The 50,840-nt window shown below is 68.6% G+C and carries 41 protein-coding genes and 2 pseudogenes; 23 read left to right on the top strand and 20 right to left on the bottom strand.

Going from position 1 to position 50,840, the window contains the following annotated elements; genetic code table 11:
* The 4 genes and pseudogenes from A5711_RS14435 to A5711_RS14420 all read left to right on the top strand — a co-directional run.
* Nucleotides 1-1,580, top strand: a pseudogene (locus tag A5711_RS14435) (hypothetical protein); the annotation flags it as partial.
* 87 nt (nt 1,581-1,667) lie between these two features.
* A complete protein-coding gene (locus A5711_RS14430; protein ID WP_067947571.1) occupies nt 1,668-3,110 on the top strand; it encodes a lipase maturation factor family protein in 1,443 nt (480 codons plus the stop codon).
* A gap of 128 nt (nt 3,111-3,238) precedes the next feature.
* Entirely contained in the window at nt 3,239-3,667 is a 429-nt protein-coding gene (locus A5711_RS14425) for a hypothetical protein (protein ID WP_067947569.1), read from the top strand.
* A 51-nt stretch (nt 3,668-3,718) separates the two neighbouring features.
* On the top strand, nt 3,719-4,090 hold the full coding sequence (locus A5711_RS14420; protein ID WP_156673352.1) for a hypothetical protein: 372 nt from the start codon (nt 3,719-3,721) through the stop codon (nt 4,088-4,090).
* Between the two features lies 1 nt (nt 4,091).
* Here the strand turns inward: A5711_RS14420 and A5711_RS14415 are convergent, their stop codons facing one another.
* Complete coding sequence (locus A5711_RS14415; protein WP_067947566.1) at nt 4,092-5,738, bottom strand: acetolactate synthase large subunit; 1,647 nt, start codon at nt 5,736-5,738, stop codon at nt 4,092-4,094.
* A gap of 79 nt (nt 5,739-5,817) precedes the next feature.
* On the opposite strand from A5711_RS14415, the gene A5711_RS14410 reads away from it, so the two are divergent.
* Entirely contained in the window at nt 5,818-7,236 is a 1,419-nt protein-coding gene (locus A5711_RS14410; protein WP_067947564.1) for an NADP-dependent succinic semialdehyde dehydrogenase, read from the top strand.
* A gap of 5 nt (nt 7,237-7,241) precedes the next feature.
* Here A5711_RS14410 and A5711_RS14405 read toward each other — a convergent pair whose 3' ends face one another.
* The 3 genes from A5711_RS14405 to A5711_RS14395 form a co-directional block, all read right to left on the bottom strand.
* Nucleotides 7,242-8,183: a R2-like ligand-binding oxidase gene (locus A5711_RS14405; RefSeq protein ID WP_067947562.1), complete on the bottom strand. Its 942-nt coding sequence runs from the start codon at nt 8,181-8,183 to the stop codon at nt 7,242-7,244.
* Nucleotides 8,180-8,872 (bottom strand): TetR/AcrR family transcriptional regulator, encoded by a 693-nt coding sequence (locus A5711_RS14400; RefSeq protein WP_067947561.1) that lies wholly within the window; start codon nt 8,870-8,872, stop codon nt 8,180-8,182. The genes A5711_RS14405 and A5711_RS14400 overlap by 4 nt, the downstream gene beginning before the upstream one ends.
* A gap of 109 nt (nt 8,873-8,981) precedes the next feature.
* Nucleotides 8,982-10,688: an acyl-CoA dehydrogenase family protein gene (locus tag A5711_RS14395; RefSeq protein WP_067947560.1), complete on the bottom strand. Its 1,707-nt coding sequence runs from the start codon at nt 10,686-10,688 to the stop codon at nt 8,982-8,984.
* 125 nt (nt 10,689-10,813) lie between these two features.
* Between A5711_RS14395 and A5711_RS14390 the strand changes: the two genes are divergently transcribed.
* The 5 genes from A5711_RS14390 to A5711_RS14370 all read left to right on the top strand — a co-directional run bounded on the left by A5711_RS14390 (nt 10,814) and on the right by A5711_RS14370 (nt 16,168).
* Nucleotides 10,814-11,794, top strand: coding sequence for a phosphotriesterase (locus A5711_RS14390; protein ID WP_067947559.1), 981 nt, complete (start codon nt 10,814-10,816; stop codon nt 11,792-11,794).
* Nucleotides 11,787-13,268 carry an AMP-binding protein gene (locus A5711_RS14385; protein WP_067947558.1) on the top strand — a complete coding sequence of 494 codons (1,482 nt, stop codon included), beginning with the start codon at nt 11,787-11,789 and terminating at the stop codon, nt 13,266-13,268. The genes A5711_RS14390 and A5711_RS14385 overlap by 8 nt, the downstream gene beginning before the upstream one ends.
* Nucleotides 13,269-13,551: 283 nt before the next feature.
* Entirely contained in the window at nt 13,552-13,851 is a 300-nt protein-coding gene (locus A5711_RS26325; protein ID WP_231972102.1) for a hypothetical protein, read from the top strand.
* A gap of 1,183 nt (nt 13,852-15,034) precedes the next feature.
* On the top strand, nt 15,035-15,448 hold the full coding sequence (locus A5711_RS14375) for a hypothetical protein (RefSeq protein ID WP_067947554.1): 414 nt from the start codon (nt 15,035-15,037) through the stop codon (nt 15,446-15,448).
* 243 nt (nt 15,449-15,691) lie between these two features.
* Nucleotides 15,692-16,168: a YbjN domain-containing protein gene (locus A5711_RS14370; protein ID WP_067947552.1), complete on the top strand. Its 477-nt coding sequence runs from the start codon at nt 15,692-15,694 to the stop codon at nt 16,166-16,168.
* On the opposite strand, the pseudogene A5711_RS14365 reads toward A5711_RS14370, so the two are convergent.
* Nucleotides 16,165-17,404 (bottom strand): annotated as a pseudogene (locus tag A5711_RS14365) (acyltransferase family protein). The gene A5711_RS14370 and the pseudogene A5711_RS14365 sit on opposite strands and share 4 nt — an antisense overlap.
* A 120-nt stretch (nt 17,405-17,524) precedes the next feature.
* On the opposite strand from A5711_RS14365, the gene A5711_RS14360 reads away from it, so the two are divergent.
* Both A5711_RS14360 and A5711_RS14355 read left to right on the top strand, forming a co-directional pair.
* Nucleotides 17,525-18,802, top strand: a complete 1,278-nt coding sequence (locus tag A5711_RS14360) for a DUF3068 domain-containing protein (RefSeq protein ID WP_197520800.1) — start codon at nt 17,525-17,527, stop codon at nt 18,800-18,802.
* 8 nt (nt 18,803-18,810) lie between these two features.
* Nucleotides 18,811-20,511: a hypothetical protein gene (locus A5711_RS14355; protein WP_067947544.1), complete on the top strand. Its 1,701-nt coding sequence runs from the start codon at nt 18,811-18,813 to the stop codon at nt 20,509-20,511.
* On the opposite strand, the gene A5711_RS14350 is transcribed toward A5711_RS14355, so the two are convergent.
* Nucleotides 20,495-21,649: a glycosyltransferase family 4 protein gene (locus tag A5711_RS14350; protein ID WP_067947541.1), complete on the bottom strand. Its 1,155-nt coding sequence runs from the start codon at nt 21,647-21,649 to the stop codon at nt 20,495-20,497. The two genes, A5711_RS14355 and A5711_RS14350, sit on opposite strands and share 17 nt — an antisense overlap.
* Before the next feature lie 144 nt (nt 21,650-21,793).
* Between A5711_RS14350 and A5711_RS14345 the strand changes: the two genes are divergently transcribed.
* The 4 genes from A5711_RS14345 (at nt 21,794) to A5711_RS14335 (ending at nt 25,211) form a co-directional block, all read left to right on the top strand.
* Complete coding sequence (locus tag A5711_RS14345) at nt 21,794-22,561, top strand: class I SAM-dependent methyltransferase (RefSeq protein ID WP_067947534.1); 768 nt, start codon at nt 21,794-21,796, stop codon at nt 22,559-22,561.
* A gap of 95 nt (nt 22,562-22,656) precedes the next feature.
* Nucleotides 22,657-24,126, top strand: coding sequence for an aldehyde dehydrogenase (locus A5711_RS14340; RefSeq protein WP_067947532.1), 1,470 nt, complete (start codon nt 22,657-22,659; stop codon nt 24,124-24,126).
* Between the two features lie 297 nt (nt 24,127-24,423).
* Nucleotides 24,424-24,555 carry a hypothetical protein gene (locus tag A5711_RS27910; RefSeq protein WP_255360740.1) on the top strand — a complete coding sequence of 44 codons (132 nt, stop codon included), beginning with the start codon at nt 24,424-24,426 and terminating at the stop codon, nt 24,553-24,555.
* An 89-nt stretch (nt 24,556-24,644) separates the two neighbouring features.
* The gene (locus tag A5711_RS14335; RefSeq protein ID WP_067947586.1) at nt 24,645-25,211 is read left to right on the top strand and encodes a TetR/AcrR family transcriptional regulator; all 567 of its coding nucleotides are present in this window, start codon (nt 24,645-24,647) and stop codon (nt 25,209-25,211) included.
* A 4-nt stretch (nt 25,212-25,215) separates the two neighbouring features.
* On the opposite strand, the gene A5711_RS14330 is transcribed toward A5711_RS14335, so the two are convergent.
* The 6 genes from A5711_RS14330 to A5711_RS14305 form a co-directional block, all read right to left on the bottom strand.
* A complete protein-coding gene (locus A5711_RS14330; RefSeq protein WP_067947530.1) occupies nt 25,216-25,512 on the bottom strand; it encodes a hypothetical protein in 297 nt (98 codons plus the stop codon).
* Nucleotides 25,509-27,002: a class I adenylate-forming enzyme family protein gene (locus A5711_RS14325; protein ID WP_067947526.1), complete on the bottom strand. Its 1,494-nt coding sequence runs from the start codon at nt 27,000-27,002 to the stop codon at nt 25,509-25,511. Before A5711_RS14325 ends, A5711_RS14330 begins: the two co-directional genes overlap by 4 nt.
* Before the next feature lie 60 nt (nt 27,003-27,062).
* On the bottom strand, nt 27,063-27,839 hold the full coding sequence (locus A5711_RS14320) for a crotonase/enoyl-CoA hydratase family protein (RefSeq protein WP_369827369.1): 777 nt from the start codon (nt 27,837-27,839) through the stop codon (nt 27,063-27,065).
* Between the two features lie 118 nt (nt 27,840-27,957).
* Nucleotides 27,958-29,367, bottom strand: coding sequence for a wax ester/triacylglycerol synthase family O-acyltransferase (locus tag A5711_RS14315; RefSeq protein ID WP_067947524.1), 1,410 nt, complete (start codon nt 29,365-29,367; stop codon nt 27,958-27,960).
* Nucleotides 29,368-29,411: 44 nt separating this feature from the next.
* On the bottom strand, nt 29,412-30,593 hold the full coding sequence (locus A5711_RS14310) for an alpha/beta hydrolase (protein WP_067947523.1): 1,182 nt from the start codon (nt 30,591-30,593) through the stop codon (nt 29,412-29,414).
* Between the two features lie 189 nt (nt 30,594-30,782).
* Nucleotides 30,783-31,451, bottom strand: a complete 669-nt coding sequence (locus A5711_RS14305; RefSeq protein ID WP_067947522.1) for a methyltransferase domain-containing protein — start codon at nt 31,449-31,451, stop codon at nt 30,783-30,785.
* A 291-nt stretch (nt 31,452-31,742) separates the two neighbouring features.
* Here A5711_RS14305 and A5711_RS14300 point away from each other — a divergent pair, with 291 nt between their 5' ends.
* Nucleotides 31,743-32,642 (top strand): alpha/beta hydrolase, encoded by a 900-nt coding sequence (locus tag A5711_RS14300; RefSeq protein WP_067947521.1) that lies wholly within the window; start codon nt 31,743-31,745, stop codon nt 32,640-32,642.
* Between the two features lie 7 nt (nt 32,643-32,649).
* Here the strand turns inward: A5711_RS14300 and A5711_RS14295 are convergent, their stop codons facing one another.
* Genes A5711_RS14295 through A5711_RS14285 form a run of 3 tightly spaced genes read right to left on the bottom strand, consistent with a single transcriptional unit; the run spans nt 32,650 to nt 36,173 of the window.
* Nucleotides 32,650-33,954, bottom strand: coding sequence for an amidohydrolase family protein (locus A5711_RS14295; protein WP_067947519.1), 1,305 nt, complete (start codon nt 33,952-33,954; stop codon nt 32,650-32,652).
* Nucleotides 33,948-35,138 (bottom strand): CoA transferase, encoded by a 1,191-nt coding sequence (locus A5711_RS14290; RefSeq protein ID WP_067947517.1) that lies wholly within the window; start codon nt 35,136-35,138, stop codon nt 33,948-33,950. The genes A5711_RS14295 and A5711_RS14290 overlap by 7 nt, the downstream gene beginning before the upstream one ends.
* Before the next feature lie 18 nt (nt 35,139-35,156).
* Nucleotides 35,157-36,173 carry a MaoC family dehydratase gene (locus tag A5711_RS14285; RefSeq protein ID WP_067947515.1) on the bottom strand — a complete coding sequence of 339 codons (1,017 nt, stop codon included), beginning with the start codon at nt 36,171-36,173 and terminating at the stop codon, nt 35,157-35,159.
* 167 nt (nt 36,174-36,340) lie between these two features.
* Here A5711_RS14285 and A5711_RS14280 point away from each other — a divergent pair, with 167 nt between their 5' ends.
* The gene (locus A5711_RS14280; protein WP_067947513.1) at nt 36,341-37,501 is read left to right on the top strand and encodes an acyl-CoA dehydrogenase family protein; all 1,161 of its coding nucleotides are present in this window, start codon (nt 36,341-36,343) and stop codon (nt 37,499-37,501) included.
* A 112-nt stretch (nt 37,502-37,613) separates the two neighbouring features.
* Entirely contained in the window at nt 37,614-38,057 is a 444-nt protein-coding gene (locus A5711_RS14275) for a CD225/dispanin family protein (RefSeq protein WP_067947511.1), read from the top strand.
* 7 nt (nt 38,058-38,064) lie between these two features.
* Here the strand turns inward: A5711_RS14275 and A5711_RS14270 are convergent, their stop codons facing one another.
* Both A5711_RS14270 and fadD4 read right to left on the bottom strand, forming a co-directional pair.
* A complete protein-coding gene (locus tag A5711_RS14270) occupies nt 38,065-39,012 on the bottom strand; it encodes an enoyl-CoA hydratase/isomerase family protein (RefSeq protein WP_067947510.1) in 948 nt (315 codons plus the stop codon).
* Between the two features lie 3 nt (nt 39,013-39,015).
* Entirely contained in the window at nt 39,016-40,533 is a 1,518-nt protein-coding gene (gene fadD4 / locus A5711_RS14265) for a fatty-acid--CoA ligase FadD4 (RefSeq protein ID WP_067947509.1), read from the bottom strand.
* Between the two features lie 239 nt (nt 40,534-40,772).
* Here fadD4 and A5711_RS14260 point away from each other — a divergent pair, with 239 nt between their 5' ends.
* Nucleotides 40,773-41,804, top strand: coding sequence for a sensor domain-containing diguanylate cyclase (locus A5711_RS14260; RefSeq protein ID WP_231986998.1), 1,032 nt, complete (start codon nt 40,773-40,775; stop codon nt 41,802-41,804).
* Here the strand turns inward: A5711_RS14260 and A5711_RS14255 are convergent.
* The 3 genes from A5711_RS14255 to A5711_RS14245 all read right to left on the bottom strand — a co-directional run bounded on the left by A5711_RS14255 (nt 41,801) and on the right by A5711_RS14245 (nt 46,447).
* On the bottom strand, nt 41,801-43,630 hold the full coding sequence (locus A5711_RS14255; protein ID WP_067947508.1) for a phosphoenolpyruvate carboxykinase (GTP): 1,830 nt from the start codon (nt 43,628-43,630) through the stop codon (nt 41,801-41,803). The two genes, A5711_RS14260 and A5711_RS14255, sit on opposite strands and share 4 nt — an antisense overlap.
* Before the next feature lie 148 nt (nt 43,631-43,778).
* Nucleotides 43,779-45,356 carry a hypothetical protein gene (locus A5711_RS14250; RefSeq protein ID WP_067947581.1) on the bottom strand — a complete coding sequence of 526 codons (1,578 nt, stop codon included), beginning with the start codon at nt 45,354-45,356 and terminating at the stop codon, nt 43,779-43,781.
* Nucleotides 45,353-46,447, bottom strand: a complete 1,095-nt coding sequence (locus tag A5711_RS14245; protein ID WP_067947507.1) for a hypothetical protein — start codon at nt 46,445-46,447, stop codon at nt 45,353-45,355. The genes A5711_RS14250 and A5711_RS14245 overlap by 4 nt, the downstream gene beginning before the upstream one ends.
* 170 nt (nt 46,448-46,617) lie before the next feature.
* Between A5711_RS14245 and trmB the strand changes: the two genes are divergently transcribed.
* The 3 genes from trmB to A5711_RS14230 form a co-directional block, all read left to right on the top strand.
* On the top strand, nt 46,618-47,409 hold the full coding sequence (gene trmB / locus A5711_RS14240; protein ID WP_067947506.1) for a tRNA (guanosine(46)-N7)-methyltransferase TrmB: 792 nt from the start codon (nt 46,618-46,620) through the stop codon (nt 47,407-47,409).
* A gap of 9 nt (nt 47,410-47,418) precedes the next feature.
* Nucleotides 47,419-48,123 (top strand): NYN domain-containing protein, encoded by a 705-nt coding sequence (locus tag A5711_RS14235; RefSeq protein WP_067947573.1) that lies wholly within the window; start codon nt 47,419-47,421, stop codon nt 48,121-48,123.
* Nucleotides 48,124-48,184: 61 nt separating this feature from the next.
* Nucleotides 48,185-50,840: MMPL family transporter (locus tag A5711_RS14230; RefSeq protein ID WP_231987477.1), on the top strand; the 2,656-nt coding region annotated here is incomplete at its 3' end.

The following is a 50,840-nucleotide window of genomic DNA, read 5'->3' as shown; positions in this document are numbered from 1 at the left end:
GGGACCTGGGTTCCGAGCTGCTGGGCAGGCCGGGATGCGCGTCGACGCCGGAGGGCGTGCGCTGCGCGCCGTCCATGGCGCTGACACCCGAAGAGCCGGTCAATCTCAGCCGGACGCTGACCGTTCCGGCACCGATGTCGGTGACCCCGTTGGTGTGGGTGCGGCCGCGGCAGGGGCCCAAGCTGGCCGACCTGCTCGCCGAGCCGAACACCACCAGGGCACGGGGCGACTCCGACCTGGTGGACGTCCTCGGCTCGGCGTATGCGGCGACCGACGGCGACCCGGCGACGGCATGGACGGCACCGCAGCGGGTGGTGCAGCACAAGACCCCGCCCACCTTGACGCTCACCCTGCCGCGGCCCACCGAGGTCACCGCGCTCCGGCTGGCGCCGAGCCGGTCGGCGTTGCCCGCCCATCCGACGATGGTGGCGGTCAACCTGGGCGACGGCCCGCAGGTGCACGCGTTGAAGCCCGGTGAACCGCAGACACTCCCACTGCATCCCCGGGTGACCGACAGCGTCACCGTCAGCCTGTTGGACTGGGAAGACGTCATCGACCGCAACGCGCTGGGTTTCGACCAGCTCAAGCCGCCGGGGGTGGCCGAGCTGTCGGTGCTCGGTGCCGACGGCACCCCGATCGCGCCCGCCGACGCTGCCCGCGATCGCACGCGCGAGATCGCCGTCGACTGCGATCACGGCCCGGTCATCGCGGTCGCGGGACGGTTCGTGCACACGTCGATCAGCACCACCGTCGGCGCTCTGCTCGACGACGAGCCCGTTGCGGCCCGGGCGTGCGACCGCGACCCGATCGCGTTGCCGGCGGGGCAGCAGGAGTTGCTGATCAGCCCGGGCGCCCAGTTCGTCGTCGACGGCGTTGCGCTGTCCCCGCCGGCCGCGGCCGCCGCCGCGCCCGGCCCAGTCGGGGTTCCGGCGTGGCGGGTGTGGGGCCCGGACCGTCGCGAGGTGCAGGCTCCGCCGTCGGCCACGTCGCGGGTGCTGGTGGTCCCGGAAAGCATCAACCCCGGATGGGTGGCGCGCACCAGCGCCGGGGCGCGGCTGACCCCGGTCGCCGTCAACGGGTGGCAGCAGGGCTGGGTGGTGCCGCCGGGCGATCCCGGCACGATCACGCTGACCTTCCCGTCCAACGCGCCGTACCGGGTGGGGCTGGGGTTGGGGCTGGCCTTGCTGCCGCTACTGGCCATGCTCGCGCTGTGGCGCACCAGAGGCAGGCCGGCCGACGACGCGCCCGCCCAGCCGTGGCGGCCGGGGCCGTGGGCGGCGGTCGCGGTGCTGGCCTGCGGGGCGGTGATCGCCGGCGTGGTCGGGGTCGTGGTGGTCGGCGGCGCCCTGGGCCTGCGGTACGCGCTGCGCCGCCGGCGCGTGGACGGGGCCACGATGGTCCTGAGCGCGGGCGGGCTCATCCTGGCCGGCGCGATGTTGTCGCGGCATCCCTGGCGGTCGGTGGACGGCTACGCGGGCCATTCCGCGAATGTTCAGCTGCTGGCGCTGATTTCGCTCGCGGTGGTCGCCGTTTCCGCGGTGACGATGGGCGATGCGGCGGGCCGCGCCCGCGACGAATAGCGGTCGGGGGTATTGGCTGACGGTTTACCGGCTGCTTGACTGGATATGCGGGTATGTGTGACCGCCACCGTCCAAGGAGTTACGGCCATGGGCTGGTTTTCCGCTCCCGAATATTGGCTCGGCAGACTGGTGCTCGAGCGGGGCACCGCGGTCGTCTACCTGCTCGCGTTCGTCGCGGCCGCGGCGCAGTTCCGGGCGCTCATCGGGGAGCACGGCCTACAGCCGATTCCGCGGTTCTTGGCCGGGCAGTCGTTTTGGCGGGCGCCCAGCCTGTTTCATCTGCATTATTCCGATCGCCTGTTCTCGGCGGTTTCCTGGTTCGGCGCCGCGCTGTCAGCGGCGATCGTCGCCGGTGCGGCAGATGCGGTGCCCGTCTGGGCGGCCATGCTGATGTGGCTGGCGCTGTGGGTGCTCTACCTGTCGATCGTCAACGTCGGTCAGACCTGGTATGCGTTCGGGTGGGAATCGCTGTTGCTGGAGAGCGGTTTTCTGCTGATCTTCCTCGGCAACGACCAGGTGGCGCCGCCGGTGCTGACCTTATGGATGGCCCGGTTGCTGCTGTTCCGAGTGGAATTCGGCGCCGGGTTGATCAAGATGCGGGGCGATCCGTGCTGGCGCGACCTGACGTGTTTGTACTATCACCACGAAACGCAGCCGATGCCCGGGCCGTTGAGCTGGTTCTTCCACCATCTGCCCAGGCCGCTGCACCGAATCGAGGTGGCGGGCAACCATTTCTCGCAGCTGGTGGTGCCGTTCGGATTGTTCGCGCCACAACCGGTGGCCGGCATCGCCGCCGCGATCATCGTCGTCACCCAGCTGTGGCTGGTGGCGTCCGGTAACTTCGCCTGGCTCAATTGGGTGACGATCTTGTTGGCGTTCAGCGCGATCGACGACTCATGGGTCGGTTCGGTTGGTTTGCATGATCGTCCGGCGTTCCCGGCGACGCCGGTGTGGTTCGCCGCATTGGTGATCGCGTTCGCGGCGGCGGTGTTGTTCATGAGTTACTGGCCGGTGCGCAACATGCTGTCCTCGCGGCAGCGAATGAACATGTCGTTCAACTCTTTTCACCTCGTCAACACCTACGGCGCGTTCGGCAGCATCGGGCGCGTCCGCCGCGAGGTGGTGATCGAAGGCACCGAGGACACCCGCCTCAGCGACCAGACGGTGTGGAAAGAATACGAATTCAAGGGCAAGCCCGGCGGCGTGCGCCGGCTCCCGCGCCAGTGGGCGCCCTACCATCTGCGCCTGGACTGGCTGATGTGGTTCGCCGCCATCTCGCCCGGCTACGCGCAGCCATGGCTGACCCCGTTTCTGCAGCGGCTGCTGCGCAACGATCGGCCCACGCTGCGCCTGCTGCGGCACAATCCATTTCCGGATTCACCACCGCGCTATGTGCGTGCGCAGCTCTACGAGTATCGCTTCACCACCCCCGCCGAACTGCGCCGCGAGCGGGCCTGGTGGCATCGGACACTGATCGGTGGCTACGTCCGGCCGCTGGCGCTGAAGACGGCGACGTCACAGCACGGCTGACCGAGGCCGTGCCGCCATCGTGGGGCGAGGGTGCGAAAGTTTGCCAAATGCCCATCGAACTGAACGTCGACGGTGTATAGCGGTCACTGTGAGCTACGTAGGTATTAGCTCAGCAGGAGGATGAGACCATGGCCACCACACGGATGATCGCCGCAGCCGCCATGTTCGCCGGTTTGGCTGTCGGCACCGCGGGTGCCGCGTGGGCCGACACGACGATGAGCGGCCACTACACCTGGACCTCGACAACCCCTCGGGGCTCGGCGATGTCCGGCGACTACTACTTCACACCCTGCGGCGACGGATGCGCTTCGGTGGCAACCACACCCGGTGGACAGGCCGTTGCCCTGGCGCGGCTGATCAACGGGCAATGGACGATGGAAGGCACCTGGGCCATCCGGTGTGCCGACGGTAGCTCCGGTCCCAATGAGCCGTACCACGACACGTGGGATCCGAACACCCTGGAAGGCACCAGCACCCTGACGTATAACGTGCCGGCCTGCGGCCACCCACCGGGATATCAACAGACCAATCACCTTCAACTCAGGCAGGTGCCCTGACGCGAAATGTCCTTCTTGTAAAGGACTTACGCCACGGTAAAGGAGTCGAGCATGAGAACAGCCCTCGTAGGGTTGGCAACGGTGCTGGCCCTCTCCGGCTTCCTGTGGACCGCCGACCTGATGCTGGGCGCCGGCACCGCCCACGCCGTCTGCTCCACGAACAACGGCGGCAACCAGCCGCCGGAGTGCGCCCCGCCCGAGGGACCGCCGGGCTGCTACACCTCACACATCTGCAGCCAGATGTGGTGCCCGAACCTGGGCGAACTGCGGCGGATGCCGGACTGGGACAGAAACGTCTGCCACACCTATTACTTCGCGCCCGACTCGGGCCTGCCCGCCCTGATGGTCCAGGGACAGCCGCCGGGATTACGGCTGCCGCCCAACACCGGCGTCTGCCCGCCGCTCGCCTGGATGTGCCCGTGAATTACAGCGTCTCGTCCAGCTCGCCGAGCCGGTCGGTCAGCCGCAGGTTCTCCGAGTAGTCGACCGGGCAGGAGATCACCGACACCCCGTCGTCGTCGAGTGCGGCCCGCAGCGTCGGCAACAGTTCCTCCGCACTGTTGATCCGATACCCCTTGGCGCCAAAGCTTTCCGCGTAGGTCACCACATCGGGGTTGCCGAACTTCACGTAGTAGTGGGCGCCGAGCTCGAGATCCATTTTCCACTCGATCAGGCCGTAACCGCCGTCGTCCCAGATCAGCACGACCAGTGGTATACGCTCGCGGACGGCGGTCTCGATTTCCTGCGAGTTCATCAGGAACGCGCCGTCCCCGACGACCGCCAGCACCTTGGACTCGGGACGCGCCAACTTGACACCCAGCGCGCCGGGTAACGCAAACCCCATGGTGGACAACCCATTTGATACCAGGCAGGTGTTGCACTCATACGTCGGGTAGAGCCGCGCCATCCACATCTTGGTGGCGCCGGTGTCCACCAGGACGACGTCACTGCGGCCCAGCGCGGCGCGGGTATCGGCCACCACCCGCGCCGGAGCGAGCGGATAGCGCGAATCCTCTTGCCCCCGTGCGAATTCCTCGGCCAGCAGGCCGTGGCCGGGCACCTCGGGATCGGCCTCGTAGGCGTGGCCGTCGAGCCCGTCGGTCAATGCGTCCAACGAGGCGCTGATGTCGCCGATGATCCCGACGTCCACCGAATAGTGCGCGTCGACCTCGGCCGGGAACCGGTGGATGTGGATGATCTTCTTGTCCGCCTGCGGGTTGATCCGGACGGGGTCGAACTCCTGCAGCTCGTACCCGACCGCAATGACCACGTCGGCGTTGTCGAAGCCGAAGTTGACGTAGTCGTGCCGCATGAACCCCAGGGTCCCGATGCTGTTGGGATGGTCGTCGGGCATCACGCCCTTGCCGTGGAAGGTGTTGGCCACCGGGATACCGAATTGCTCGGAGAACCGGACCAGCGCCGCGGTCGCGTTGCCGCGGGCGGCGCCGTGCCCGGCCAGCACCACCGGCCGCTTCGCCTGGCGCAGGATGTCGACCGCACGCTCCACCTGACCGGGTGCGGGCGCATCGGGGCGGACGACGTTGCGCGGCAACGGCGTCAGGTCGTAGTCGGTCTCGTCGGCGTCGATGTGCTCGGGCACCGCGAGGTAGACCGCCGCCGGGCGTTCGGTCTCGGCGACCTTGAACGCCTTGCGGAACATCTCGGGGATGGCCCGCGCCGTGGGGACCCCGGCCGCCCACCGAGTGATGGGCGCGAACATCGACACCAGGTCGACGTACTGGTGCGACTCCTTGAACTCCCGGTCGTGGCCCACCTGCGCGGAGATCGCGACCAACGGGGTGCTGTTGGTGGTGGCGTCGGCCACGCCGAGTTGCATGTTGATCGCGCCCGGCCCCAGGGTGCTCGACACCACCGCGGCGCGGCCGGTCACCCGTCCGTACATCTCGGCCATGAAGGCCGCGCCCTGCTCGTGCCGGGTGAGCACGTAGCGGATGCTCGACGACGCCAGCGCCTGCACGAAGCGGATGTTCTCCTCCCCCGGCAGCCCGAAGACCACGGAAAGGCCCTCGTTTTCCAGGCACTTGACCATCAGCTCGGCGGCTTTACTCATCCGGCACCTCCCTCGAGGGAACGATAGTGGCAGGCTGGGTGTTGGAACTTTTATCAACCCCGAAGCGAAGGATGTCAGCGTGCCCATCGCCACCATCAACCCGGCTACCGGCGAGACAGTCAAAACCTTCACCCCGGCAACCGACGAAGAAGTCGACGCGGCCATCGCCGCCGCCTACGCCCGGTTCCAGGACTACCGCCATAACACCACCTTTGCCCAGCGCGCGGGGTGGGCAAACGCCACCGCCGATCTGCTGGAAAAAGAGGCCGACGACGTCGCCGCGATGATGACCCTGGAAATGGGCAAGACCTTGAAGTCGGCCAAGGCCGAAGTGCTCAAGTGCGCCAAGGGCTTTCGCTATTACGCGGAGAACGCCGAAAAGCTGCTGGCCGACGAGCCGGCCGACGCAAAAGCGGTCGGCGCCAAGCGGGCCTACACCCGCTACCAACCGCTCGGCGTGGTCCTGGCCGTGATGCCGTGGAACTTCCCGCTGTGGCAGGCGGTGCGGTTCGCCGCACCGGCGCTGATGGCCGGCAACGTCGGCATCCTCAAGCACGCCTCGAACGTCCCGCAGACCGCGCTCTACCTCGCCGACGTCATCGCCCGCGGCGGGTTCCCGGAGGGCTGCTTCCAGACACTGCTGGTCTCGTCCAGCGCCGTCGAGCGCATCCTGCGCGACCCGCGGGTCGCGGCCGCCACCCTGACGGGCAGCGAGCCGGCCGGGCAGTCGGTCGCCGCCATCGCCGGCGACGAGATCAAACCCACCGTGCTCGAGCTCGGCGGCAGCGACCCGTTCATCGTGATGCCGTCGGCGAACCTGGACGAGGCCGCCAAGACCGCGGTGACCGCGCGCGTCCAGAACAACGGCCAGTCCTGCATCGCCGCGAAGCGGTTCATCATTCACACCGACATCTACGACGCGTTCGTCGACAAGTTCACCGAGCGGATGCAGGCGCTCAAGGTCGGCGACCCGACCGACCCGGACACCGACGTCGGGCCCCTGGCCACCGAGTCCGGCCGCGACGACATCACCAAGCAGGTCGACGACGCGGCCGCGGAGGGCGCCACGATCCGGCTCGGCGGCAAGCCGCTCGACGGCCCGGGGTGGTTCTACCCGCCGACGGTGGTCACCGACATCACCAAGGACATGGCGCTTTACACCGAAGAGGTGTTCGGCCCGGTGGCGTCGATGTACCGGGCGAAGGACATCGATGAAGCGATCGAGATCGCCAACGCCACCACGTTCGGGCTGGGCTCCAACGCCTGGACCAACGACGAGGCCGAGCAGCAGCGCTTCATCGACGACATCGAAGCCGGCCAGGTCTTCATCAACGGCATGACGGTGTCCTACCCCGAGCTGGGGTTCGGCGGCGTCAAGCGGTCTGGTTACGGCCGCGAACTCGCCGGCCTCGGTATCCGCGCCTTCGTCAACGCCAAGACCGTGTGGGTCGGCGACGTCGACGCCGGGGACGCAGCCGGCGGCAGCAAGGTCGAGTAACCGCCTCAGGCGGACGCGGCCGCCAGGGCCTTCTCGTCCTCGTCGGCGAAGGTGTCCTCCAGGTGCAGCGGAGAGTAGTCGAGGTCGATCTCTTCGAGCGGCCGCCCCCGCGCGCTGGAGATGGTGCCGAAGCGCCGCATGCCCTTGTCGGACGCGTACTGCATGAACTCGTCCACCGAGAGGCCGAAGGGCATCGGGTCGTACAGGGAGAAGCCCTCTTCGATGAGGCGCAGCCCCAACGGCATGAGCTCGTTCATGCGTGTTTCGAACACGCCCCAGTTGGCATCGTCGGCGGCGACGTGGCGACGGCAGGTGAAGGTGCCCCACGCCATGTGGCGGCGCTCGTCGTCGCCGATGCGCCGGACCAACTCCTGCATGCCGGGCAGGATGCCGCGCTCCACGCAGATCTTGTGCCAACCGAAGTAGCCCGTGAGCGCCAGCATGCCTTCGACCATGTGGTTGTAGGTGACCGAGGCCCGCACTTGGGCGGCCGGTGACGGGTCGACCGACAAGGCGTTGAGGCAGTCGGGCAGCTCCTCGTAGAAGATGGTCCGGTAGGTGGGGATGTCGTCGAGGTACTGGTGCAGGTCGTCGGTGACGCCGACGGCGTCGAGCCACATGCGGAACACCTGAACGTGCTTGGCTTCCTCGAACGCGAACTGCGTCAGGTACATCTCGTCGCCCAGCCGGCCCTCGACCCGCATCGCGGACATGAACGGTTGAATGTCCTCGGTGACCGCTTCCTCGCCGGCGATGAATTCCGCGCACAGCCTGATGGCGTAGTGACGTTCGTCCTCCGAGAGCTGCTCCCAGTCGGCGCGGTCGCGGGAGAAGTCGATGTCGGCCGGGTCCCAGAACTTCGCGTTGCCGCCGGCGAACAACCGCAGCGGCAGGCTGTCCCAGTTGAGTCCCCCTCGAACCATCGAGTTCGTATGCGTGCGTGTCATGAGACCTCCTCGGATCGTTGTGGGGCTGACTGGACGGGCGGGCGCGCTGACGCCGCGAAGGCGGCGGCCAGCACACCGACGAGCCGGCGCACGGCCAGGGCCGGCTGCTCCGGGGTGGGTTCGTCGAGCCCGAGGATCGGGTCCAGGCCGCGCATGTAGGGCGCCAGCGCCAGGTGCGGAAAGATCAAGAGCAGCAACGACATCAGCGCGTCGGTATCCGAGTCGGCGCGCAGATCGCCGCGCGCCTTCGCGTCCCGAACGAGGGGCCGCATCACTTCCAGGTAGTGCCGGTGGATGACGTTCTGCACGCTGACGCGGGCTTCGGTGTCGACCTCGAGGGTCGCCGCGGCGTGCAGCGCGCGCTCGTGCGGGTGGTCGGCGAAGTAGGCCACCCACGCGTCGAGCCAGTCGGTGAGGAAGTCGAAGAACGGCCGGCTCGGGTCCAGCTCCTGGATGCGGTCCTCCATGTACGCGCGCACCCGCTGGCTGGCGATGTCGGCGATGAAGGCGTACAGGTCGCGCTTGTCCGCGAAGTACTGGAACAGGCTGCCTTTGGCGACACCGGCCCGCCGCGCGATGACGTTGAGGCTGCCGCGGGAGAACCCGTGCGCCCCGAACTCGTGTTCCGCGGCTTCGATGATCGCCGCCCGTCGGGCGGGGTCGACCCGCCCCCAAGTCACCGTTGGCAATGCGCCCCCTAACGTCGATGACCACTGGTCATATTACGGTGAGCTGCGTCACAGTCAAGGGTAGGCGCATCGCTTGCGGCCGAGCATCACGCCAGCGTGGCGTTCGCGTCTAAGGCCGCATCTGGTACGCGCCGTTGAGGGGAAGGATGTGCTCCTTCCAGATCTGCGCATAGCGGGAGGGGTCGTGCACCGGGCGGCGGATCATCCGCGTCGCGAATCGGGCTTGGTCGTCCGTCGTCGCGGGTTTGCCGCTCAGCTCCACGGCATAGCCGTTGAAGTCGCGGACCAGCACGGCGAAGATCTCGTCGATCAACGTCTCGTCGACGTCGGACAGCGCGGCCTCCTCGAGGATGAGCTGCGCGTAGGGCACCGTCGCGAACAACTGGCCCACGGCGAACGCGAAGTCGACGTCCCGCCGCTGCGCGGCATCGGGGGTCGCGCTGGCCAGCATGTCGGCGAGCACGTCGATCTGCTTGCGCAGCAATGCCACGTTGGGCAGGTGCCCGAAGCCGTCGAACGGCGCCCGCCAGTCGTGGAAGCGCACCTTGCCCAGACCCCCGGTCGGTCCTTGCGCGAACAGGAACGTGTCATCGGCCGCGTCGTCGCGCCGGCCGATGATCGGCAGGTCGGCGTTGGGGGCGAACAGGAAGTTGGGCATGAACTTGGCGAGCAGCCCGATGTTGATGTGCACCGTGCCCTCGAGCCTTGGCAGCAAACCGATCTCGCGGGTCACGGCCTCGAAGAAGGTGTCCTTCTCCACCCCTTTGGCGGCGATCACGTCCCACAGCGCGATGACGACCCGCTCCCCTTCGCTGGTGATCTTGGCCTTGGTGAGCGGGCTGTACAGCAGGTAGCGCCGGTCATTCGCCGAGGCGCCGCGCATGTAGTCGCAGGCTCGGGTGGCGACCAGCCTCATCGCGACCAGCCGCAGATAGGCGTCAGTGAGCAGCCGCCGCACATGGCTGAAGTCGGTGACGACGGTCCCGTACAGGACGCGGTTGGAGGCGTGGGTGACCGCCTCGTACATGGCGTGGGTGCACATGCCGACCGCGCCCCAGCCCAGGTTGTACTTGCAGACGTTGACGGTGTTGAGCGCGGCGTGAAAGGCCCCGGGACCGCGGTGCAGGATGTCGGCCTCGGTGACCGGGTAGTCGCGCAGCGCGTAGTTGGCGACGTAGTTCTGCGAGTTCACCACGTTCTTGATCAGGTCGTACCGGTCGTGCTGGGAGTCGGCGGCGAAGAACACATACTCGTCAGATCCGGCGATCTTGCCGAAGGTGGAGACCATCCGCGCCACGTTGGCGTTGCCGATGTAGTACTTCTCGCCATTAGCGACCCAGCCGTTCTCCGACGGCGTCAGGATCATGTCGGTCTGGTAGACGTCGGCGCCGTGGGTCTGCTCCGACAGGCCGAAGGCGAACACCTCGCCGGCCTCCAGCTGCGCGGCGGCCTTGCGCTTGGCGTCGGTGTTGTCGCTCATCCAGATCGGGCCCAAACCCAGCGCCGTGACCTGGAAGGGGTACCAGTAGCTCAGCCCGTAGAAGCCCACGATCTCGGCGAACTCGCTGATCCGGTAGGTGTCCCAGCGGCAGGCATCCGCTTCTGAGGCACCGTACTCGGACGGCGTCAGCAGCGAGGCGAAGATGCGCTCGCGCCCGATGTGGTCCAAAAAGTCTGAGTACCACACCCGTTCGTGATCATCGGACTTCAGCCGCGCCTTGCCCCGCGACTCGAAGAAGTCCACCGTCGCGGCCATGATCTCCCCCGAGCGACGGTCTGGATATTGACGTTGCAGATGGTTGGGATTGAGCAGCATGACGGGGCTCCCGCGGGGTTCCGGTTCGGACGAGGGTGACGGTACTGCACCGCCGGGGCCGTCGGGGCGGACCGGAATAAATCGGCACTGTTGTCCGACCACCGAGTCGACCTAGCATCAGTCCCGTGTCAGAACTCAATACCGCCCGCGGCGCCATCGATACCTCCGACCTCGGCGTGACGCTCATGCACGAGCACGTGTTCATCATGACCACGGAGATCGCCCTGAACTACCCCGAAGCCTGGGGCGACGAGGAACGCCGGGTGGCCGACGCCGTCGACCGGCTCAACGAGCTGAAGTCCCGCGGGGTGGACACCATCGTGGACCTCACCGTGATCGGGCTCGGCCGCTACATCCCGCGCATCGCGCGCGTCGCCGCGGCCACCGACCTGAATATCGTTGTCGCGACTGGGCTTTACACCTACAACGACGTGCCGTTCCGGTTCCACTACGAGGGCCCGGGCGGCATGTTGGACGGCCCGGAGATCATGACGGAGATGTTCGTCCGCGACATCGAGCAGGGCATCGCCGACACCGGCGTCAAGGCCGGGATCCTCAAGTGCGCCACCGACGAGCCGGGCCTCACCCCCGGCGTCGAGCGGGTGCTGCGGGCCGTCGCCCAGGCGCACAAGCGCACCGGGGTGCCGATCTCCACGCACACCCACGCCGGGCTGCGGCGCGGGCTCGAACAGCAGCGCATCTTCGAAGAGGAGGGCGTCGACCTGACCCGGGTGGTCATCGGCCATTCCGGTGACAGCACCGACATCGGGTACCTCGAGGAGCTCATCGCCGCGGGCTCGTATCTCGGGATGGACCGTTTCGGCCTCGACGTGATCTCGCCGTTCGAGGAGCGGGTGAAGATCGTGGCACAGATGTGCGAGCGCGGGCACGCCGACAAGATGGTGCTCTCGCACGACGCCAACTGCTATTTCGACGCGCTGCCCGAAGACCTGGTTCCCCAGATGGCGCCGAATTGGCATTACCTGCACATCCACAACGAAGTCATCCCCGCGCTCAAGGAGCGCGGCGTCACCGACGAGCAGCTGCACACCATGCTGGTCGACAACCCCCGCCGCATCTTCGAGCGCCAGGGCGCATATGAGTGAGCCGGTCGCGCCGATCGGCACCCAGATCGCCGCGCTGGCCCAACTCGCGCCCGACGAGCCCGCCGTCACCTGTGACGGGCTGACGCTCACCCGCACCGAACTCGACGCCTCCACGAACCGGTTGGCCCGCGCCTACGCCGACCGCGGCGTCGGCGTAGGCGACTACGTGACCATGGTGCTGCCCAACTCCGTGGAGTGGATCCAGGCCGCGGTGGCGTGCTGGAAGCTGGGCGCGGTGCCCCAGCCGCTGTCGGCGCGGCTGCCGGACGCGGAGCTGCAAGGGCTGCTGGAGCTGCGGCCGCCGGCCCTGCTGGTGGGCCGCGAGCATCCCCAAATTCCCAGCGTCCCAGCCGGTTTCACCCCCGGCCCGGAATGCTCCGACGCGCCGCTGCCGGAAGCGGTGTCGCCGGTGTGGAAGGCGATGGGGTCCGGCGGCAGCACCGGCCGGCCCAAGCTCATCGAATCCGGCGGTGACAGCCGGATACCGGCCGCCATCGGCTATCCCCTCGGCGCGCAAGAGGGCGACACCACCCTCGTCCCGATCCCGTTGTCCCACAACACCGGTTTCACCACCGCGACGCTTGCCCTGTTGATGCGCCATCACCTGGTGTTGATGAGCCGGTTCGACCCGGAGCGGTTCCTGCGGCTGATCACCGAACACCGCGTGACCTTCCTGACCACGGTGCCGACGATCATGCAGCGGGCGCTGCCCGTCTACCACGCCGATCCCGGGTCCTACGACCTCTCATCCATCCGGCGGTTCTGGCACATGGGGGCGCCGTGCCCGCCCGCCGTCAAGCAGGCGTGGATCGACCTGCTTGCGCCGGAGAAAGTCTGGGAACTCTACGGCGGCACGGAATTACAGGCGCTCACCTTCATCTCCGGCGACCAGTGGCTGACCCACCGCGGCTCGGTGGGCGTGGTGGTTGCCGGCGAGATGAAGGTGCTCGACGACGACGGCAACCCCTGCCCGCCCGGCGTGGTCGGCGAGATCTACATGCGTCCCGGCGCGGGCAGCGCGCCCACCTACCGCTACGTCGGCGCCACGGCGAAGAGCCGCGACGGCTGGGATTCCCTCGGCGATCTGGGCCATTTCGACGCCGACGGGTTCCTGTACCTTTCCGATCGTCGCGTCGACATGTTCACCGTCGGCGGCCGCAACGTGTACCCAGCCGAGATCGAAAATGCGTTGTCGGCACACCCGGACGTGTTGTCCTGCCTCGTGGTCGGCGTTCCCGACGTCGATCTGGGACAGGTGCCCTACGCGCTGGTGCACGCGGCAGACGGTTCCACGCTGGACGCCGCCGGGGTGCAGGAATTTCTGCGCGAGCACCTCGCGGCGTACAAGGTGCCGCCGACCCCCGACTTCGTCGAATTCGTCGACGCCCCGTTGCGTGACGACGCCGGCAAGGCCCGGCGGTCCGCGGTGCGCGCCGAGATCGTCGCCCGCCTGCAGGCGGCGGAAGCGAGCTGACGTCTGTAGTGCGCCCCACATCGGCCAGAGAATTGGGCTGTTTCGCGCTCGGTGTTTACGAGCTACGCGCTAGATGGTCACCAGTTTGCATATTCGGGGGTTCGGCGTCTCTCACCCTAGTGCGCCATGCCGAAACGGATACACGGCACAACCAGTCGCTCAGTAGCCAGCTTGGCGGATTAACGAGCTGAAAGGTCCCGCGCACGCTGCGAGATGAGGCGGCAATGCATGAGCGGTCACGGTGACTGGCCCACACCGACGTCGGTTGCCTAAACTTTCGCTCGTGCATGAGATATTACGGGTGCATACAGCGGGTTTGCAGGCGATGGCCACCCGCTGGGCCGCCTCTGCTGAGGCACTAAACGCGACGGCGTCGCCGGCCAATCTCGGCTTTTCGTGGCAGCCCAGCACGGCCGCAGTCAATGCCGCCCACGCCGAAGTCACTGTCTTCTCCATGGCATTGGCCACGCGGGTAAGTTCTTGCGCTGCGCACGTCGCTGAAGCAGACACGCGCTACCTTGCCAACGAGGCTCAAGCGGCTAATCGTCTGGCCTCTGTGATGCAACCGGTGACCAGCGTGTAGCGATGGCCGCGATCGCAGGGGTTCCTGGGCTGTCAGCGCTGTTAGCCTGGCCCACTGACCATCTCACGGATGCGGCCGTCCAATGGGAGACCGTTGCCGAGCGCAGCTATGCACTGTCCCACCAGGTCTGGCGGGAAGCCGTCTCGGTCGATTGGCGAGGTGAAGCCGCCGATGCGGTGCGCGTCACGACGCACGCCGACATGCGAACCACCAGCGCGGCAGCCGACCAGCTACAGGCGGCGGCCCGTGTCGCGCGCAACGCATCCTCGGATTTGCACGTGGCCCGCTCCCGCCTCCGCTATGCCGTACAAGTTGCCCAGAGTGCGGGATACGAGGTAGGCGAGGACCTTTCGGTTACCGATCGCCTGAGCGGCGGATCGACCGCACAGCGAGCAGTTCGCCAAGGCGAAGCGCAAACACTCGCCAGCGATATCCGTCAGCGCGCTGCCCAGCTCGTCGCACTGGACCAACAGGTCGCTGGCAAGATTTCCACCGCCCTAGCTGGCATCGGCGCCAGTTTCCCGCGACACCCAGCCCTTGGCAGTCCACCGAAAGACAGCCACGTTTACAGCGTTGACAACCACACCTTTAAAGATGACCCAGCCCGGCCGCCATGGGAGCCACCGCCACCGCCATACCCTCAAGGACCGCCTGCAGGCCCAGGATTGCCACCTGAAGGCCTTCGCCCACCTGTCGAAGGACCACTGACCACAGGACCAGCTAGTAAGCCGAGTGTCGCGTCGAAAGGTGGCCAGAGCTTGTGGGACAAGGACGGTGGCGAGTGGCGATACGACCCCGGCCAGGATTCACGTCACTACCCGCATTGGGATTACAACCCGCACGCACAGAAATTTGATCAGTGGAGAAACGTCGGAATCAACGACCTCCCAACCCATAAGGAAGGGGTAGCTCCGCCGCGCTCGGGCACGGTCGGCACCCCGCCCGCCGCCCCAGCCCCGCAACCCGCACCCCCTGCGCCTAAACCACCAGCGCCAAAGCTCGGTGAGGGGCCGATGATTGGCGGCGGACCCTCCTTCGGACCACAAGTAGTCCCGCCTCCCCACGCCCATCCGCACTGGCTTGGTGAAACCAACATCGAAGAATGGGAGGAAGGTCCGGCCGGCAGCCACTAACACAATCTGGCCATTACGATCTTGTTTAACGGTGAGAAAGCACGGTGCTTATGAGCCTGATCTATGCCGAACTGGCCGAGAAGTTGCACTTCGGCGATGACGCGGTGTTGTTGGCCATGGACGACGCCGGGGTAAGTGAAGTGCGGGCCGCGGTGACCCAAGCGGCGCAGCATGGTTCGGCTCAACTGGACCATGGTGCGACGATTCACCAGTTTTTCATCGAACCCGGCGCAGCTGAGGTTGAGTTCCATGAAGGTCTCGTGGTTTGGCGGCTCGATGCCGCCAAGGCGGAGGAAATCACGGTATTGCTGGACTCAATGGTCGACTCTGGAATCCCCGAAGGCCACCACTATGTGGATATCTCCAAGCCTGCAGACATGCTCGTCCTCTCGCGAAACGAGTACCCCCTGAACCTTCTACCTCCCGAAGCCGTATACCCCCCGCCCGCCCATTCTGCTTTTTGAGGACCGTCGGGTCGGCAGCTACTACGTCTGCCTCGCCGAGATCGCGAACACGCTGGGGCACACGGCCGACGTCTCGGTCCTGGATTCGGTTGGCGTGCAGGCGTTCTGCATGACCCGGGGCGGACCACAAGGTGCCCTATAACGTCGAGTTCGTCCAGCAGACCTGCGGTCGCAACAAGCCGACTCGCAAGCGGCCTGACACGCGCCAAGAATTCTCCAAGCCTGCGGGCTCATCATCTGGCAATGCAGATCGAACCGCTGAGCACCGAGCTGATCGAACGCTATCTGCGATCGCGTGAGTTGCGCTTCTTCCGCAGCGATGACGGCGAGGAGTTCATGATGCTGCCCAGCTACGAGCGTGGCAAGCTGCACGTGAACCTGCGTATCAACGGTTTGCGGCGCGATGTCTTCGAGATCTCGATCAGCCCCGCCGGGCACTACCCCGCCACCGAGCGGGCACGCCTGATGGAGTTGGTCAACGACTGGAATCGCGAAACCCATTGGCCCAAGGCGTTTGTGCGCGAGACCGCCCGGCCGAGCCATGTCAGCGTGGTCGGTGAGAACGCTTACCTGCTGAGCGACGGCATCCACGTCGAGGGGCTGGGTAACCTGGTCCGATCCACCGTCGAGTACGGTGCCGATCTGTTCCAGAAGATCGAGCGCGCAGTCTGCCTGCCGTCCGCCGACACTCTGGAAGAGTGGATGGACCGTACCGGCTAGGGCGCGATCGCGTCCGCCTCGGCGTCCACGGTGTCTGCGGTTTCGGCTGGCCTTTCGCGTTTCTCCCAGTGCCGCAACGCTTCCCGGCAGGGCGACTCCACCAGCCCGTAGCTGACGGCGGCGATCGCCCAGCCGAAGACCAGCGTCAGCGCCAACACCGCGGGCATGCGGCCGGTGAACGCGAACGTCCCGAGCACCGGGAACACCATGGCCAGCGCGGCCAGATGCCACACGAACAGGCCGTAAGACCACCGGCCCAGCGTCACCATGCCGGTGCTGCCCAGCAGCCGGTGCGCGGTGTCGACCCGGTCCAGCACCAGTGGGGCGACGAGCGCGAACGCCACCAGCGAGCCCGCGGCCGTCTTCACCGCGAACTGGGTGGCCGTGCCGGGAATCAGGCCCTCCGGGCCCGCCAGCGGGGAGGCCGCCACCAGGTAGGCCAGCACGGCGACGGCGGCCATCGGCACCCGCCGGCGAGCGCAGCGGTGCGGCAGGCCGACCGGGCTGTGGACCCATTCGGCCAGCAGCATGCCCGCGGCGAACCAGGAGAAGAAGGCCGGCGGCCAATTGAGCGGGTTGGTGCCGGATCCGGAATGAATGGGCACCCAACCCCAGGCCCAGCTCAGCGCCGCCAGCGCGGCGATCGTCGGCACCCGCGCGCCGACCGGCAGCCGCCGCGCCAGCAGCGCCAGCAGCGGCAACGCCAGGTAGAAGCTCACCTCGACCGAGAGGCTCCACATCTGGGTCAGCCCGCCGGTCAGGGTGAGCGGGACATAGATCTGGGTGAGGGTCAGGTTGGCCAGCCACACGGTCGGGCTGGCATGATCCGCGTCGGGCAGCAGCGACAGGATCACGACGACCGCCACCACGTAGGCGGGCATGATGCGCACCACCCGAGACCGCAGATAGTGGCCGGTGCGGGGACGCGGTCCCAGGCCGCGTGCCGCCGCTGCGTGGCCGCGCCACAACAGGAAACCCGACAGCGCGAAGAACACCGCGACGGCGAGATCGAAGCGGCCGAAGAGCCGGCCGGGGACACCGCTGGAGTGCCCGGTCTGGAAAGCGACGTGCGTGACGACCACGCCCATGGCGGCGCAGGCGCGCATCCCCTCCACGGCGGGCAGGAAGCTGCGCGTCCCGCCCACCTGCCGGCCATCGGTCATCCCCACAGTCTGCATCTGATGGGTGGGGAGAACGAATGGGTACACCCGAGGCACCCGTGCGCGATAGCGACAGGTTCGTAAGCCGAGGCCTTACGTTCTGCTGTTAGGGTCGAACGGGTTTGCCTCGGTGCTTGCTCAGGTCGGGGCGGGTCGCGGCTGACGGCGCAAGAGAGCACTAGGAGGGCACAGCAACGTGAACCGAGCAGTCATGTTGCGGTTCGCCGCATGCGGGATCATCGGTCTCGGGGCCGCCCTGCTGATCGCCGCGCTGCTGTTGTCGACGTACACCACCAGCAGGATCACGAAGGTCCCGCTCAACATCGACACCACGCTGATCAGCGATGGCACCGGGACCGCGCTGGACTCCGCGTCCCTGTCGACCGATCACGTCGTCGTCAACCAGAACGTCCCCCTGGTCTCCCAGCAGCAGGTCAGCGTCGAGTCGCCCGCCAACGCCGACGTGGTCACGCTGCAGGTCGGAACCTCGGTCCGGCGCACCGACAAGCAGAAGGACAGCGGCCTGCTGCTGGCGATCGTCGACACCGTCACCCTCAACCGCAAGACCGCGATGGCGGTCTCCGACGACACCCACACCGGCGGCTCGGTCCAGAAGCCGCGCGCGGTCAACGACGAGAACCCGCCCACCGCGATGCCCCTGCGGCACGACGGGTTGTCCTACCGGTTCCCGTTCCACACCGAGAAGAAGACGTACCCCTACTTCGATCCGATCGCGCAGAAGCCGTTCGACGTCAACTACGACAGCCAAGAAGACGTCAACGGCCTGACCACCTACAAGTTCACCCAGAACATCGGCTACAACGCCGACGGCAAGCTGGTGGCCCCGGTGCCGTACCCGTCGCTGATGGCCGGCAACGAGGACGCCAAGCAGACCACCTCGGCGGCGATGTGGGGCGTGCAGGGCGGCGACCCGAACGAGCAGATCACCATGACCCGCTACTACGCGGCGCAGCGGACCTTCTGGGTGGACCCGGTCTCGGGCACCATCGTCAAGGAGACCGAGCACGCCAACCACTACTTCGCCCGCGACCCGCTCAAGCCGGAGCTGACGCTGGCCGACTACAAGGTCACCTCCAACCAGGACACCGTGGAATCGCAGGTCAACGCCGCCCGCGACGAGCGCGACCGGCTGTCGCTGTGGTCGCGGGTGCTGCCGATCACCTTCACCGCGGTCGGTTTGATCGCGCTGGTCGGTGGCGGCCTGCTCGCCTCGTTCAGCCTGCGGACCGAGAGCGCGCTGACCGATCCCGGCCTGGACCGGGGTGACCAGGACTTCTTCGGCCGCAGCGGGCTCGAGGAGCCGGTGCCCGGCGCCGAGGCCGAGACCGAGAAGCTGCCCACGCAGCGCCCCGGCTCGCGCGACGAGCCCGGCGCGGGCGCGCCCACTCTGGGCTCCGATGAGCCGCCCGAGTCGGGGCCGCCCGAGCCCGCCGGTCCACCCGAACGGGAATAGCCGGCCAGGTGCGCTGGACCCGACCCGGGTACGCGTTGGTCTTGGCGCTGCTGGTGGTCGGGCCGCTGCTCAAGCCCGGTTACCTGCTGCTGCGCGACGCGGTGTCCACGCCGCGGTCGTTTCTCTCCGATACCGCGCTGGGCTTGACGTCGGCGCCACGGGCGACACCGCAAGACTTCGCGGTGGCGCTGGCCTCACATGTGCTGGACGGCGGCGTGGTGGTGAAGGCGCTACTCATTCTTGGGCTCTGGCTCGCGGGATGGGGCGCGGCCCAACTGGTCGCCACGGCGCTGCCCGACGCGGGTGTGGCCGGCCAGCTCGTCGCGACCACGCTGGCGATCTGGAACCCCTATGTCGCCGAGCGGCTACTCCAGGGCCATTGGAGCCTGCTGGTCGGCTACGGCTGCCTGCCCTGGGTTGCGGCGGCGATGCTGGGGCTGCGGGCGGCCTCCGGCTCGTTCTTCGGATTGGTCTTCTGGATCGCGCTGGCCGGGCTGACGCCGACCGGTCTGCTGCTCGCCGCGACCGTCGGGCTGGTGTGCGTGGCCGTATCCGGCGGCGGCCGGTCCCGCCGGGTGTGCGCCGCGGTGACGCTGGGCGCCGCGCTGGTCGCGGCGCTACCCTGGCTGACCGCGTCGGCGCTGGGCTCGTCGTTGCCCTCCCACACGGCGGCGAACACGCTCGGGGTGGCCGCGTTCGCGCCGCGCGCCGAGCCGGGTCTGGGCACCCTCGCCAGCCTGGCCAGCCTGGGCGGGATCTGGAACGGCGAGGCGGTGCCGATCTCGCGGACCACCGTGTTCGCGGTGGCGTCGGCCGTGGTGCTGCTGGGCGTCGTGGCGGTCGGGTTGCCGACGGTGGCGCGCCACCCCGCGGTGCGACCGCTGCTCGTGCTGGCGGCCGCGGCCGTCCTGGTTCCGGCCGGGCTGGCGACCGGCCCGGGCCTGCACCTGCTGGGCGCGCTGGTTGACGCCGCGCCCGGATTCGGTGTGCTGCGCGACGGGCAGAAATGGGTGGCGCTCGCCGTGCCGGGCTACGCGTTGGCGGGCGCCGGTGCGGTGGTGGCGCTGAGCCGGTGGGTGTGGCCGGCCCTGACGGCGCCGGTGTGCTGCCTCGCGCTGATCTTCGCGCTGCCCGACCTGGCCTGGGGCGTGTGGGGCCAGGTGTCGCCAGTGCAGTACCCGCGCGGGTGGGCGGCGGTGGCCGCCGCGATCAACGGCCAGCCCGCCGCGGTGGCGGTGTTGCCGGCCGGCACCATGCGGCTGTACTCGTGGTCGGGCCGGGCGCCGGTGCTGGATCCGTTGCCCCGCTGGGTGCGCGCCGACGTCTTGAGCACGGGCGACCTGGTGATCTCGGGGACGGTCATCCCGGGCGAGGGCGCCCGGGCCCGTGCGGTGCAGCAGTTGCTGCTGGCCGGGCCCGATCCGTCCGCCCTGGCCCCGGCCGGGGTGGGCTGGCTGGTCGTGGAGTCCGACACCGCCGGGGACATGGGCGCGTCCGCGCGGACCCTCGATGCGCTGACGCCGGTCTACCGCGACGACGACCTCGCGCTCTACCGCATCGGCGGCCACACCGCGGAGGTGTCCGCCTCCGCCCGCGTGGCGACGCTGATCGCGCATCTGGCGTGGCTGGCGGCGCTGATGCTGGGCGGCGCCGGCGCGGCCGTCGGCGCGTGGCGGCGTCGGCGGATTGGTGCTACACCACGCCGCTGACCGGGTGGCCGGTCCGCACGGCATCCAACACCGCGCGCATGGCGTCGGCGCTTTGCCGCCATGAGAATTCACCGCTTCGGGTGTGCGCCTTGGCGCCGAGTTGATCGCGGAGCACGGGGTCGGAGAGCACCTCTTCGAGACGATCCACCAGTTCGGCGTGGGTGTCCACCAGGATTCCGGTCACCTCGTCGACGATCGAGTCCGACAGACCGCCCGAGGACCGGTAGCCGATAGTCGGCACCCGATGCTGGGCCGCCTCGACGACCGCCAGGCCCCAGCCCTCCTTGCGCGACGGCAGCAGTTGCACCCAAGAGCCTTGCAGCACATGGTGTTTGGTCACGTCATCGACGTGGCCGTGAAACGTCACCGCGTCGGAGATGCCGAGCCGATGGACGTGGTCGACGAGCCGCTGTCGCCACCAGCCGTCGCCGACGATGTCGAGGTGCAGGCCCGGCATGCGCGGCCGCAGCTGCGCGACGGCCTCGAGAGCGTCTTCGATCTGCTTGTGCGGCACCAACCGCGACAGGACCACCACCCGCGGCGTGGCGGCGCGCGGGCCGGACAGCGTGCGCGCCGGGGCCTCGTCGAGGCCGTTGCGCACCACGGCGATCCGCGCGTTGTCGACCCCGAGCGTCACCAGGTCGCGCGCCGACGGCAGCGACACCGTCACGTACTGGTTGCCCCGGTTCAGCCACGGCGACAACGTCGACTCGACGAACCAGCCGAGCCGGCCCAGCACCGGCCCGGCCACCGGCCACTGCTCGCGGTGGCAGTGGTGCACCAGCACGACGACCCGCCGGCCGTACACCAGCCGGGCGAGGAACGGCAGGCCGTTCTGCGTGTCGACGACCACGTCGGGCCGCACCCGCCGCAGCGGTCCGAGGCCCAGCCGCGCCGCCGCCATCGCGAGTAGGGCCCAGACGTAGACGGAATACCGGCCGCCGGCGCGGTCGATGCGCACGCCGTCGACCACTTCGCGCCGTGAAGCCCCGGGGTAGCGGGCGGTGCGCAGCGTGACATCGATGCCGGACGCGGCCAGCTGCGCGCCGATGCGCTGCAAGTAGGCTTCGCTTCCGCCGCCCTGCGGGTGTCCGGTATCGCGCCAGCACAGCAGGAGCACGGAGCGCAGACCAGACATCACCGGTCAGCCTAGCCCGGTGACCTAGCCCAGCGGCGATGCGCTCGCGGGGGCGACCCGTTCCTTCACTTGGGCCACACTGGCCTCCGCCGGGGACGGACTAGAACTGCCCGACGGCGCGCCCGCGCTGCGTAGGGTTGGCCGGTGGCCGTGACTGACGTCTTCGCGCGCCGGGCGACCCTGTCGCGCGCGCTGCGGCTGCTGTCGGAATTCCGCTTCGAGCAATCGGAGCCGGCCCGGTTCTACGGCGCGCTGGCGGCCGATACCGCGGCGATGGTCGGCGACCTGTGGCTGGCCGCGACCGGCGAGAGCCCGGCCGGCCGCACCCTGCTCGACGTCGGCGGCGGTCCCGGCTACTTCTCGGCCGCGTTCGCCGACGCCGGAATCCGCTACGTCGGCGTCGAACCCGACCCGAGCGAGATGCACGCCACGGGACCCACGCCCGCGAACGGCACCGGGAACTTCGTCCGGGCCTCGGGCATGGCGCTGCCGTTCGCCGACGACTCGGTGGATATCTGCCTGTCGTCCAACGTCGCCGAACACGTGCCGCGGCCGTGGCAGCTCGGCACCGAGATGCTGCGGGTGACCAAGCCGGGCGGGCTGGCCGTGCTCTCCTACACCGTCTGGCTGGGCCCGTTCGGCGGGCACGAGATGGGCCTGACCCATTACCTCGGGGGTGCCCGGGCCGCGGCCCGCTACGCCCGCAAACACGGACATCCGGCGAAAAACAACTACGGGTCGTCGTTGTTCGCGGTGTCGGCGGCCGACGGCCTGCGATGGGCCGCAAGCACCGGGGCCGCGGTGGCGGCATTTCCCCGCTACCACCCCCGATGGGCGTGGTGGATGACCGCAGTGCCGCTGCTGCGGGAGTTCCTGGTCAGCAATCTGGTGCTGGTCCTGCAACCCCAATAGTGAAACGTGTTCTCGTTTCGCGTCGGCTTGGGTAGGGTTGCGCCCATGCGCGCCGGCGACGATGCAGCGCGGAGCAATGAGGAGGAGCGGCGCAGATGGCCGACAGCAAGACCGAATACGACAAGCTTTTCATCGGCGGCAAGTGGACTGAGCCGTCGACCGACGAGGTGATCGAGGTGCGTTGCCCGGCCACCGGCGAGTATGTCGGCAAGGTGCCGCTGGCGGCGGCCGCCGACGTCGACGCCGCGGTGGCCGCGGCCCGCGCGGCCTTCGACAACGGACCCTGGCCCACGACCCCGCCGAAGGAGCGCGCGGCCGTCATCGCCAACGCGCTCAAGTTGATGGAGGAGCGCAAGGACCTGTTCACCCAGCTGCTGGCGGCCGAGACCGGCCAGCCGCCGATGGGCGTCGAAACGATGCACTGGATGAGCTCGATCGGGGCGCTGAACTTCTTCGCCGGCCCCGCCGCCGACCAGGTCAAGTGGAAAGAGGTCCGCACCGGCGGCTACGGGCAGAGCATCGTCTACCGCGAGCCCATCGGCGTGGTGGGCGCGATCGTCGCGTGGAACGTGCCCCTGTTCCTGGCCGTCAACAAGTTGGGCCCGGCGCTGCTGGCCGGCTGCACCGTGGTGCTCAAGCCGGCCGCCGAAACCCCGCTGAGCGCAAACGCTTTGGCTGAGGCCTTCGCCGAGGCGGGGCTGCCCGAGGGTGTGCTGTCGGTGGTGCCCGGCGGGATCGAGACCGGCCAGGCGCTGACCTCCAACCCGGGAGTCGATCTGTTCTCCTTCACCGGCAGCTCGGCGGTCGGCAAGGAGATCGGCCGCCGCGCCGCGGACATGCTCAAGCCGTGCACCTTGGAGCTCGGCGGGAAGTCGGCGGCCATCGTCCTCGACGACGTCGACCTGGCCGCCGCGATCCCGATGCTGGTGTTCTCCGGGATCATGAACACCGGACAGGCCTGCGTCGCCCAGACCCGGATCCTGGCCCCGCGCTCCCGCTACGACGAAATCGTCGACGCGGTAAGCGCTTTCGTGCAGGCGCTGCCCGTGGGCCTGCCGTCGGACCCGGCCGCCCAGATCGGTTCGCTGATCTCCGAGAAGCAGCGCGCGCGGGTCGAGGGCTACATCGCCAAGGGCATCGAAGAGGGCGCGCGGCTGGTGTGCGGCGGCGGCCGCCCCGAGGGCCTGGACGGCGGCTTCTTCGTGCAGCCCACGGTCTTCGCCGACGTCGACAACAAGATGACGATCGCCCAGGAGGAGATCTTCGGGCCCGTGTTGAGCATCATTCCCTACGACACCGAGGAGGACGCGATCAAGATCGCCAACGACTCGGTGTACGGCCTGGCCGGCAGCGTGTGGACCACCGACGTGGAACGCGGCATCGCGGTCTCGGAGAAGATCCGCACCGGCACTTACGCGATCAACTGGTATGCGTTCGACCCCTGTTGCCCGTTCGGGGGTTACAAAAACTCCGGCATCGGCCGCGAGAACGGCCCCGAAGGTGTCGAGCACTTCACCCAGCAGAAGAGCGTGCTCATGCCGATGGGCTACACGATCGACAGCTAACGCTCCGCACGCCGAGCGCGCACTCACCGCCAGGGATCAGCAGGAACCTCGCGGTGGGTGCGCGCTCGGCGTTTCGCTTTTGACGGCTGTGCCCGCCGCGGTGAGGCATGACCCGGAAATTATGCAATAAAGCATAGAAACCTGCTTGTTACACGACCGTCAATCAGCGTTCAGGCCCTCTCGCAACGACGTTTCCCGTGGTTCGACGTTTACATAGGGAATAGATTTGCTTACTGGACCGCTGTCTTATATGCTTCTAAGCATAATCATGGGCTGCACTTAGGCCGGGAGAGAATCATGTGGATCATCGAGCTGAACATTGGCGGCTATCAATTCACCCGCGAGATGCCCGACCTCAAGCGCCGGAATTTCCGCTTCAGCCCCCGCAGCATGCATTGGCCGGTACTGCGGCATTCACACGCTGCGTGACGTTAGCCACGGGAGGCACGAGAGTGGCGACCACGAGCGAAACGACGCAAGACCTCACCCCGACGAAGCGCGGCGGCACGCGCAGGAAAATGCTGGCCAGTGCCGCCGAGGTGATGCGTGAACGAGGGGCCGCGGGAGTGACCATCGATGCGGTGCTCGCGCGCAGCGGCGCACCGCGCGGCTCGGTCTACTACCACTTCCCCGACGGCCGCAACCAGATCCTGATCGAGGCGCTGCGGTATTCCGGGGATTCCATCACCGCGATGATCGACGACGCCGCCGAGCAGGGCGCCCGGGTGCTGCTGGCCAAGTTCGTCGAGTTCTGGGAGCGTCTGCTGACCGAGGATGGGTTCAACGCCGGCTGCCCGGTGGTGGCGGCGGCGATCGGCTCGGACGACGACGACGCCCAGCTTTCCGCCGAGGCCGGTGCCATCCTTGGCCGCTGGTGCGCGTCGCTGACCCGGGCGTTCACCCACGACGGATTCGACGAGCCATGCGCCGCCTCGCTGGCGGTGATGTCGATCGCGGCGCTGGAGGGCGCCATCGTGCTGTCCCGCTCGACCGGCAGCATCGACCCGTTGCGTCAGGTCGGCGATCAGCTCGAATTCCTGATCAAGGCAAGGGAATTCGTGCTCCGCAACAATATCGGGGAGTAACTCCTCAGTCGCTGGCAGGCAGCGGCTTGACCTCTTTGAGCTGCAGCGCGGTCGCACCGACGCTCAGGCTCCCGGCACCCGGCTTGGTCACCAGCACCTCGGCACCGGTCTCGTCGACGTAGCGCTTGCCCATCACGGTGCCCTCGGCAAAGGCCGGGTCCAATTCGCCCGAACGCTCGGCGCCTATCGGCACCATAGGCGCACCGCCACAACGCAAGTCGTCGAGGCTGTCGGCGCTCCTGACGACGATCACCTGCGTGTCACACACCTGGCTGGCCAAGCGGGTTCCGTTCTTGATCATGCCTTCAGCCCTTCTAGCATCTCGATGATCTCCCGGCGAAGTACCTTGCCGGTGGGGGTCGTGGGCAGCTCGTCGCGAAACACTACCCGGTCCGGGGTTCGCGACCCGCGCAAGCTTTTCCGGACATGCTCGCGCAATTGCTCCGGATCCGGTTCCGCGCCGGGGCGGGGCACCACCACCGCGACGATCGCCTGGCCCCACTGCGGGTCCTCGACACCGACCACGGCGACATCCCGCACGTGCGGGTGCTCCACCAAGACCTCCTCGAGCTCGGCGGGCGCGATGTTCTCACCGCCGCGGATGATGGTGTCGTCGCTGCGGCCGCCGATGAACAGGTAACCGTCCTCGTCGAGCATGGCGATGTCTTTGGTTGGGAACCAGCCGTTTTCGTCGAGCACCGAGCCGATCCCGGTGTAGCGGCCGGAGACCTGCTCGCCGCGGACGAACAGCTCGCCGGTTTCACCCGGCCCGAGCACGTTGCCGTCCTCATCGCGGATCTCGATCTCGATGCCGGGCACCGGTTGCCCGACCGACGCCAGCCGCCTGGCGACCTGCGGCGTCTCCGCGGCCTGCGCCGCCCGGTGGTCGTCCGGGGTGAGCACCGCGATGGTCGAGCTCGTCTCGGTCAGGCCGTAGGCGTTGACGAAACCCACGTCCGGCAGAAGTTCGAGGGCCCGGCGGACGAGTGGCAGTCCCACCTTGGACCCGCCGTAGGCCAGGTTGCGCAGCGACGGCAGCTCGTGGCCGCCGGCCTCCAGCGCGGCAACGATGCGGTCCAGCATGGTGGGCACCACGGTCGCGGTGGTCACGTTCTCGGCGTTGATCAGCCGAACCCATTCCTGCGCATCGAAATTCGGCAGGTAGACCATCTTGCGCCCGGCGTACAGGTTCGACAGCGCGGCCCCCACCCCGGCGATGTGATAGGGCGGCACGCAGATCAGCGCGGCGTCGCTCTCGGCGGCCGACTCGAATTCCACGGTGCCGGTCACGTAGCTGGTCAAGTTGTTGTGCGACAGTTCGACGGCCTTGGGTTGCGACGTGGTGCCCGAGGTGAACAGCACGATCGCGACCGAGTCCGGGTCGGCAAACTCCGCGGCCGGCTCGTTATCGCGGGCGGCCGAAAGGAATTCGTCGGTGGTCATCAGCCGCGCCGCGGCGTCGCCGACCATGTCCCGGTAGCGGCTGTCGACGATCACCAGCGGCTCGGGCAGGCGGCCGACGAGCGCCTGGATGCCGTCGGCGGACAGCCGGTAATTGATCGGGGTGAAGGGCAGCCCGGCGCGCGCGGCGGCGAAGATCAGCACCGGCAGCATCGCACCGCCGGTGCCCACGTAGGCGACGTGCCGGGCATTCGATCCTGCGATCACCCCGGCGCCGCCGTCGGCGAGATCGCTGAGCTGCTGCGTCGTCAGCCGTGTGTCGCCGGAGACCACCGCCGTCCGCTCGGGATTGCTCGACGCGGCCATCTCGAGCAGCAGCGAAATGCTCATCCTCGGTCTTTCCGGTTCCTCAGCGGTTTACAAAACTACGCCATAGTGTAACTCGGCCGCTTACGTGCCCGTCCAGCGCGGTGGGCGCTTCTCAGCGAAGGCGATCGCGCCCTCTTTGGCGTCGTTGGACGCGAACACCGGCGCCAGCAGCTTGTTCTGCTCGGCGAACATCTCCTCGGGGCTCCAGCCGCGCGACTCGACGATGATCCGCTTGGTGGCGGCCACCGCCAACGGCCCGTTGGCGGCGATCTTCTCGGCCAGCGCGATGGCCTCGTCGAGCGCCTTGCCCGGCTCGGCCAAGACGTTGACCAGCCCCAGCTTGTGCGCACGTTCGGCCGGCAGGTTGTCGCCGGTGAGCGCGAGCTCCATGGCGATCGCGGACGGGATGCGCTGCGGCAGCCGCAGCAGACCGCCGCCACCGGCGACCAGCCCGCGCTTGACCTCGGGGATGCCGAAGGCGGAATCCTTGGACGCGACGATCAGATCGGTGGCCAGGGCCAACTCGGTTCCGCCGGCCAGGGCGTAGCCCTCGACCGCCGCGATGAGCGGTTTGACGGGCGGGCGTTCGGTGAAGCCCATGCCGCGCCCCTGGACTATGGGGAGCTCGCCGCGCGCGAAGGCCTTGAGGTCCATGCCCGCGCAGAACGATCCACCGGCGCCGGTCAGGATGCCCACCGAAAGACCCGGGTCGCCGTCGAGCCGGTCGACGGCCTCGGCCAGGCCGTTGGCCACCGCGGCGTTGACCGCGTTCTTGGCCTTCGGCCGGTTGATCGTGATGATCAGGATCCGATCCCGTTGTTCGACCAGGACTTCGGGTTCGCTGGCTTCTTCGCTCACGGTGCTCACGTGCCGCACAGCTCCTTAGGGGTAGGGATGGCTGCTTATCCGACCGATGGTAACGGTCCACGGAAATGGCATTGGCACCAGTCGAGAGTCCCGTTTCCGGGAACAGTCCTCAGGCCGGCGCCATCGCGGCTTCAATGACGGTGAGGTCCTCGGAAAGCCCTGCAGCCCTTCGTATTTCGATGAAGTCGGCGACCATGGCCTCGGTCACCTCGTGTGGATCCTTGAGCGTGGCACCGTCGGACAGCACCGAGATGTTGAGCTGGTCGACGTAGCTCCAGACGGTGATGTTGAGGCCGCTACCGGCGGTCAGCGGGCCCACCGAATAGATCTCGGTGACCAGCGCCCCGCCGACCCGCCCGCGTTCGCGCGGTCCAGGCACGTTGGAGATGTTCAGGTTGAGGATCTTGTTGTGCCCGTCGCGCCCAGACGCCCACCGGAAGAACGCCTGCGTGGGCGCGGGCGGCATGTAGGCCGCCCAGCGGCTGACCAACTCGGGCCCCATCAGCTGGTTGCTTTCCTTGGCGGCGATGGCGTTCTCGTGAGTGCACCGCACCCGCTCCAGCGGATCGTCGGAGTCGGTCGGCAGGCCCACCAGCACGCCGGTGAAGCGATTGCCCGAGATCCGCTCGGGCGAGAAGTCGAAACTCATCGGCACCGACGCCAGCAGGGGCACAGCCGTGCCGTCGTAGCGCAGCAACAAGGTACGTAGGGCACCGGTGGCCATGGCCAGGACCATGTCGTTGATCGTCGCCCCGAGCCGCTTGCCGGTTTCCTTGACGTCGGCCAGCGCCAGGGTGGCGGTGGCGAACCGGCGCTCCGCGTTGATCTTGTGGTTCATGAAAGTCGGTGGCGGTTCGAACGGCCGGCTCAACTCCGGTGACAGCTTGCGCGAGCTGCGCCGGACCCGGCCCAGCCCCTGCGCGGTGTAGCGGATATTCGCGGGGATCCGCCCGACGTGGCGCAGATGATCCGCGAACGCCGAGCCCATCAACTGCCGGGTGGTGGGCGCCGGGTCCGACACGTATGGGCCACCCTCCGGCCCGGGCTGCAGGTCCATGCCGCGGGCCATCAGGTTGGCCGAGGCGACGCCGTCGGCCAGCGCGTGGTGGATCTTGCCCACCACGGCGATCCGGTTGTTCGCCAGGCCCTCGATGAAGTACATCTCCCAGAGCGGGCGGCTGCGGTCCAACGGTGTGCTGGCGATGCGCCCGATGGCCTCGTCCAGCTCGCGCCGGCCGCCGGGCGCGGGCAACCGCATCGGGCGAATGTGGTAATCGAGGTCGACCTCGCAATGCTCCCGCCACATCGGGTGGTGCAGCTGGAAGGGGATCTCGACCAACTGGTAGCAGAATGGTTCGAGCTTGCCCAACCGGCCGCGGATGACTTCGCGAAACGCCTCTACGCCGAAGTCAAGCCGATCGGAATCGAGTTCGATCACAGCGGCTTTGATGGTGTGCATGTGCACGTTCGGTGTCTCGCTGTAAAGCAGAACCGCGTCCCACCCGCTCAGCCGTTTCACCGCTGCCCCTTACCCATAAAGGGACCATACTCAGCAGCGGCAGTTCAGATAACCTCTTTGGCCGCGTTTGTCTTGGTGCGATAGACCTGGTTGAGGAACAGCGAAGTCGCGTGCGCCGCCGCGCCCGCGCGCTCCCCGTCGATGAGGTCGTACCCGTGGCCCGCGCCGGGCAACTCGAGGTAGCCCACCATCGAATGCGAGACCGCCCGCATCCGTTCGACGAAGCTGCGCGCCTGCTCGACCGGAATGACGCTGTCCTTGCTGCCGTGAATCACCAAGAACGGCGGCGCATTTCGATGCACACGCGCCATCGGCGACGCGTCCCGGAACACCTGGGGGTGGCGGTCCATCCGGCGCTGGACCACGACCCGCTCCAGGAAGTCGACGAACCGGTCCCGCTCGCGGGTCGACCGGTCCTCCCAGTCGTAGCGACCGTAGACGCCGACGACGGCGTCCACCGAGGTGTTGGCCCCTTCGGGCAGCTTCGCGTGGTACTGCGGGTCGTCGGGGGTCAGACCGGCCAGTGCGGACAGGTGCCCGCCGGCGGAACAACCCGCCACCGCGACGAAATCGCGGTCGCCGCCGAACTTGTCGACGTTGGCGCGCGCCCACGCAATCGCCGTCTTGACGTCGATGATGTGCCGCGGCCAGCGGTGGTGCGGGGCGACGCGGTAGTCGATCGCCAGGCAGACCCAGCCCTGCTCGGCCAGCCGGGACATCAGGGCCGAACCCTGGCCCATGGCCTTGCCGTGCACCCAAGCGCCGCCCGGGACGAAGATCAGCACCGGCGCGGGGTGCGCGGGCAGGTCCTTGCGGCGCCAGACATCGAGCACCTGAGCGGGGTGGTCGCCGTAGTGAACCGCGCGGCGGTGGAGGTAGCGGCGCTGACGCATCGCCTCCCAAATCGGGGGCGTCCGTCCCGCCGTGGGCCATTCCAGCTCCAGGTCGGCGGCCGACACGATGCCCCGCAGCGCCGCGACGGAGAGGTCCTGAAGGCTGACGTCGTCACCGTGGATCGCTTCGGCGGCGTCCTTCGCCTGACGCGGCTTGGTCATTCCGGAGAAGAATTCGGGGGCGTGCCGCGCGCCCCAAATGCCCATCGCAGTGAGGCCACCCAGCGGTTCAAGGTGCTTGCCGACCACCGGCAGCGAAGCACCCGCCGCGCTTAAGGCCAGCGCGTAGTCGCCGGGACGAGCCCGCAGCAACCATTTCGCGCACGATGTCATAGGCGGCCTCCTTGCCGTGGTGTTAGGGCAGCGTACCCCCGGCCCCGGGTCCGAAACTGACGTTTGCGTCGACGCGACAGCCGACATTCGAAAGTCACCCGGCCAGCGATTGCTCGGTGCGAATACCGGCTGCTATAGAGCCACTGTGGAATTTGCTGTCGACGCGGGCGGAGGCCGGTCGCGACACGCTCACATCGCCGCCAGGCAGGCGATCACCCGCCCGCCGATCAGGCGGACGCCGGTCAGCGTCAAACCGACCTGCGCGGCGAGCGCGGCGGCGCTGTCCACGCCCACCGACGCCCACCGGAACCAGGGCCCGATCTCGCATGCGGACTCCAGCCGGACCCAGCGCGAACGGATGCCGATGTTCTCGGCGTCGAACTCGGCCACGCAGTGCCCACCGCGGGCCAGCAGCTCGGCGGCCCGCCCCAGGATGCGGCGCGGGTCACCGCCGAGGCCGACGTTGCCGTCGACCAGCAACACCGTCTGCCACGACCCCATCGCGGGCAGCGGGTCGAACACATCGCCCAGCAGGACCGGCGCACCGCCGCGGCCCGCCAACCGGATCGCGGCCACCGAGCGATCGATGCCCAGGGCCGGTATCCCCCGCTGAATCAGCCGGGCGACCAACCGGCCAGGCCCGCATCCCAATTCGATGGTCGGCCCGGTGCACATCTGCGTGACGGCTTCGTCGAAGACTTCGTCGAAGGCGTCACCAGATCCATCACCGGGACACACGTCATCGGGACATCGCACGCCCAGCCAGCGGTGGGCCGGCAGCGGTCGCAGCTCGCCGTCGTCGTGGCGAATCCAACATCGCTCGCCGTCGAGCGCCCGATCGTAGAGATGCCCCAGCATTCACGTCCCTCGCGTCGTGCCCGGCCGGGCGGTCCACGCTCGGTCCCGGTGAGGGACGTTGCGACGACGAAACGCTGGCGCGTACCGTCCTCGCCAGCATTCCACCGATACCCCGATATATGTACGGCTAATCCACCGCCATTGGAGCACGCACCCGCGCACCGAATGGTTCATCCGCGATCGCTTCGCAGAAGTCCGGTCCCCGCGGTCACGTTGCCTCCCCGAAGTCTGAGCCGCCGCATATCAGAGATAGCAGGTCCTCGAGCACTCCGCGTCGGCGATACTGATGCGGTGCCGAACACCGATGTTCACCCCGACCTGCAGCGGATCGCCCGTTTCGCCCCGCGCCGAATCGTCGGCCCCCGCACCCTGCCGATCATGCGGGTGGCGATGGCCGTGCGCGGGCGCCTTGGCAAGCCCGTCCGCGACGTCGAGGTGATCACGCTCGGTTCTGGGGCCGGTGTCCGGCTGTTCCGGCCGGCCGGCGTGGCCGAACCGACCCCCGCGCTGTTGTGGATTCACGGCGGCGGTTACGTGATCGGCACCGCCGAGCAGGACGACCGGCTCTGCAGCGCGTTCAGCCGGCGGCTCGGCGCCACCGTCGCGTCGGTGGAATACCGCCTGGCGCCCGAACATCCATATCCCGCCCCGCTGGAAGACTGCTATTCGGCGTTGACGTGGCTGGCCGCCTTGCCCTCCGTCGACCGGTACCGGGTGGCCATCGGCGGCGCGAGCGCCGGCGGCGGCCTGGCCGCGGCCCTGGCGCTGCTGGCCCGCGACCGCGCCGAGGTGAGCCCGGCGTTTCAGCTGCTGACCTATCCCATGCTCGACGACCGCAGCTCGGCCACCGCCCGCAAGTCCCACTATCGGCTTTGGGACAACCGCAGCAACGAGTTCGGCTGGTCGGCGTACCTCGGCAACGCCGACCCGCAGGTCGCCGTGCCGGGGCGCCGCGATGACCTGAGTGGGTTGCCGCCGGCCTGGATCGGGGTCGGCACGCACGACCTGTTCCACGACGAGGACCTGGCCTACGCCGAGCGGCTGACGGCCGCCGGGGTGCCGTGCCACGTCGAGACCATTCCGGGCGCCTTCCACGGCTTCGACCTGATCATGCCCAAAGCTCAAGTTTCGCAGCGGTTTTTCGACAGCCAGTGCGCCATTCTGCGTTCCGCGCTCGCCGCCGCGCCGTGATCGCCGGTCACATCGCGAAGTAAACGAGCTCGCCGCCGATGATGGTGGCCGCCACCATGCCGGCGTCCAGCTCGGCCAGCGCCGTCTCGGGCGGCTCGCTCAGCACACAGAGGTCGGCCGGCTGTCCGACCGCGACGGCCCGAGTCCGGCCCGGCCGCTCGGGCTCCCCCAGGAACATCGTCAAAGCCTTTCGGGCAGAGACACATTCGTTGGCGTTGAGGACGGTGCCGCTGAGCGTGGTGCGGTAGACCGCGGCGCGCATCGCCGTCCAGGGGTCGCCGTGCCCGAAGGGCATGTCGGTGGAGAGCGCCACCGGCACCGTCGCCTCCAGCAGGGAGGCGACCCGCCACAGTTGAGGATGCTCGGCGGCGGGCACGTCGGCGAGGTAGTGATCGCCGCGCTCGGCGACGAAGTTGGGCTGTGTCACCACCGTGACCCCCAGGTCGGCCAGATCGGCCAAGTTGTCCTGGGGCACGACGGCGGCGTGCTCGATCCGATCCCGCGGATGGATGCCGGCCGCCCGCAGGGCCGCGATGGTGACGACTAGTTGGGCCGCGGTCACGCAGTGCACGGCGACCGGCCGGTCCGCGTCGTGCTGACTGGCGATCCAGTCCGTCAGGGCGTCCAGGTCGAGGCGGTCGTCGTGCAGGATCTTCTTGCCCGGGGACAGGAAACTCGGCCGGGGCCGGAACTCGCCGCGCCGGTGCGCCACCACGAGCGACACCATGTCATCGGCGTCGAGGTCCGGGGTGGCGTCGGTGACGCCGGTGACGCCGGTCGCGGTGATTCGCCGGCTCAGCTCGGCGAGGTCGCTTTCGCGCCGCGCCAGCAGGTCCGACCAGCCGTGGTCCGCGCTGCGCAGGCGCCCGTCGGGATGGTCGGCCAGCCCGACCCGGCCCAGCGCCTCGGAGTTGAGGATCCATAGCGCCCCACTGCGGTGCTGGATACGCACCGGGACGCTGCGAACCATCGCGTCGAGGGCGCTCCGGTCCAGGTCGCCGGCCACCGACTCGTGGTAGCCGACGGCACGAATCCACCCATCGGGACCCGGCGTCGCATTCGACAGCAGCTGTGTCAGTTCGGCTTTGGTGCTGACCCCGGGCGGCCCGACGAGGAACGAATCCAGCGCGGATGCCGCCGAACGCACATGCACATGGTGATCATGCAGGCCGGGCAGGACGGTTCCGCCACCGGCGTAGAGCACGCCCTCGCCCCGCTCGGCGAGCAGGCCGTCACCCATTTCTTCGATCTGGTCGCCGACCCGGAGATCGGTGATCGTCCCGTCCAGCAGCGTGGCACGCCGAATCAACATGGCGCGCAACCTCGTTCGTACACCATTGCGCGCACAGCCCGGTTGTCGGCGCCCAGCCGCGCCGCGGGCCGGCCCGGCGGCGGAACCCGCGGGGGCGGGGCGGGCAGATCCGAGAGCGACGCTTGGGTCGGCAGCGCCGCATATCCGGCGGCGACGGCGGCCATCGAGACCTCGACCAGCTCGCCGCCACCGCGGCCCAGCGATTCGGCGACGGCCCGAGCGGCCTCCAGCCCCGTCAGCGGATCGGCGATGGCGTCGCCGCAGAACACCGGTCCGTCGGCGGCGACGCCGACCAGGCCGCCGCCCACCGCCGCGTCATCGCCGAACGCCGGCCTGCCGTCGGTATATCCTGTGATGCGCAACCAGATTCGGCCCCTCCCCGGCGAAAGATCGTCGGGTCCCAGCCGGCGCCGCGTCAGCGCCGCGGGGCGCGAGCCCTCGATCACCACATCGGCGGCGGTGAGCAACTCACGCAATTCGGCCGCCTGGGCGTCGAAATCGACACAGTACGAGAGCTTTTGACCGTTCATCCAGTCGAAGAACGCCGGGTTTCCGCCGCGGGTACCGTCCGGGCGGCGCGGGCTCTCGACCTTGACGACGGTAGCGCCGGCGCGCGCCAGCAGCTGGCCGCACAGGGGGCCCGCCCACATGGAGGAGAGGTCGGCGACCAGTAACCCCGCGGCGGCGCGCGCCGGTCCGCGGCCGCCCCACGGCCGTGTTCGCGGCGCGGCGGCCGTCGCTTCACCCAGACCCGCCGCGGGGATGTCGAGCAGCGTCGCCCGCTCGACGATAGCGCGGACCGGTTGCGTTGTGGCCCAGTGCCGCAACGCCGGCCACGGGTCGCAGGCGATCTCATCGGTCTGCACCAGCGCGGGAACGGCGGCGGCGTCGTCGGGGCGCGACAGCGTGATCGCACACCAGCCGTCGGCGGCGGCCAACAGCCGGGTGGCCCCACCGGCGGACACCCGGCCGCCGCGAGTCAGGCCCAGCAGCGCGGCCCGCCCGGCCAGCAGGCCGGCGGCATCGACGGTGATGCCCCAGCGCTCGGCGACGGCCGCGGCCACCCGCCGGGCGTGGGTCAGCACGTTCGCGCGGGAGAAGTCGGGCGGCCCGTCCGGCGGGCCGGTCAGATAGGCCAGCCCGCTGCTCCCCCACATCGACGTAGCCGAGCTCACGTCCCCCATTGTGCTCGTGGTGCGCCCCTAAAACTGCAGCGTGCTGAATCGCCAGTCCAGCACCGCGCGGTCGGGTTCACCCGCGACGTCGCTCACGGCGTAGACCAGTGCCCGCAGCCCCAGCACGCCCCCCTGGCCGGTCGGCGCGGCGGACTCGACGTGCAATTCGCTGTAGAGGGTGTCGCCCTCGTGGACGGGACCGGTGTGGTCGCAGGACTGCCAGCCCAGCACCGTCGCGAGGTTGGGCAGCAGCCTGCTCGCCTGCGCGAGCGCCAGCCCGATGGTATGCCCGCCATAGACCAGCCTGCGCCCGCTGACCCGCGAATCGTGGTGAGTGGCAGCGATATTCATGGTCAGCCGGGCCAGCTCGGGTGCGCTGCTGACCACGTCGGCCGTGCTGTGCAGCACCGCACCGGCCAGGTCGGGGTGAAAGTGCGGACCGGGCACCTTGGTCCGGAACACCTCGCCGTCCCAGTGCGCGGTCGGATCGTGGGCGGGCCCGGGTATGTCGGCGCCTATCGCCGACAGGTCGTCGGCGGGCCCCGCGCCGGGGTCCCAGCCCGGGCTCGCGGGCAGCATGGCGCACCGGTAGAAGTCGAGGACCAGCCGATCGGCCTGGTCGATCGTGATCATCCGCAGCGCCGCCAGCCCCGTCGGCGGCCGGCCCGGCTTGGGCGAATTGGCCCGCAGCCCAACCACTTCCGTACGTGTGTAGATGGTGTCGCCGATGACGGGGAACCGGTGAAACGTAAGGCCGCGGTAGAACAGGTTGGCCTTGACCCGCTGGGTGGCCGGCGTGGACTGGCCGATCGCGACGTCGCACACCAGCGCCGGGTGCGCCAGCGGTCCCGGCACGCCGGTCACGGCGGTGCACAGCACGGCATCGCACGCCAGGCGCAGCCGGTCGCCCACGATCGCCTGGTGCGCCGCCGCCAGCCCCGAGGACAGCGTCGCAGCCGGCGCCCAGTCGAAGACCTGGCCGACCGAGAGGTCGTCGAAGTACGGCCCGCCGGGGCGGATTCCCGCATACCCGTCACTAGTCACAACGCCACATGCTGGCAGGGTGTGGAATCGAGGGTCAACCTCGTGGTGATCGCGAGCGCGGCGAAGCCGGGCGAAGCGGGTCGCCACCAACAACTGCGTGGCGATCGCGAGCGCGGCGAAGCCGGGCGAAGCGGGTCGCCACCATCGACGCTGGAGGGTGATAGCAGGTGACTGACGAAGAGGACATGTTGGTGGCCACGGTGCGGGCGTTCATCGACCGCGACGTCAAGCCGACCGTCCGCGAGGTCGAGCACGCCAACACCTATCCCGAGGCGTGGATCGAGCAGATGAAGCGGATCGGCATCTATGGCCTGGCCATCCCGGAGGAATACGGCGGGTCGCCGGTGTCCATGCCGTGCTACGTCAGGGTCACCGAGGAGCTGGCCCGCGGCTGGATGAGCCTGGCCGGCGCGATGGGCGGGCACACCGTGGTGGCCAAGCTGCTGGCCTTGTTCGGCACCGAGGAGCAAAAGCGGGCCTACCTGCCGGTGATGGCGTCCGGGGAACTGCGGGCCACGATGGCGTTGACCGAACCGGGCGGCGGCTCGGACCTGCAGAACATGACGACGACGGCTGTGCCTTTTGCGGGCGCGGACGGCGCCCCTGGCGGCCTGCGGATCAACGGCTCGAAAACCTGGATCAGCAACGCGCGGCGGTCGGGGCTGATCGCGCTGCTGTGCAAGACCGATCCGAATGCCACGCCCCGCCACCGGGGCATCTCGATCGTGCTCGTCGAGCACGGCCCCGGCCTCACGGTGTCCCGGGACCTGCCCAAGCTGGGTTACAAGGGCGTCGAATCCTGCGAGCTGTCCTTCGACAACTTCGTGGCACCCGAGTCGGCGGTGCTGGGCGGCGCGATGGGCGAAGGCTTTTCGCAGATGATGAAGGGCCTCGAAACGGGCCGCATCCAGGTGGCCGCCCGGGCGCTGGGTGTCGGCACGGCGGCGCTCGAGGACGCGCTGGCCTACGCGCAGCAACGGGAAAGCTTCGGCCGGCCGATCTGGAAGCATCAGTCGGTGGGCAATTACCTGGCCGACATGGCGACCAAACTGACCGCCGCCCGTCAGCTCACCCGCTACGCCGCCGAGCGCTACGACAGCGGCGAGCGCTGCGACATGGAAGCCGGGATGGCCAAACTGTTCGCCTCCGAAGTGGCGATGGAGATCGCTTTGAACGCCGTGCGAATTCACGGCGGCTACGGCTACTCGTGCGAATACGACGTGGAACGCTACTTCCGCGACGCGCCCCTGATGATCGTCGGCGAGGGCACCAACGAGATTCAACGCAATGTCATCGCCGGGCAATTGGTCGCGCGGGGCGGCATCTGAGCGCGAGACCGAATGTGCGGGCTTGACGTCGGCGTGTGCTGTATCCTTGCCTGACTTCTCAGCAAAGCTGCGCGGAATTAAAAGTTACTGCGACGAAAGAAAGTCGGCTGCCATGAGTTATCCCCCAGGGCCCTACGAAGGCTCACCGGAATGGCAGGGTCAGCAGCCGGAATGGCAGGGACAGCCGCCGCCTTGGCAGGGCCAGCAGCCGGGTTGGCCGGGCCAGCAACCGGGTTGGCAGCCACCGCAGCCGGGCTGGCCGGGCCAGCCGGAGCCGGAGAACTACCTCGTCTGGGCCATCCTGTGCACCGTGCTGTGCTGCCTGCCGATCGGAATCGTGTCGATCGTCTACTCCACCAAGGTGTCCGGACTGTGGGCCCAGGGGCGGTACGCCGAGGCGCAGGAGGCGGCCAACAACGCCAAGAAGTGGGCCATCATCGGCGCCGTCGTCGGCGCGGTGTTCGCGGTGATCATGGCGATCCTCTACGTCGCCATCGGCGTGATCGCCGTCTCGAATATGCCGTCGACCACAACTACCACGTATTCCGGCTTCTGACAAGGCTTTAGGCGTCAGCAGCGTCGACCAGGCCCCAGGCCAGCGCGGTGCCGACGTCGATGGTGCGGCCGGACAGCACGAGATAGGCGGTGCGCCACCGGCCGATCCGGCGGGTGACGCTGAGCGTCCCGCCGGCGCCGGGTATCAGCCCCAGCTGAAGTTCGGGTAGCCCGAACACCGCATCGTCGCGCGCGGTCACCCATCCGCAGAACGCCGCCATCTCCAGCCCGCTGCCCAGCACGCGGCCGTGCACCTCCGCCCGGCAGGCGCGGCCGAGCCGGGCGGTCAGCGCATCGAGCGCCAGGGCCGGACTGTGCCGGGTGCGGGCCAGGTGCGCGCTCGCCGGGTCGGCGAAGGTGCCGAATTCGGCGAGGTCGCCACCGCTGCAGAACGACGGTCCGTTGCCGCTCAACACGATCCCGGTCACCGACGGGTCGAGTTGCGCGACCGTCAGGGCCTCCAGCAGCGCGGCCCGGGCGTCGGTGGAAAACGCGTTATGGCGTTGCGGGCGGTTGAACGCGATACGCAGCGTGTCCCCGTCGCGGTGGGTCCGCACCGGCTCGGCGATGTCGGGCACGCTGGCCGGACCGCGTTCTTGCAGCCAACGCGCGAACTCGGGACCCGCCTGCAGGGTCGAGTAGGCCAGCGACTCGGTCACCACCGCCGGTAGCGCGGGCCCACCCGCGTCGACCCCGCGCAACACGTCGTCACAGACGCTGCTGGCCTGCGGCCAGCGCCGGCAGCGCGCGGTCAGCTCGGCCAACGCGCCGGGCACCGAATCGACGGTGACCACCCGGCGGTCGTCACAGCGGTCCTCGGTCAGCGTGAAAGTCGCCACCTGAAGCCATGATTCGCAGCGGGCGAGGTCGGCGGCCGCGCCATGGGCCAGGATCACCCCCGGCGGGGATGCCGGGCCGGCATCCGGGGGGCTCGACAGGTCCAGCACCCGGAGCATGGGTCACACCGAGTATTTCTCGATCAGCCCGTTCTTGTAGAGCTTGCCGGTGTCGGTGCGCGGCAACTGCGCCTCGAACGCGATCGAGCGCGGACACTTGTAGTGCGCCAAGCGGTCTCGCAACCATGTCAGCAGCTCGTCGGCGAACTCGTCGGTGGCGTCGGCCGGGTCGACGGTCTGCACGGCCGCCAGCACCCGCTGCCCCATCTCGTCGTCGGGGACGCCGAACACCGCCGCGTCCAACACCTTCGGGTGTGTGACCAGAAGGTTCTCGGTTTCCTGCGGGTAGATGTTCACCCCGCCCGAGATGATCATGTGGTGGCGCCGGTCGGTGAGGTAGAGGTAGCCCTCGTCGTCGACGTAGCCGATGTCGCCGACCGTCGTCCACCCGCGCTTGTCCCGGGACGCAGCGGTTTTCGCGTCATCGTTGAGGTATTCGAAGCTGTAGCCGCCCGCGAAGTAGATCTCGCCGGGATGGCCCGGCGGCAGCTCGTTCCCGTTCTCGTCCAGGATGTGGATCTCACAGGCCATCGGCTTGCCGACCGAGCCAGGATGCGCCAGCCACTCCTCGGCGCTGATCAGCGTCGACCCGATCGCCTCGGAGGAGGCGTAGTACTCGTCGATGATCGGCCCCCACCAGTCCATCATCTGCTTCTTGATCTCCACCGGGCACGGCGCCGCCGCGTGCATCACCCGTTGCAGACTGGACAGGTCGTACGAATTACGCACCGCCTCGGGAAGTTTCAGCATTCGGGTGAACATCGCCGGGACGAACTGGCCGTGCGTGACGCGGTGCCGCTGGATCGCGTCGAGGCAGCCTTCGGGATCGAATTTCTCCATGACCACCGTGGTGACCCCGCCGGCCTGCGCGCTCATCGACCACACCGACGGGGCGGTGTGATAAAGCGGCGCCGGGCTCAGATAGATCGAGTCCGGGTTCATCCAGAAGCTGACCAGGGCCGACATCATGCCGGGCGCCTCGGACGGCGGCACGTGGGGCAGTTCGCGTTTGATGCCCTTGGGCCGGCCGGTGGTGCCCGACGAATACTGCAGCAGATCGCCCTCGCGTTCATCGTCGATCGGGGTGTCCGGCTCGCCCGCAACGCATTCGGGGTAGCGCTGCCAGCCCTCGAGATCGTCATCCGCGATCAGCAGCAGCTCGGGCAGGCCCCCGGGAAGATGCTCGGCCAGGTTCTCACACGTCTTACGCAGCGCCGCCGATCCGATAATCGCCTTGGCGGCACTGTTGTCGACGATGTAGGCGGCCTCGGCCGCGGTCAGGTGGGTGTTGATCGGGACGTAGTACAGACCGCTGCGGCGCGCCGCCCACATGACCGCGTGCATGTGTTCGTTGTTCTCCATCAGGATCGCGACGGCGTCGCCCTCGACGAGGCCGGCCCGCCGGAAATAGTGCGCCAGCCGGTTGGCCCGCGCCTCCAGCTCGTCGAAGGTGATGACCGTTCCGGACGGGTGAAGAATGACGGCGGGCTTACCGGCGCCGAGGTACTCGCGAATCTGCATGCGCAGACTGTACCGCCGAAAAACTTGACGGGTGTCAAGTGGTCGTGGCCGCCGGACCGATCGACCGGATCGGCGCAGGTGCGGCCCCGATCCGGGTAAGGTACCGTGCCGTGACGACGCCGGCCTCACACCCCGGCCGGTCTCCTACGGAGGTGTGCATGGACGCCGAGCGCCTCCCCGCGCCCGCGCCGTGCTGCTCCGCCACCGATCGGCTCGGCGTCTACGACTACGTGGACGGCATGGAGCGCCTGCTCGAGGCGGTCCAGGAATTGTCGTTGGCGCGCAGCCTGTCCGAAATCCAGCGCATCGTCCGGTCGTCGGCGCGCGAGCTCACCGGCTGTGACGGAGCCACGCTCGTGCTGCGCGACGACGACAAGTGCTATTACGCCGACGAAGACGCCATCGCCCCACTGTGGAAGGGCAGCCGCTTCCCCATCGAAGCGTGCATCAGCGGTTGGGCGATGCTCAACCGCGAGGCGGCGATCATCCCGGACATCTATCGGGATCCGCGTATCCCGCAAGGGATTTACCGCGCAACGTTCGTCAAGAGCCTGGTGATGGTGCCGATCCGCAAGCTCGAACCGATCGGCGCGATCGGCAACTACTGGGCCCACCGGCACCCGCCGTCCGAGCAGGAGATCCGGCTGCTGCAGGCGTTGGCCGATTCGACGTCGATCGCCATGGAAAACGTCCAGCTCTACGCCGAACTCGAACAGCGGGTCCGCGACCGCACCGCTGCGCTGGAAAGTGCCAACGAGGAGATCAGTCGGCTCTCCGTCACCGACGAACTGACCGGGCTCAACAATCGGCGCGGCTTCTATCTGCTGGCCGAGCAGAAGCTGCGCGGAGCGCACCACCTCGGGCACAACTGCGTGCTCGCCTTCCTGGACGTCGACGGGCTGAAGCGGGTCAACGACGAGCAGGGGCACGATGCGGGCGACGCCCTGATCAAAGACGTCGCCCAGGTGCTGCGTAGCGTGCGGCGCGAGTCCGACATCGTCGCGCGCCTAGGCGGTGACGAATTCTGCGTCATGGTCACCGAAAGCGACAGTGGGACCGCGGCGGTCAAAGACCGGCTCGCCGAGGCGTTCCGCTCCTTCAACGAGACCGGCGGGCGGCCCTACCGCCTGTCCGCCAGCATCGGCCTGGTCCAGGCACCCGTCGCCGAGCACGCAACCGTGGACGAACTGCTGGCCCGCGCCGACGAACTGATGTACGCCGAGAAGAAGGCCAGCCCCGATTCGCGGCGCGCGGAGGTGGGCTCGACCTAGTCGGCGTCGGCCAGGCGCTGCTTGAGCGCCTCGAACTCGTCCTTGACGCCCGTGGGCAGCTTGTCGCCGACGAACTCGAACCACTCTTCGATCAGCGGAAGCTCCTGGCGCCACTCGTCGGGGTTGACCGCGAGCGCCTTCGCGACGTCTCCGGGTTCGACGTCCAAGCCGTCCAGATCGAGGTCCGCTGCGGTCGGCACGATGCCGATCGGGGTGTCCTGGCCACCGGCCTGGTGCTCGATGCGGTCGACGATCCACTTCAGCACCCGGCTGTTCTCGCCGAAGCCCGGCCACAGGAACTCGCCCTTCTCGCCGCGGCGGAACCAGTTGACGAAGAACACCTTCGGCATCTTGGACTCGTCGGAGTTCTTGCCGAGGTCGAGCCAGTGCTGGAAGTAGTCACCGACGTGGTAGCCGAGGAACGGCAGCATGGCCATCGGGTCGCGGCGCACCGTGCCGACCTTGCCCTCGGCGGCGGCGGTCTGCTCGCTGCCCATGGTGGCGCCCATGAACACCCCGTGCTGCCAGTCGCGGGCCTGCGTCACCAGCGGCACCGTGGTCTTGCGGCGGGCGCCGAACAAGATGCCCGAGATCGGCACGCCCTGCGGGTCGTCCCATTCCGGGGCGAGGATGGGGCATTGCGACATCGGCGTGCAGTAGCGCGAGTTCGGGTGGGCGGCCTTGGTTTCCGTCTCGCGGATGTACCAGTCGTTGCCCTTCCAGTCGATCAGGTGATCCGGCTCGCCCTCCAGGCCTTCCCACCACACCTCGTCGTCGTCGGTGAGCGCGACGTTGGTGAAGACGGTGTTGCCCGCGGCGATGGTGCGCATGGCGTTGGGGTTGGACTTCCAGTTGGTGCCCGGCGCCACCCCGAAGAAACCGAACTCGGGGTTGACCGCGTACAGCCGGCCGTCCTTGCCGAACCGCATCCAGGCGATGTCGTCGCCCAGGGTCTCGGCGCGCCAGCCCGGAATGGTGGGCTGCAGCATAGCGAGGTTGGTCTTGCCGCACGCCGACGGGAAGGCCGCGGCGAAGTAGTACGCCTTGTTCTCCGGGGAGATCAGCTTGAGGATCAGCATGTGCTCGGCCAGCCAGCCCTCGTCGTGGGCCATCGCCGACGCGATGCGCAGCGAGTAGCACTTCTTACCCAGCAGCGCGTTGCCGCCGTAACCGGAGCCGTAGCTCCAGATCTCGCGGGTCTCCGGGAAGTGGGTGATGTATTTGGTGTCGTTGCAGGGCCACGGCACGTCCTGCTGCCCGGGCTCCAGCGGGGCGCCCACCGAGTGCAGCGCCTTGACGAAGAACCCGTCGTCGCCCATTTTCTCCAGGGCCGCCTTGCCCATCCGGGTCATGGTGCGCATGGACACGACGACGTACTCGGAGTCGGTGATTTCGACGCCCAGCTTGGGGTCGTCCGCGCCGAGCGGGCCCATGCAGAACGGCACCACATACATGGTGCGGCCGCGCATGCAGCCGCGGTACAGGTCGGTCATCAAGGCCCGCATCTCGGCCGGTTCCATCCAGTTGTTGGTGGGGCCGGCGTCGATCTCGCGCTCGGAGCAGATGAAGGTCCGCGACTCCACCCGCGCAACGTCGGACGGGTCGGACAACGCCAGGTAGGAGTTGGGGTGCTTCTTCTCGTTCAGCTTCGTGAACGTGCCCGCCTCGACCAGGTGGGCGGCGAGCCGATCGAACTCTTCGGCGGAACCATCCGTGAACACCACGCGCTCGGGCTGAGTGAGCTCGGCGACCTCCCGTACCCACGACAGCAGCCCCTGATGCTTCGTGGGTGCGGTGTCCAATCCGGGAATGGTCGCTGAGGTCATCGAAGTCTCCTGAATTCTTCTGCGTACTCGGGCTGCTTTGGGTGCCTATCGCGTATGCGGTCGCCCACACAACGGTTGACATGGTGGCGTTAACTACAGGTTATCGTGAGGACCTTGTCGTGTAAGTCTCGGGCAGGTATAAGCCTTCTCACAACAACGATTCAGAAGCTCCGGCAGAATCGCCATCACCGCTCCTAGAAGCCGGTTTTTGGTTTGCCTCGGTTTCGCCGTCTTTTTTCAGCTCCGAGGCCGAATGGTCAGTAGGAGATATACCCGCTTCACCCAGTTCTGCACGCACGGCGTCCAGGGCCGCCAACACCGTAGGCATCTCCTTCTCCCTGGCGGCGGCGGCCCGCGACGCGGCCATGGCGTGCGCGCGCAGCTCGCGGTCGATGGCGCTGACCTGGCCGCTCACCTCGGCGTTCTCCACCTCGTCCTGGGCCAGTACCGCCTTGCTCAGCACCGACTCGGCGACCAGGACGCGGGTCGCGACCAACTCTTCCGTCACCGACCGCAGCGAAGAGGTCACATCGCCCGCCCAGCGGTCCAGCAGCGCCCGGTCGCGCAGCAGGCTCCGGATGTTGACCACCAGCAGCGTGACCGCCAGCCCGATCGCCACACACGTCACCGCCGCGACGACGGACAGCGCTGGACTGAGCCGAGCGGCCGGCCCGCTCAGCAGCCGGCTCAGGGTCAGCGCCACGCCCAGGCCGAACCCGGCGCCCAGCAGCATCATCAGCCAGGTCTCGTGCCGCCGCGATTTCAGCGGGGGCGGCGGGACGTCCACCGTCGGCAGCACGTCGACGGCCGGCAGGGTCGTCGCGACCCCCACCACCTGCGCGACATCCGCGAGGTGGGTGGCGGTGCCCTCGTTCACTTCGGCGACCACCTCGTCCAGCCGGCCACGTGTGTGCGCCTCGAAGCCGGACATGTGGCGCCGGGACAACCCCGCGGCGTCTTCCTGCAGTTCGCTGCGCACCGACGAGCAACGATTGCGCGCGAAGTGGGACAGCTGCACCCGCGCCTGCTGAATCTGACCGCGCAACGTGATGGTGCGCTCGGTCTTCGCCTCGCGCCGCTGCCGCAGCGCCGTGCTGCGTTCGTCGCGCAGCGCGTCGACCCTTGCCCGCCGCCCGGCGCCGTCGGCGTCGCGGTCGAACCGCTGCATGACGGTCTTGAGCCGGAACTCCCACGCCCGCAGCCGGTTTCGGCGGGCGAGCTCGGAGTCGGCCAGCCGCGCCGACAGCGTCTGCACCAAGTCGTCGACGTCCTGCTCGCCGAGGTCGGGCGAGGCGGCCGCGCCCACCCAGGGCACGTCGCGGTAACGGGGCGCGTGCGCGGCCAGCGTTTCGCGGTTGGCGGCCAGGACGTCGCGCCAGGCGCGATGCACGTCGATCTTGGACACCACCGGAACCACCACATCGGTGTGTGCGGCGGCGGCGTCCAGTAGCGCGCAGTCGGATGGCGTGAGGTGGGCCGCCGCCGAGACGACGAACACCACCGCCGTCGGCGCCTCGCCCGGGCCCAGGTCCACCGACTCGACGAACTTGTGCTCCGGGAGCCGCTCGCGCAGCGCCGCGGCCACCGCGGTCACCCCGGCCATCCACGGTCCGGTCACCAGCACCACGTCGCGGCGGTGGATGGCGGGCGCATCCAGCTCCGGACCGATGCTCGCCACCAGCGCGTCGACTCGGGCGACCGGATCGTCGTGCTTGTCGCCGCTCATCGCCAGCCCCCCAGCGGCTCCCCGGGCAGCGACCCGCAGGCCTGCGACCACAGCCGCATCGATCCCCTGGCGATGTCGGCCCCACAGGCGCGGTGCAACTCGCTCGCCGACGCCCTGCTGTAACGCTGCCACCGCACCGCGCGCGGCAGGTGCGCGGACGGGTCGCGGTCCCAGTCAGCCGGTTCCACGTGGTCCGGCTCCAGCCCGGCCGCCTCGGCCAGGTCGACGGCGGCCGCCATCCGGGCGACCACCGTGTCGTCGTGGGACAGGAATCCGCTGATCGTCTCCGCGGATTCGCCCAAGCCGACCGCCAGCGCCTCCAACGCCGCGACGGCGTCCAGCACCCGCTGGTAGCGCACTTCGGCGCCGGCGATCGCGATGTGGGACAGCACGGCGTCGATACCGCTCGTCCGGCGCAGCAGGGCCCGCACCTGCGCGGCCGTCCGGCCCTGCCGTAGCGCGGCGACCGCGAGCGCGATGCCGAACAGGTCCAGGGTGTGCAGCAGGCGCAGCCGCACGTCGGCCGGCACCGGGTTGTCCGCCGCCATGAACCCCGCGAACGAGCCGTCGAGGGAGGCGGCCACCCCGGGGTGCGCGGCCAGCGTCCGCAGCCCCGACCACAGTGAGGCGTCCAGGTCGTCGACCGCGGCGACGGCGAGCAGGCCGGCCATCGGCACCATGGGCACGCCCACCAGGTCGGCAAGCTCCGCGCAACGCGTCCGCGCTGCCGCGATCGGCCCGTCCCCGCGGGCCAGGGACCCGGCCAGGTCCGCCTTGTTCAGCACCCCCACCACCGGGCGTCCGGTGGCGGCGATCGCGTCGATGTCCTCCGGCTTGACCACCTCGGTGGTCACGTGCACGACCACGTCGGCTTCGCGACCGCCGGCGGTCGTCACCGCGATCCCCACGGCGGCTCCGGCGCGGTCCAGCGCCCGCGCCACCGTGGCGCGCCCGACGCCGCGGCGTCCCCGGATCAGCGCACGCAGGGGCGCGGACGTCCGCTCGGCGACGGCCGTCACGCGCGGGTCGGCGTGCCCGGCGGCGAACCGCGCCAGCGCGTCGACGAATTCCTGGTGCCCTTGTCCGTTCATCGTCCCCTCATGATCTGCCTTCGGTTCGATGGATCCGACCCGGGGGCCGGTCGGGTCCCACCGAATGGTGGCACTTACGTCACTTTGATGCGAGCCACCGTCTGACTGTTACCAGCTGAAGGCAACTGTTGGGTATCAATCTGGACCAGGGGCGGCTACATCACTCCTTTATGGGCCACCATGGACAAATGCATGCGCAACCCCGGGCGGGAGTGGTTCCCGACGCGCCTGAGGAGGAGTCGGACGACCGTCGCGGCCAGCGCTACCTTCCGGCATCGACCTTTCGCTCCCGAAGATCCGCGCTTTCCGACGCTCAGCGGCAGACCTGGGAACGGCTGTGGCCGGAGCTGGGCCTATCCCTGGGCTCTCCGGGCGGGGAAGGCGAGGGCGGCGGGGAGCCCCGGCTGGACACCCGCGCCTGGTTTGGCCGCCAGGCGCCGCTGGTGCTCGAAATCGGTTGCGGGAGCGGCATATCCACGCTGGCGATGGCCAAGGATGAGCCCGATGTCGACGTGATCGCGGTGGAAATCTACAAGCGGGGGCTGGCACAACTGCTGTGCGCGATCGACCGCGAGGGGGTCGGCAACGTCCGCTTGATCCGCGGCAACGGCGTCGAGGTGCTGCAGCGGCTGATCCCGTCCGGTTCGCTGACGGGCGTACGCGTGTTCTTTCCCGATCCCTGGCCCAAGGCCCGTCACCACAAGCGCCGGTTTCTGCAACCGGGCACGATTGGCCTCATCGCCGACCGGTTACTCCCTGGTGGTGTCCTGCACGCCGCGACGGACCACCCCGGGTACGCCGAACACATCGGCGAGGTCGGCGACGCCGAGCCGCGGTTGCGTCGCGTCGACCCCCGCGAGCAGCTGCCGATCTCGGTGGTGCGGCCGACCACGAAATACGAGACGAAGGCCCACGAGGCGGGCAGCGCCGTGACCGAATTCATCTGGCTACGACATGAGTAGGCGATGACCATGAGCCTGGCGGAAGAACAGACCGCGGCAGCTGAACCTTTGCCGGCGTTGCCCGACGATGCGCTCGGAAGCTTCACACCGCCGGGCGGACGTGTGTTGCTGGTGTGGGACGCGCCCAACCTCGACATGGGGCTCGGGTCGATCCTGGGCCGACGCCCCACCGCGCTGGAGCGCCCGCGGTTCGACGCGCTGGGGCGCTGGTTGCTGGCGCGCACGGCCGAGATCAGTGCCGGCCGGCCCGGTGTCGTGGTCGAACCCGAGGCCACCGTCTTCACCAACATCGCACCGGGCAGCGCCGACGTCGTCCGCCCCTGGGTGGACGCCCTTCGTAACGTCGGGTTCGCGGTCTTCGCCAAACCGAAGATCGACGAGGACAGCGACGTCGACCGAGACATGCTCGCCCACATCGAACTGCGACGTAGCGAAGGGCTGGCGGCGCTGGTGGTGGCTTCGGCCGACGGCCAGGCGTTTCGTCAACCGTTGGAGGAGATAGCACGCTCCGGGGTCACCGTTCAAGTCATCGGATTTCGCGAACATGCGAGTTGGGCGCTAGCGTCGGATACCTTGGATTTTGTCGACCTGGAAGACATCAGCGGTGTGTTCCGGGAGCCCTTGCCGCGAATCGGCCTAGATTCGCTGCCTGACCAGGGAGCATGGCTGCAGCCGTTCCGGCCGCTGTCCGCTCTGTTGACCGCGCGTGTGTGACACTGGCTTGAAAAACCGAAAGGTACCGTGCGGGTCGTTAACGATCCAGTAAGGAGCTTGCGTGTTCGCCTGGTGGGGTCGAACTGTGTACCGCTACCGGTACATCGTTATCGGGGTCACGGTAGCTCTGTGCCTGCTGGGTGGCGTGTTCGGGATGAGCCTCGGCAAGCATGTCACACAGAGCGGCTTCTACGACGAGGGCAGCCAATCGGTGAAGGCCTCGGTGCTGGGCGACCAGACCTACGGCCGCGACCGCACCAGCCACGTGGTGGCCACCTTCACGGCTCCCAACGGGCAGACGGTCAACGATGCGGCGTGGCGGGACAAAGTCGTCGGCGAACTCAACAAGTTCAAGACCGACCACCCCGATCAGGTCGTCGGCTGGGCCGGCTGGCTGGCCGCGCCCGACAGCACCAACCCCCTGATCAAGGGCATGGTCAGCGAGGACAAGAAGCACACCTTCGTGTCCATCCCCCTCAAGGGCGACGACGACGACACGATCCTCAATAACTACAAGGCCATCGCGCCGGGTCTGCAGAAGCTCAACGGCGGCGCGGTGGAACTGGCCGGCCTGGAACCGATCGCCAACGCACTGACAGGCACCATCGCGACCGACCAGCGTCGTATGGAGGTCCTCGCGGTGCCGCTGGTGGCCGTCGTGTTGTTCCTGGTCTTCGGGGGCGCCGTCGCCGCCGGCCTGCCGGCCATCGTGGGCGGGCTGAGCATCGCCGGCTCGCTCGGCATCCTGCGCCTGGTCGCCGTGTTCGGGCCGGTGCACTTCTTCGCCCAGCCGGTGGTGTCCCTGATCGGCCTGGGTATCGCGATCGACTACGGCCTGTTCGTGGTGAGCCGGTTCCGGGAGGAGATCGCCGAAGGCTACGACACCGAGGCCGCGGTGCGAAGAACCGTGATGACGGCCGGGCGCACGGTGACGTTCTCCGCGGTGCTGATCATCGCGTCCAGCGCCAGCCTGCTGGTGTTGCCGCAGGGCTTCGTGCATTCGCTGACCTATGCGATCTTCGCCGCGGTGGGGCTTGCGGCGCTGCTCTCGATCACCTTCCTGCCGGCCTGCCTGGGCATCCTGGGCCGCCACGTCGACGCGCTGGGGGTGCGGACCGCGTTCCGGGTGCCGTTCCTGCGGAACTGGAAGTGGTCGCGCGCCTACCTGAACTGGCTCGCGGACCGGCTGCAGAAGACCAAGACGCGCGAAGAGGTCGAGGCCGGCTTCTGGGGCAAGCTGGTCAACTGGGTGATGAAGCGACCGCTGGCCTTCGCCATCCCGATCGCGGTCGGCATGATCCTGCTGGTCATCCCGCTGGGCAACCTGTCGTTCGGCGGCATGAGCGAAAAGTATTTGCCGCCCAACAATTCGGTGCGCCTGGCCCAGGAGCACTTCGATAAGCAGTTCCCCGGCTACCGGACCGAACAGCTGACCATGGTGATCCAGAGCACCAACGGCAGCAAGGTCACCGACCAGCAGGTGGCCGACATCCGCAACCGGATCGCCGGGATCAACGGGTTCACCGACAAGCAGTGGCAGGAACGGCCGTGTCCGGCCATCGCCGGCAACCCCTGCGTCGCCGGCCCCAATGGAACGACCGTGCCCAAGGACGGCTCGGTGCGGGTGATCCAGAACGGCCTGGTCAACAAGAACGATGCCGCCAAGAAGATCGCCGAACTACGGGCCGTGAACCCCCCGAAGGGGCTCAATCTCTATGTCGGCGGCACGCCGGCCCTGGAACAGGACAGCATTCACAGCCTGTTCGACAAGGCTCCGCTGATGCTGGTGCTGCTGCTGGGCGCGACCATGCTGTTGATGTTCTTGGCGTTCGGATCGGTGGTGTTGCCGGTCAAGGCCGCGGTGATGAGCGCGCTGACGCTGGGCTCCACGATGGGCATCCTGACGTGGATCTTCGTCGACGGGCACCTATCGGGCGTGCTGAACTTCACGCCAACGCCGCTGATGGTGGTGGTGATCGCACTGGTTGTCGCCGTCGGATTCGGCCTGGCCACCGACTACGAGGTGTTCCTGGTGTCCCGCATGGTCGAGGCGCGCGAACGCGGTATGTCGACGGCCGAGGCCATCCGGATCGGCACCGCGACGACCGGGCGGCTGATCACGGCCGCGGCGCTGGTCCTGGCCGTCGTCGCCGGTTCGTTCGTGTTCTCCGACCTGGTGCTGATGAAATACCTGGCGTTCGGCCTGATGGCGGCCCTGTTGCTGGACGCCACCGTGGTCCGGATGTTCCTGGTGCCGTCGGTGATGAAGCTGCTCGGCGACGACTGCTGGTGGGCCCCGCGCTGGGCGAGGCGCCTGCAGAACAAGATCGGGCTGGGCGAGATCGACCTGCCCGACGAGCGCAAGCGGCCGACCCTCAACGGGCGCCCCGCTCGGCCCCCCGTGGCGGCCAGCCTGGTCGCCGCCACGCCGCGACCGCCGCACGACCCCACGCACCCCGCGGCCCTCGAGCCGTCGCGCGCGACCCGTCCCGGACCGGCCGAACCCAAGCCCGGCACGGAAGTGCCCGCGGGCGCGGCGTCGCGCGCCGCGGTGCCCCCGGCCGACGCCGCCAACACCACGCGTTTGCAGACCAGGCAGCCTCCTGGAGGCCGAGCCAGACGAACCCGCAAAGGCCGACTGAGGCTTACAGCCGACCCTCGCGTCGCAGCAGGTCCTGGGCGGACAAGCCGCCGCCCGAACGCCGGCGCTGGCGCGG

It is taken from the genome of Mycobacterium sp. E2238 (assembly GCF_001672665.1).
In the GTDB taxonomy this organism is placed as follows: domain Bacteria; phylum Actinomycetota; class Actinomycetes; order Mycobacteriales; family Mycobacteriaceae; genus Mycobacterium.
This window is presented reverse-complemented; position numbering and strand designations above follow the sequence as displayed.

Excerpts from the sequence above, each read along its gene's own strand:
- A5711_RS14430 (WP_067947571.1), top strand. The coding sequence starts at position 1,668 with ATGGGCTGGTTTTCCGCTCCCGAATATTGGCTCGGCAGACTGGTGCTC.
- A5711_RS14425 (WP_067947569.1), top strand. The coding sequence starts at position 3,239 with ATGGCCACCACACGGATGATCGCCGCAGCCGCCATGTTCGCCGGTTTG.
- A5711_RS14420 (WP_156673352.1), top strand. The coding sequence starts at position 3,719 with ATGAGAACAGCCCTCGTAGGGTTGGCAACGGTGCTGGCCCTCTCCGGC.
- A5711_RS14415 (WP_067947566.1), bottom strand. The coding sequence starts at position 5,738 with ATGAGTAAAGCCGCCGAGCTGATGGTCAAGTGCCTGGAAAACGAGGGC.
- A5711_RS14405 (WP_067947562.1), bottom strand. The coding sequence starts at position 8,183 with ATGACACGCACGCATACGAACTCGATGGTTCGAGGGGGACTCAACTGG.
- A5711_RS14395 (WP_067947560.1), bottom strand. The coding sequence starts at position 10,688 with ATGCTGCTCAATCCCAACCATCTGCAACGTCAATATCCAGACCGTCGC.
- A5711_RS14385 (WP_067947558.1), top strand. The coding sequence starts at position 11,787 with ATGAGTGAGCCGGTCGCGCCGATCGGCACCCAGATCGCCGCGCTGGCC.
- A5711_RS14375 (WP_067947554.1), top strand. The coding sequence starts at position 15,035 with ATGAGCCTGATCTATGCCGAACTGGCCGAGAAGTTGCACTTCGGCGAT.
- A5711_RS14370 (WP_067947552.1), top strand. The coding sequence starts at position 15,692 with ATGCAGATCGAACCGCTGAGCACCGAGCTGATCGAACGCTATCTGCGA.
- A5711_RS14350 (WP_067947541.1), bottom strand. The coding sequence starts at position 21,649 with ATGTCTGGTCTGCGCTCCGTGCTCCTGCTGTGCTGGCGCGATACCGGA.
- A5711_RS14340 (WP_067947532.1), top strand. The coding sequence starts at position 22,657 with ATGGCCGACAGCAAGACCGAATACGACAAGCTTTTCATCGGCGGCAAG.
- A5711_RS27910 (WP_255360740.1), top strand. The coding sequence starts at position 24,424 with ATGTGGATCATCGAGCTGAACATTGGCGGCTATCAATTCACCCGCGAG.
- A5711_RS14335 (WP_067947586.1), top strand. The coding sequence starts at position 24,645 with ATGCTGGCCAGTGCCGCCGAGGTGATGCGTGAACGAGGGGCCGCGGGA.
- A5711_RS14330 (WP_067947530.1), bottom strand. The coding sequence starts at position 25,512 with ATGATCAAGAACGGAACCCGCTTGGCCAGCCAGGTGTGTGACACGCAG.
- A5711_RS14325 (WP_067947526.1), bottom strand. The coding sequence starts at position 27,002 with ATGAGCATTTCGCTGCTGCTCGAGATGGCCGCGTCGAGCAATCCCGAG.
- A5711_RS14310 (WP_067947523.1), bottom strand. The coding sequence starts at position 30,593 with ATGACATCGTGCGCGAAATGGTTGCTGCGGGCTCGTCCCGGCGACTAC.
- A5711_RS14305 (WP_067947522.1), bottom strand. The coding sequence starts at position 31,451 with ATGCTGGGGCATCTCTACGATCGGGCGCTCGACGGCGAGCGATGTTGG.
- A5711_RS14295 (WP_067947519.1), bottom strand. The coding sequence starts at position 33,954 with ATGTTGATTCGGCGTGCCACGCTGCTGGACGGGACGATCACCGATCTC.
- A5711_RS14290 (WP_067947517.1), bottom strand. The coding sequence starts at position 35,138 with ATGGGGGACGTGAGCTCGGCTACGTCGATGTGGGGGAGCAGCGGGCTG.
- A5711_RS14275 (WP_067947511.1), top strand. The coding sequence starts at position 37,614 with ATGAGTTATCCCCCAGGGCCCTACGAAGGCTCACCGGAATGGCAGGGT.
- A5711_RS14270 (WP_067947510.1), bottom strand. The coding sequence starts at position 39,012 with ATGCTCCGGGTGCTGGACCTGTCGAGCCCCCCGGATGCCGGCCCGGCA.
- fadD4 (WP_067947509.1), bottom strand. The coding sequence starts at position 40,533 with ATGCAGATTCGCGAGTACCTCGGCGCCGGTAAGCCCGCCGTCATTCTT.
- A5711_RS14260 (WP_231986998.1), top strand. The coding sequence starts at position 40,773 with ATGGAGCGCCTGCTCGAGGCGGTCCAGGAATTGTCGTTGGCGCGCAGC.
- A5711_RS14255 (WP_067947508.1), bottom strand. The coding sequence starts at position 43,630 with ATGACCTCAGCGACCATTCCCGGATTGGACACCGCACCCACGAAGCAT.
- A5711_RS14250 (WP_067947581.1), bottom strand. The coding sequence starts at position 45,356 with ATGAGCGGCGACAAGCACGACGATCCGGTCGCCCGAGTCGACGCGCTG.
- A5711_RS14245 (WP_067947507.1), bottom strand. The coding sequence starts at position 46,447 with ATGAACGGACAAGGGCACCAGGAATTCGTCGACGCGCTGGCGCGGTTC.
- trmB (WP_067947506.1), top strand. The coding sequence starts at position 46,618 with ATGGGCCACCATGGACAAATGCATGCGCAACCCCGGGCGGGAGTGGTT.
- A5711_RS14235 (WP_067947573.1), top strand. The coding sequence starts at position 47,419 with ATGAGCCTGGCGGAAGAACAGACCGCGGCAGCTGAACCTTTGCCGGCG.